The following is a 57,671-nucleotide window of genomic DNA, read 5'->3' as shown; positions in this document are numbered from 1 at the left end:
GTTTGCCCTCAGTTTCTTAGCAGTCTTTCGTGAAGGAGCTGAGACCATTCTCTTCTATGTTGGGATCATTCCACGGATTACAACCACGAATTTCTTATTAGGAATCGGGCTTGCCATAGCCGTTCTCATCATTATTGCAGTGGCCATGACCAAGGCCAGTCAAGCCATCCAACCTCATCGAATCTTTTTCATTCTGACGTGGTTGATTTACGCCTTGGCCTTCAAGATGCTAGGTGTCAGCATCCACGCCCTACAGTTGACCAATATCCTACCGAGTCATTTGGTCAATGGACTTCCTACCATTGATTGGGCGGGGATCTATCCAAGCTGGGAAGTTATTCTTCCCCAACTACTCTTTGTGGCCCTGATTGCCCTTATCACGGTGAGACAACATGGCAAAGAGTAGAGCAGATAAAATGACCATTGTCGAGCACTTGGTCGAATTTCGAAAACGATTGATCGCGGTGGTCTTGTGTTATATTATCGTCTTCATCGTAGCCTTTGTATTTGGAGGAGAACTCTACCAGATCTTGACCGCTAGCCTGCATCAAAAACTGCTGGTACTAGGGCCAAATGATATCCTCTGGATCTATGTTTCGCTGGCTAATCTCACAGCCTTTAGCCTGACCCTGCCCTTTATTGTCTACCAGATTTGGCAATTTGTAAGGCCATCTTTGAGGGAGAAGGAGGCGCGTGCAGTCTTTGCCTACATCCCAGCTAGCTTTATTTGCTTTGTTCTGGGGCTTGCATTTGGTTATTTCTTTGTCAGCCCAGCTATTTTAGAGGTCCTGATGCGCTTAGGAGAAGGGCTCTTTGATACCCAATTAACGGCACAAAATTATTTAACCTTCTTATGGCATACCACCTTGCCTTTAGGTGTCTTGTTTGAGTTACCAGTTTTGGTCGCTTTTCTGACCTCGATCGGGCTTTTGACACCACAGTTTTTAATCACCTACCGTCGTTACGCTTACTTTGTCCTACTGGTCTTAGCCGTCGTGCTAACCCCAGCGGACTTTATCAGTGACTTGGCCATGACGCTCCCTTTGATCCTCTTATTTGAAGTGAGTGTAGCCGTCAGTAAAGTCATCTATTCGAGAAAAAGGAGAAACTAATGGGAATTTTACGTGATATTGGAGCACCAGGTTTGATCATCATCATCCTGGGAGCCCTCTTGATTTTTGGACCAAAACGCCTGCCAGAGTTGGGACAGTCCATCGGCAAAATGTTTGCTGAATTTAAGACAGCTGTCAATAAAGGCAGTGAAGAAGCTGATCATGACGCAAAAGAAGACAAGAAAGAAAAAGAATAATCAGACAATTTTTAAAATTCTATTGAGTTCGATTGCATAAAAAGGTATAATAAGACAAGGACTTGCAATCGACGAAGGAGGAAACTATGATTATTACGATTTTGTCACTCATTTTCTATTTCAGCTATATCGGATTCTTATGCTGGTTAGTCGTAAAAATTGTCGAAAAATTGTTCAATTTCTTATTGAACCGTTAATAAAGAAATAATCCATTTCACCCTGTGTGAGTGGATTTTTTGTATCCAATTCAGTTAGAAAGATTAAAACAAAGAGGTTTTAACGGTCTCAGATTGAAGATAAAGTCATATAAAAACTTTCCTTAAGTGAGTACGGACGTCAGCGAACTTCTTAGAAGTTCCATGACTAAATCAAGATACAAAGGACGTCAGCGGACAAAGTCAAAATAGGAATTTAGAAAGCAAGTGAAACAACACAACAAAACCATCGTTTTACTGACTGTTTTGTTTATTGCTATGCTTTCCATTTCAATGTTTTTATATCTTTCAACTCCTAGTATTTTTTGTTACTAGTGATGGACTATATCGTTTGTTTTTCTTATCTATTTTATAAGAAAGTTAAGCTTAATAGAAATACAGTAATTACAAGATTCTAATATTTTCTGTTATAGCTTTATGTGGCATGGGTATAAATTGATATAACTTTTATTATCTATGGTATAATGAGATAAATTTGGAGTTGTAGAGGTGAGCATTTGGAAGGACATAGACCTGATTTTAGAGATATTAAATCATTTGAAGAATTTAACAGATACTACTGGTATCGAGAAGAGCTTTCACAAATTTGTAAGTACCTTGGATTAGAATACAGATGTACAAAAAAAGAATTAAATCATATTATAGAACAATATTTTAAGGGAAATAGAGTAGAAAAATTTTTGAGGAAAAGAAACAAAAATCAAACCGAAATAATAACCCTAAATACATCATTACTTGAATGTGGGTTTTCCTTTAATCAGAAATTTCGTGATTATTTTTCAGCTGTAACAGGTGTTAATCCGTTTAAGTTTAATGCTGATATGGCAACTGCTTGGAGAAAAGTAAAATGGGACAACAACATAAATTTTACAATCAAAGATATGATTAAAATATACTATGGAGAGTCAGACTACGCCAAGTATGATAATTCAGCTTGCCAATGGAATCAATTTCTAAAAGACTTTTGTGCAGATGAATTTAGCAATCATTACTCCAACAAGTTAAAAGTTGCGGCTATCCTTTGGAATGAAGTTAGAGATTCAAAAAATAAAAAAATTTATTCACGGGGACTTCTAAAAGAATATAGCTACAAAATAGAGGAGTACTGTAAGTAAACAATTTCAAGTTTGTCGAACGGAATATAAAGTAATAAAGACGTTAGAAATAAAAAATCTATCGTCTTTTTCATGCCTATTTTCAATTTATATTGCTATCAATAAATAGGGAAAACTCGCAAGAGTTGCTAACTAGTATTTCAAACGCCTCTCACTAATATATACACGACAAAATGCTAATCTTCCTATATCCTATTTTTCGCAACTCTAGTATATCAGATGAACATGTCTTTTGTGTTGCACTTCATTTTTCAACAGGGCAAATAAAAAGATAGTTGAAAACTATAGAATATTGAAATTACGCTATTTTTAGTCCAACTGAAACTCATACTTTCCAAACCAGACTTAAAAAAGCTCGTAAAGCATCACAATTTAGTAAAGGTTAATTCGTTACTGGAATTACTTACAAGATCTTAGCACTCTGTTTCTGCAGAGTGCTTTTTTGTTTTATAGAATATAAGAAAATAGAATACGGATATGGTATAATGGAGTAACAAGTATTTCATTAGAGGAAGTGGCCAGATGAAAATTATAGTTGATCGAGATTCAGTTTGTGCCGGAGATGATATTTACAACCATGAGATGACATTCGAGGTGCCAGAAAGCCTCACTGTTGCTGAATTCTTTAACTTCGTGCAGAACCATGGCTTCTTAGCTGCCATTCAAGGAAATGATGTAGCGTGGGGGCTTCAAAATAGCACGGGTAAAATCGGAGAGTATTTTACAAAAACAGGAGAAGTCACGCATTCAGAAATTAACATTAAAGATAAAATTGATGAAGCTGGTGGCAAACCTAATTTCTATGTACGCTATTATAGTAACCCGGAATGGGCAAGAGAAAACAGTAGTAGAGGATAAGCTTGAAGAAGAAAGAGTTTTTAGTCCGAATGAATTTGAAAAACAAATTGCTTAGTTAATAGCACTCCTTCTACGAGATTATAAAATTCATTTTACAATCTCGTAGAAGGGGTCCAGCAACCTGAGGGCGCTATCCTTCAAATTTTTCTCCCAAAATGTGTCCAAAATATTGACAGAATTCCAAGAAGACCTTCAACCTCTGTTAGAGGATTATTTGAGAGCTAATTCAGAATACTGGAAAGAATACCAAGATCAGTTCAGAGAGCTATTTGACAAGGATTTTTATCAAAAACAACGAGAAGAAATAATGTCTACAGGCTATGTGGTTGATAGTCTGAAAGCTAGTCTCTGGTGTCTAGGGACAACAGAGACTTTTGAAGGAGCTGCTTTAAAAGCGGTCAATCTCGGAAATGACACCGATACGATTGGTGGCATCACAGGAAGCTTTGCTGGAGCTCTCTATAAACTGGAAGGTATTCCAGATAAATGGGGACAACAATTGGTGAATAGAGAATTGATCGATGAAAAATGTCAAAAATTGATAGAGTGCCTAGGTCAGTTAGATCTATTTATGAATGTGGAATACTTGCTTTCTCTGCTAGATGATCTAGCAGAGAAAAATTTTTATTAGATATGACATCAGTCAGCTAAACCCTTTTAGCTGTCTTTTTTTGCTAGCGACTCGGTCACTAACTTGCTTGTCAAAGTATAATTCGGTATCATAGATATATAATGCTTGGTAAGTAGCCCTATTGTCAGTTCGGAACAAGTAGATAGGAGAAGAGGAGAAAAACTAGTGGATAAAGACCAATTGATAGAGAAACCAGAAATAAATATTGTTGGGGTTATTGCAAATCATCAGTTTAACTGGTATATTTGTTCAAACGATATGTGGACAATGGATATCGATAAATATATTCAGGCATACCAGGAAGCAGGTCTGAATGTTGATTTCTCCTATTTACCTGAGATTCAACAGAATCTTCATGTGATTACAAAAAGCAATCTTGAGAGCTACTTAGAAATGTATAAAGATGATTGGCTGAAGGTGACGGTTGAAGAATTGATCGAAATGATCAAACGCTCAATAGATTGTGAGGACTTACATTCAGAGATTATTTTTGAAGGAAAAGGTTTACTCCCGGATCTTTTAATCGATTTTGATAAAGAGGAGTTTTATTCAAACCATCTGGGGATGAAAAACTACGAAAGATATGTTCCGAACGGATGGAAAGTTTTTTCAGGATGTTTTGATCAGTTGATCCCTAAAGAGCAACAATATTGGATTGAAAAGACTGGCGCTAACCAATGAAGTAACTAATAATAAAATTAAAAAAGGTAAGAAACAATGAAGCATTATTTTATCGGTGGCCTAGGTGGCAATTGCTACCATCTGGCGCCACTTATCGATGAGCTCGGCTTTCCGGTAACCTTTCTAGATCCCTACAGGGAAATGATTCAGACAGAAAAAGATCTTCGTGCTTGGTTTCAAGGTCAGATTGACCAGGCGGAAGAGATCTGTTTATTGGGGCATTCCTTGGGTGGAGATTTGGCTCGTTATCTTGCTTCAGAGTTTCCTCAGATAAAGGCTCTGATTCTCTTGGATGGGGGTTATCTGGATATGGAAAAGATCCTGCCTTTGAAGGAAGAGCTAGAAGGTACATCATCCTTCATGAAACAGCAAGTCTTTTCGACATTGGAAGAAGCCGTATTAGCAGAATTCGGTGATGGAACAGATCCTACGCCTATAGCGCGAAAAGCAGTAGAGGCTAGCTATCGCTGGAATCCAGCGAGTGAACAATATGAATTAAATCTAGATCTAGAAAAAGTCTTGGCCTTATTGCGCTTGAGACGTAGCATCAAGGCTGACCAGATTCCACTTTCGGACCAGTCTGTCCTCTTTATTGGCCCTCGATACCAAGAAGAACCTGAATGGAGGAAAGTAGCTCTGAATCGACTAGATCCCAAGATCCAGCAAGTCTTACTAGAAGGCTTGGGGCACGAACTGTATACAGAGGCACCAGAAATTGTAGCTAGAGAAGTCAACAATTGGCTCCAAAATGTTCATAAATAAAACCTGGTTCTCTTTTTGAAACAGGTTTTATCTTTTAATTTCCGAACGTTATTTCCTATAAAATCATTCCCGTTGCATTAAGTCCGTATCTTTGATATAATCTATCAAGGAAACGTCAAGAGACGTAGCGATGCGCTTGCGCATAGGTAGGTCAGTTTTTAGAAAAGAGATTTTACAATCGATGTTAAATGAATTTCCTATTTTCGACTATGAAGATATCCAGTTGATTCCCAACAAATGTATCATCAATAGCCGGTCTGAAGCAGACACAACCGTTCAATTCGGAAAGCATACCTTCAAGCTTCCAGTAGTTCCTGCGAATATGCAGACGATCTTGGATGAGAATGTAGCAGAGCAGTTGGCGCGTGGTGGATACTTCTACATCATGCACCGCTTTGATGAAGCAGGTCGGATTCCTTTTGTCAAACGTATGCATGAGCAGGGTTTGATCGCTTCGATTTCGGTTGGTGTTAAGGAATACGAATACGACTTTGTGAGTCAATTAAAGGCAGATGCGCCTGAGTACATTACCATTGATATCGCACACGGTCATGCGGATAGTGTCATTCGGATGATCCAACACATCAAGAAAGAATTACCAGATACCTTTGTCATTGCTGGAAATGTAGGGACACCTGAGGCTGTTCGTGAATTAGAAAATGCGGGAGCTGATGCGACTAAGGTCGGAATCGGCCCTGGTAAGGTTTGTATCACCAAAGTTAAGACTGGATTTGGTACAGGTGGTTGGCAATTGGCTGCTCTTCGCTGGTGCTCAAAAGCAGCGCGAAAACCAATTATTGCGGATGGTGGGATTCGGACCCATGGTGACATTGCCAAATCGATTCGTTTCGGGGCGTCTATGGTCATGATTGGTTCTCTCTTTGCAGGTCATATCGAAAGTCCTGGAAAAACGATAGAGATCGATGGAGAGTCTTTTAAAGAGTACTATGGATCTGCTTCAGAGTACCAAAAAGGTGCTTATAAAAACGTCGAAGGCAAGAAGATTTTATTGCCTGCCAAGGGTCATTTGCAAGACACCTTGACAGAAATGGAACAAGATTTGCAAAGTTCGATCTCGTATGCTGGAGGCCGAAAATTAGCAGATTTGAAACACGTTGACTATGTGATCGTTAAGAATTCCATCTGGAATGGCGATGCACACTAATTGAATTACTTATTTATTTCACGAATGGGCGTGATGTTTCTACAAGGTGCCGGAACACCTAACAATAAGTAAGTCGAGATAAATCCTTTTGTTAGAGGATATTCAAGGCTTGCTTTGCAGGCCTTTTTGTGTTTTGTGGATAAGTAACGGATTTTATAGAAAGTAGGAGGAAGTATGAAATTACTTGAAGAACGCATCTTAAAAGATGGTAACGTTTTAGGTGAGAATATCCTCAAGGTGGACTCCTTTTTGACCCACCAAGTGGATTTCAAACTCATGAAAGAAATTGGCCAGACCTTTGCGGACCGGTTCAAAGATGCGGGTATTACCAAAGTCGTCACCATTGAAGCGTCTGGGATCGCGCCAGCCCTTTATGTAGCGGAAGCACTAGATGTCCCTATGATTTTTGCGAAGAAAGCGAAAAACATTACCATGAATGAGGGCATCTTGACGGCTGAGGTTTATTCCTTTACCAAGCAAGTCACTAGTACGGTTTCAATTGCTGGTAAATTCTTAGATCCAGCGGATAAGGTTTTGATTATTGATGATTTCCTAGCAAATGGTCAAGCGGCTAAGGGCTTGATTCAGATCATCGAACAAGCTGGTGCTCAAGTGGAAGCCGTTGGAATCGTCATTGAAAAATCCTTCCAAGATGGACGGGGATTACTAGAAGAGTTGGGATATCCAGTTGTATCCCTCGCGCGTTTGGACCGTTTTGAAAATGGTCAGGTTGTATTTAAGGAGGCAGACATCTAATGCAAAAACAAGAAAGCCATTCACAGGCATCCGTTCTAGGCTTGCAACACCTTTTGGCTATGTATTCGGGATCTATTTTGGTGCCGATCATGATCGCAAGAGCTTTGGGCTATAACGATCATCAACTAACCTACCTCATCTCTACAGATATCTTCATGTGTGGGGTAGCAACTTTCCTTCAAGTGCAACTCAATAAATACTTTGGGATCGGACTTCCAGTAGTCCTTGGAGTTGCCTTTCAGTCTGTAGCGCCTCTCAGCATGATCGGGGCTAGCCATGGTAGTGGGGCCATGTTTGGTGCCTTGATTGTCTCAGGGATTTACGTGGTTCTGGTCTCAGGATTCTTCTCGAAAATCGCCAACCTCTTCCCATCCATTGTGACGGGATCTGTCATTACGACCATTGGTTTGACCTTGATTCCGGTAGCGATTGGGAACATGGGGAATAACGCAGCCAAACCAACGGTGCAAAGTCTGATTTTAGCCGTGATCACCATTCTCATCATTCTTGTGGTCAACATTTATACGACTGGCTTTATCAAATCTATCTCTATTTTGATTGGCTTGATCGCAGGGACTGCTATTGCGGCCTCAATGGGCTTGGTGGATTTCACACCTGTATCGCAAGCACCAGTCGTTCACGTTCCAACACCATTCTTCTTTGGAGCACCTAAGTTTGAAATCACTTCAATCTTAATGATGTGTATTATCGCGACGGTTTCCATGGTCGAATCAACTGGTGTTTATCTTGCACTTTCAGATATTACCAAAGATCCGATTGATAGCACGCGCCTCCGTAATGGATATCGTGCTGAAGGGTTGGCCGTTCTTCTCGGTGGTATCTTCAATACCTTCCCTTACACTGGATTCTCACAAAACGTTGGTTTAGTGAAATTGTCTGGTATCAAGACTCGTCTTCCAATCTATTATGCGGCTGGTTTCCTTGTTCTACTCGGTCTCCTTCCAAAGTTTGGAGCTTTAGCACAAATCATCCCAAGCCCAGTTCTTGGTGGAGCTATGCTGGTCATGTTTGGTTTTGTATCTATTCAAGGGATGCAGATTCTTGCGCGTGTTGATTTTGAACACAATGAGCACAATTTCCTCATCGCAGCTGTATCGATTGCAGCAGGGGTTGGCTTGAATAACAGTACCCTCTTTAATGGCCTTCCAACAGGATTCCAAATGTTCTTTGCAAACGGGATTGTCGTTGCCAGTGTCTTAGCGATCGTTCTCAATGCGATTTTAAACCGCAATAAATAATTATCTCAAATTTACCGGAGGTCCTTGGATCTTCGGTTTTTTTGACTTTTAAGAAAACATATAGTAGAGTGGAAGAGGAGAAAATCTTATTTGATGAGAAGAGAGTTAGAATCATGTATTTAACCTATCACTTTAAAGAACGCTTGCGCTTATTTTTGAGTCTGTTTTTGCCGATTTTGATCTACCAATTGGCCAATTATTCAGCCAGCTTTGTCGATACAGCCATGACCGGTCAGTACCGAACCCTTGATTTGGCTGGGGTTTCTACAGCTACCAGTCTGTGGAATCCTTTTTTTACATTCCTTACCGGGATTGTCTCTGCTCTGACACCGATTGTCGGGCATCACTTAGGCAAGGGAAATAAAGAACGGATTGCTGGCGATTTTTACCAATTCCTCTATATGTCATTTGCTATGGTCATTCTCTTAATAGGCTTTGTCTGGGGGATTGCGCCAATGATTCTCAAGCAGATCGGCTTAGAAGATGTTGTTGCTCAAATAGCCATTCGCTACTTATATTTCCTTTCTGTAGGAATCTTACCCTTGTTGCTCTTTAGTATCGTGCGGACCTTCCTTGATACGTTGGGAATGACGCGTCTATCCATGTACTTGATGCTCTTGCTCTTGCCTTTGAATGCTTGTTTTAACTACATCTTGATCTATGGTGCATTTGGTTTTCCTGAGATGGGAGGAGCGGGAGCAGGTCTTGGAACCTCTCTGGCCTACTGGGTCTTGCTGGCTATTGTATTTTTGATCTTGTACAAGCACCCTAAGGTAGCATCTTTCCAATTGTGGAAGCCACAACCTTATGATTTTAAAGGGATGAAAGAAGTACTGCGCCTTGGGCTTCCAATCGGTGGAATTGTTTTTGCAGAAGTCATCATCTTCTCGCTGGTTGGCCTGTTAATGGCAAAATTCCCATCACTCACCATCGCTAGTCACCAATCGGCCATGAATTTTTCTACCCTGATGTATGCTTTCCCGGTTAGTATCTCGAGTACCATGGCTATTATCGTATCTTACGAACTAGGAGCAGGAAGACCAGAAGTGGTCAAACAATATTGCCGTTTGGGACGGTTGACAGCCTTTGGTTTTGCGATTGTCACCCTCGTCTTTCTTTATACATTCCGCTTCCAACTGGCGGGACTATACGGCAAGGATCCAGTCTTTGTGCAGCAAACTGCTATTTTTATGACCTATAGTCTCTTTTTCCAAGTAGCTGATACCTTTGCAGCACCCCTTCAAGGGATTTTGCGGGGTTATAAGGATACAACCGTTCCATTCTTATTAGGTGTTTTTAGCTATTGGTGTATTTCTATTCCTTTAGGGATTTTCCTTGATCATGTGACCAATCTTGGTCCCTATGCCTATTGGATCGGTCTTATTTCTAGCCTTGTCGTGAGTGGTATTTGCTACCAACTTCGGCTCTGGCAGATCGAAAAAAAGCAAACAAACTAAAGTCTGGGAAACCAGGCTTTTTATGTATCGTAAATAGTATAAATTTTCTGAAAGTTCTTGACAATTGATATCAAAGTGGTAAGATTAGGAGGTAGAAATGAAGAACTAGAAGGAGAACAAGATGAGAAGTGATATGATCAAAATGGGGATCGACCGAGCACCAGCGCGTGGTCTCCTCTATGCAACAGGGCAAGTAAAATCAGCAAAGGATATGCAAAAGCCCTTTATTGCAATTTGTAACTCCTATATTGATATCGTTCCAGGGCATGTTCACCTGCGTGAATTAGCAGATATTGCTAAGGAAGCTATTCGCGAGGCTGGCGGTATTCCTTTTGAGTTTAATACCATTGGTGTGGATGATGGGATTGCCATGGGGCATATTGGGATGCGTTACAGTCTTCCATCTCGTGAATTGATTGCCGATTCTGCAGAAACAGTTATTAATGCCCACTGGTTTGACGGGGTTTTCTACATTCCTAACTGTGATAAGATTACACCAGGGATGATTTTGGCGGCCATGCGTACTAATGTGCCAGCTGTATTTTGTTCTGGTGGACCTATGAAGGGTGGCGTTGACATGACGGGGCATCAAGCGACTCTCTCCAGTTTGTTTGAAGCAGTAGGGACTTATCAGGCTGGTGATATGAGCATGGATGAGCTGGATTTCCTGGAAAAAAATGCTTGTCCAACTTGTGGCTCTTGTTCTGGTATGTTTACCGCCAACTCCATGAACTGTTTGATGGAAGTATTAGGCCTTGCTCTTCCAGGAAATGGTACTATCCTAGCTGTTTCAGATGAACGCCGTGAATTGGTTCGCCAAGCAGCCAAACAATTGGTTGAGAATATTAAAAAGGATATCCGTCCACGGGATATTGTGACTAAAGAAGCTATCGATGATGCCTTTGCGCTTGATATGGCTATGGGTGGCTCCACCAATACTGTTCTCCATACGCTTGCGATTGCGCGAGAGGCGGGGATTGACTATGATCTCAAAGATATCAACGAAATTGCCAAGAGGACACCTTATCTCTCTAAAATTGCACCTTCAAGCGTCTACACTATGCATGATGTGCACGAAGCTGGTGGTGTTCCAGCCATTATCAATCAATTGATCAAAAAAGGTGCTATTAAGGGTAATCGTATTACAGTTACTGGTAAAACCTTGAAAGAAAACGTAGCTGGTGCGGAAATCAAAAATGAAGAAATTATCCATCCAATTGAGCATCCTATCTCACCAGTTGGTGGTTTGTCTATCCTTTACGGAAATATTGCTCAAGATGGGGCGGTCATCAAGGTCGGTGGTGTAGATCCATCTGTGACCACTTTCCGCGGTAAGGCTATTTGTTGCGATTCACAAGATCAAGCCCTTGAGTTGATTGACAATGGAACAGTCAAGAAGGGACATGTCGTTGTCATTCGTTACGAAGGTCCTCAGGGTGGTCCTGGTATGCCAGAGATGCTTGCGCCAACTTCTAAGATTGTCGGACGCGGTCTTGGCAAGGATGTGGCTCTGATTACGGATGGCCGTTTCTCAGGAGCTACTCGTGGGATTGCGATTGGTCATGTTTCTCCAGAAGCAGCAGAAGGTGGTAATATCGCCCTAATTGAAGATGGGGATGAAATCGTGATTGACCTACCAAATCGCACCCTTGATCTGCTTGTCGATGATGCAACCCTTGAAGAACGCCGCAAACATTTGAAACCTTTCAAATCAAAAATTTCAAGTGGTTGGTTGCGTCGCTATACAGCCTTTGCTAAATCAGCTAATGTCGGCGGAACCTTGATGAGTGACGAAGAATTCGAAGAACGTAAAGCAGAACGTCAAGCACAAGAAAAATAAGAAAAACCCTTTCCTGCTATGTGTTATCACAAGCAAGAAAGGGTTTTTTAGTGGAAATATTATTTGGTGCGCATTTCACCTTGAGGGAAGTAGGTTCCTTCAGGCATATCGTTAATGATAACGTGAACAGCAGATTGAGGAGCGCCAGTATTGCGGACAACAGCCTCGGTTACTTCTTTAGCGAGGGCTTTCTTTTGTTCCAAAGTGCGTCCTTCAAATAAATCAATTCGTACAAATGGCATAGGGCCACCTCCTAAATTTTTTATAGGACTATTTTATCACATTTTGGGATACAAAGGTCAGCAAAATTATGGTAAAATGATAATGAAACACATTTTAGAGAGAACAGAAGGAAAATGGCACAATTATATTATAAATATGGGACCATGAACTCAGGGAAAACCATTGAGATCTTGAAGGTGGCCCATAATTATGAAGAGCAAGGCAAGAGCGTCGTCATCATGACATCGGCAATCGATACACGAGATGGAGTTGGAGTAGTTTCTAGCCGGATCGGTATGAAACGAGAAGCCATGGCCATCGAAGATGAGACGGATATCTTCGGTTATATCCAAAGGCTAGAAAAGAAACCATACTGTGTCTTAATCGATGAAGCTCAGTTTCTCAAACGCCACCATGTCTATGACTTGGCTAGGGTTGTAGATGAACTGGATGTGCCGGTGATGGCTTTTGGCCTCAAAAATGATTTCCGAAATGAACTCTTTGAAGGTTCCAAACACCTCCTCTTGTTAGCGGACAAGATCGAGGAAATCAAAACCATCTGCCAATACTGTTCCCGCAAGGCGACCATGGTCTTGCGTACCCAAGCGGGTAAACCTGTCTATGATGGAGAGCAGATCCAGATCGGTGGACACGAGACCTATATCTCGGTTTGCCGCAAACATTATTTTAATCCAGACATACCAACTGAAAGCGTCTAGAACGTTTTAGAGAGGATAATAATGTCTATTTGTTTAAAAGATATTACAATAGAGAATTATTTCGACGTTTTAAATCTAGAAGTTCATCCAAACCAAAGGAATTTTATTGCATCCAATTCCATTAGTTTAGCTGAAGCCTATGTATATGATAAAAATGGTGATTTTATAGCTCCCTTAGCAGTTTATGATAAGGAAGTATTAGTTGGTTTTGTGATGATTGCCTATGACCAGAAAATTGGGATCAGCAAGGGGAACTACTTGTTATTTCGTTTTATGATCGATAAACGATTTCAAGGTTTAGGCTATTTTAAGCCGACTATGGATGCAGTTATTGACTTTGTTCGAACAGAGCCAGCTGGAAAAGCAACAAGTCTTTGGTTATCTTATGAACCGGAAAATAATCAAGCGAGATCTTGCTATCTCCATTATGGATTTAAAGAAACTGGCGAAGTCATAGAAGACGAAATTGTAGCAATCTATGATCTAACAATCAAGAATTAAGGAGCAAACATGAATATCTATGATCAACTACAAGCTGTAGAAGACCGATACGAAGAGTTAGGAGAATTACTGAGTGACCCAGATGTGGTCTCTGATACCAAACGCTTTATGGAGCTTTCAAAAGAAGAAGCTTCCACGCGTGATACGGTGACAGCCTACCGTGAGTACAAGCAAGTCCTTCAAAACATTGTTGACGCTGAGGAAATGATTAAGGAAGCAGGCGGCGATGCGGATTTGGAAGAAATGGCCAAGCAAGAGCTAAAAGATGCTAAGGCTGAAAAAGAAGAGTACGAAGAAAAATTGAAGATCTTACTTCTTCCTAAAGATCCAAACGATGACAAGAACATTATCTTGGAAATCCGTGGGGCAGCTGGAGGAGACGAAGCCCAATTGTTTGCTGGTGACCTCTTGCAGATGTACCAAAAATATGCAGAAAGCCAAGGCTGGCGCTTTGAAGTCATGGAAGCTTCCTACAATGGCGTTGGTGGGATCAAAGAAGTCGTAGCCATGGTTTCTGGTCAATCAGTCTACTCGAAACTCAAGTATGAATCTGGTGCCCACCGGGTGCAACGGGTTCCAGTGACAGAAAGCCAAGGTCGTGTCCATACTTCAACTGCCACAGTTCTGGTCATGCCAGAAATCGAAGAAGTCGAGTATGACATTGATCCAAAAGACCTTCGGATTGACATCTACCACGCATCTGGTGCGGGTGGACAGAACGTCAACAAGGTCGCTACAGCCGTTCGTATCGTCCACTTGCCAACCAATATCAAGGTAGAGATGCAGGAAGAACGGACACAACAGAAGAACCGCGAAAAAGCCATGAAGATCATCCGTGCGCGTGTGGCTGACCACTTTGCTCAGATTGCCCAAGACGAGCAAGACGCTGAGCGGAAGTCAACTATCGGGACTGGTGACCGTTCAGAGCGGATCCGGACTTACAACTTCCCTCAAAACCGTGTGACCGATCACCGGATTGGCTTGACCCTTCAAAAACTGGATACTATCTTATCTGGTAAACTGGATGAAGTGGTCGATGCTTTGGTCTTGTATGACCAAACTCAAAAATTAGAAGAGTTGAACAAATAATGTTGTTGGGACCATTATTAGCCCAGTATGAAGAAGAATTAATAGCCGTTGGAGAGGAAGCAGAAAGCCTCTCCTTCGCGTATCGAGCTTTAAAAAACTGGACCTTTACAGACTTTGTCCTTGCTTTGCAAAAAGAAGTGGAAGTAGAGGATCAGGCCTTGCTTGAATCCATCTTTGAGCAGCTGAAACATCACGCTCCTGCCCAATATATTATTGGGAGTGCAGAATTTTGTGGCCATGTTTTTACAGTGGATGAGCGCGTGCTGATTCCACGACCAGAGACAGAGGAGTTGGTGGCTCTCATTCTCGAAGAAAACGATGAGAAAACCTTACGAGTTCTGGATATTGGTACAGGAAGTGGTGCTATAGCTATTAGCTTAGCCCTTGCTAGACCTACCTGGCAGGTTCAAGCTAGCGATGTCTCAGAAGAGGCTTTAGCCCTGGCTCAAGAAAATGCCCAGCACTTAGAGGCAATCCTTGAATTCAAGTCGTCAGATGTACTGGACGAACTAGAAGGTCCTTATGACCTGATAGTGTCCAACCCTCCCTATATCTCTCGCGATGATGTAGAAGAAGTCGGAGCCAATGTTTTAGCCTCTGAACCCCACTTAGCTCTTTTTGCAGATCGTGATGGATATGCCATCTACGAAAAGATTGCCCAGCAAGCACCAAGTGTTTTAACACCAGACGGAAAGATCTATCTAGAAATTGGCTATAAGCAAGGAGCCAAAGTAAAAGAGCTCTTTCAAGAAGCGTTTCCTAACAAACGAGTTCGCGTTCTGAAAGACCAATTTGGACAAGATAGAATGGTAGTAGTAGACAATGGATCACATTGAGAAAGAATTAGAAGCTGGACGTGCGGTTATTCTGCCAACTGAAACAGTCTATGGTATTTTTGCCAAAGCTTTGGATCAACAGGCAGTTGATTATATTTACGAATTAAAACGTAGACCTAGAGAAAAGGCTCTGAATTTAAATGTAGCCGATGAAAAAACGATTCGAATTTATTCGAAAAGTCAACCTAGCTATTTATCAAAACTCATTGCTTCTTTTTTACCAGGGCCCTTAACTATTATTCTCCAGGCCAACGAAAAGGTACCCGAATGGATTCATTCAGGGATGGATACAGTTGGCTTTCGTATACCGGCCCATCCAAAGACCTTGGAATTAATTCGTAAATTCGGGCCTTTAGTTGGTCCTTCTGCAAATCTATCTGGATATGCTAGTGGAACAAAGTATGAAGCTATTGTAAAGGAATTTGATCAGTTAGTTCCTGGCTTTGAGGACGATGCTTTTCTTACTGGCCAAGATTCCACTATTTTGGATATCTCTGGTTCCAAAGCAAGGATATTGCGACAGGGTACTATTACGAAATCTGACTTGCTGGAACAAGTACCGGAGCTTTCTTTTGAGGAAGAAGACCTTCCTCTGTCATAATGTATATAAAAAATTATTTAATAAGGAGTAGACCTATGATTTTTGATAAAGAAGATTACAAAGCCTATGATGCAGACCTATGGAATGCGATCGCTAAAGAAGAAGAGCGTCAACAAAATAATATTGAGTTGATTGCTTCTGAAAATGTTGTCTCTAAGGCAGTGATGGCTGCTCAAGGGTCCATTCTGACCAATAAATATGCCGAAGGCTACCCTGGTCGTCGTTACTATGGCGGGACAGATGTTGTCGATGTGGTCGAAAGTCTCGCGATCGAACGGGCCAAAGAAATCTTTGGTGCTAAATTTGCCAACGTTCAACCGCATTCAGGAAGTCAGGCAAACTGTGCTGCCTATATGGCCTTGATTGAGCCTGGTGATACCGTTATAGGAATGGATCTAGCTGCCGGTGGACATTTGACGCACGGAGCTTCTGTGAGCTTCTCTGGTCAAACCTATAACTTTGTTTCCTATAGTGTAGATCCTGAAACAGAGCTCTTGGATTTTGACGCCATCTTAAAACAAGCCCAAGAAATGAAGCCAAAACTCATCGTTGCTGGTGCCTCAGCCTACTCTCATATTATTGATTTCTCAAAATTCCGTGAGATTGCAGATGCAGTAGGAGCTAAGCTCATGGTTGATATGGCCCATATCGCTGGTCTCGTGGCAGCAGGTCTTCATCCAAGTCCAGTTCCTTATGCCCATATCACAACTACGACCACTCACAAGACCCTTCGTGGCCCTCGTGGAGGCCTAATCTTGACCAATGATGAGGAATTAGCTAAGAAAATTAACTCTGCTATTTTCCCTGGTATTCAAGGAGGACCGTTGGAGCATGTCATTGCAGCCAAAGCTGTCGCCTTCAAAGAAGCGCTGGATCCTGCCTTTAAAGAGTATGCAGCTAACGTGATTAAGAACAGTCAGGCCATGGCTGATGTCTTCTTGCAAGATCCAGATTTCCGCGTTATTTCAGGCGGAACAGAGAACCATCTTTTCCTTGTCGACGTCACTAAAGTCGTTGAAAATGGAAAAGTGGCGCAAAACTTGTTGGATGAAGTCAATATCACCCTCAACAAGAACTCTATTCCTTATGAAACCTTGTCTCCATTTAAGACCAGTGGGATTCGGATTGGTGCAGCAGCCATCACCGCTCGTGGTTTTGGTGAAAAAGAAAGTCGCACCGTTGCTGAACTCATGATCAAAGCACTGAAGAATGCGGATAATCAAGAAGTATTAGATGAAGTGCGTAGCCAAGTCAAAGCCTTGACAGACGCCTTTCCACTTTACGAGGACTAAACCATCTTATGGATATTTACGTAAAAAAAGCCATCATTCATCAATTTAGCCCCGACGATACCGATCTCTATCTGGCAGATAAATTTCTCAATATCACGCCTAAAATTGAGGAATACTTGCGTAAAAAGATTGAACGGGTTTATTCTGATGAAGCCAGGACCGGTATTTTCGAAGAGGACAATCCTTTTCTTGAGATGATTTCAGATGATCTGATAGAAACATCGGTCGCAGTAGCGAATCGCTGGAAGGAAGAATTTGTCGTCTCTGAGAATCAAAAGACCAACGATTTGGTGTTCATTCAATTCTCAAAAGAAGGGGTGGACCATTTTGCCTTTCTTCGGATCGCCTTACGGGAAACCTTGACCCATCTTGGCGGTGAAGTGGACAATCCGATTAAGCTGACGCAAAATAATCTACCTGGTTTTGGGACTGGTGCAGATGAAGCTTTGGTCATCAATCTTCAAAGCCGCAAATACCACTTGATTGAAAAACGGATCAAGTACAACGGGACGTTCTTAAATTATTTTTCTGAGAATCTGTTGCAGGCCCAACCCAAGATCTCTCCTAAAAAATCGATCAAGGCACTAGAAAAAACAGCTCAGAAAATTGCGGAAAGCTTTAACACAGATGATTTTCAATTTCAATCAAAGGTTAAATCAGCTATTTTTAACCATATTGAGGAAGAAAATAAACTCTCTCCTGAGAAATTAGCGGATGATCTCTTCGACGACAATCTAACAGCTCGCCTTAGTTTTATTGACCAAGTTAAAGAAGCTGTACCAGAGCCTGTCACCTTTGAAGAGATTGATGCAAGTCGCCAGTTGAAGAAGTTCGAAAATCAGAAATTGTCATTGTCAAATGGAATTGAACTGATCGTTCCGAATAATGTCTATGAAGATGCAGAATCTGTTGAATTTATTCTAAACGATAACGGGACCTATTCTATTTTGATCAAAAATATTGAGGATATACAGAGTAAATAATGATTAAACGTATAGTGAAGATCTTCTTATTCATCTTACTAATATTTGGAATCTACAAGGGAATTCAGATCCATCATGACGTCAAACAAGTCATGCAGTACCGCTCCCTGGTTAGAGAAGTCCTTGCTGAAGAGGACACCACGGCCAATGAAAATCTCATTCTTGCTATGATCTATACGGAGACCAAAGGCAGAGAAGACGATGTCATGCAGGCGAGTGAGAGTGCAAGTGGTGAGACCAATACTATTAGTGATAATAAGGCTAGTATTCGCCAAGGAATTCAAACTCTTTCAGATGAGTTAAAAGAAGCTAAGAAAAAAGGCGTTGATAGCTGGACTGCAGTTCAAGCCTATAATTTTGGGAAAGACTACATCGATTACGTCGCAAAACACGGTGGAACAAATTCCTTAGAGTTGGCCCGCGCTTATTCGCGGGATGTGGTAGCGCCAAGTCTTGGCAATGTAACTGGTGAAACTTATCTTTACCTCCACCCTATCTCTCTTTTAAACGGGATGGAACTCTACATTAATGGTGGCAATATTTATTATTCCCGTTTGGTAGAAACCAATATGACGATTATGAAGTTATTTTCATGGTTTTAATCATTTTCCAGAGAGCCGATTGGCTCTTTTTTTAGCTGATCAGTTCTGCCTCCGATTTTGAGGGATAATAAAAATGTCATGCATTCTTAAAAGAACTGTAAGCTAGTTTTAAGAAATCAACTGTATAATGAAAATCGAAGTGGGTAATCTCTTTATTTACTTCTTTTTTCATCTCTAGTGAGGTGAGAAAGGTAATATGAGATGCCCAGAGTTGATTTGAGTTAGAAAGAAGAAAAAGATGAAATTAAAGAAGATTGCATTGTTTGTAACGACGACTTTGGCCTTGTTTACAGCTGTCCCACGTGTTTCTGCAGATAGCAATGTGCAAAAAGTTATTGATGAAACCTATGTCAAGCCAGACTATGTTTTGGGCTATTCGCTGGACCAAAGTCAAATCGAACAAACCTTAAGTCTCTTGAACTACGATAGTTCGAAAGATAAAGAGGAGTGGAAGACCATGACACCAGAGGTTTATTCTTCGATTATGAACGTTGCGAACGATGATAGTTTGGAACTTTATTCCTCTGTTAAAATTCAAAAATTAGGCAAAAATAAGCCACTAGAAGTCAATATCGTGACGCCTCAAAACATCACCAAGGTCACTGCAGATATGTATCGTAATGCAGCCGTTACACTTGGATTGGAGCATGCTCAAATTACAGTAGCTTCACCTATACAAGTGACTGGAGAAAGTGCTTTAGCTGGGATCTATTACTCGCTTGAGAAAAATGGTGCCAAGGTTTCTCAAGAAAGCAAAGATCTGGCCCAAGAAGAGTTAAAGACTCTATCCGGAATCAATGAAGAAAACGCGGGTAAGAAAAACTTCGATGCGGATAAGTTAAACGTAGCATTGACCGACATTAAAACAGCAGTAGCCAATGCCAAACAGAACAATCAGGATTTAAGCAAGGATGATATTCGAAAGATCGTCGAAGAAATCCTGAAAAATTATAAGCTGGATACAACTGTGACAGGTGATCAGATTAATTTGATCGTGAATTTCGCAGTCAACCTCTCAAAGAGTAGTGTTATCAGTAGCAAAAGCTTTACTAAAACCTTGTCGGACTTGAAAGATAGTATCGTAGGCAAGGCAGGCGATACCTTTAATAATATCAATCTCAATTTTGATACAAATGCTATTCTAAAAGACAGTGGAAACTTCTTCACAAATGCGTGGAATGCCATTGCTGGCTTCTTCGGAGCAATCTGGAATGCCATTGTCAAATTCTTTAGTGGTTTAGTTGGCTAAAAATAGCACGAAAGCACTGCAGACAATAAGTCAGAGTGCTTTTTGTGTGTTTAATGATTCTTATATTTTATAAGACATTTTTAGGGTTGCTAAATTCTAATTTTAAGCTAGTGAAAAAAAGGTCCCCTGGACCTTAAAACTCGCTTTGCTAATTTTTGGCTCGTGAAAAAAAGGTCCCCTGGACCTTTTTTTTATTCCCACTCTACAGTTGCAGGTGGTTTGCTTGTGATATCGTAGACGATGCGGTTGACGTGGTCAACTTCGTTTACGATACGGACTGAGATTTTTTGGAGGACTTCCCATGGAATCTTCGCAAAGTCAGCTGTCATTCCATCGATAGAAGTGATCGCACGGATGGCAATAGTGTAGTCGTAGGTACGGCCATCACCCATAACCCCAACAGAACGAACGCCTGTGTTGACAGTGAAGTATTGCCAGATATCGCGGTCAAGACCAGCTTTGGCGATTTCTTCACGGAGGATAGCGTCTGATTCACGAACGGTTTCGAGTTTTTCTTCAGTGATTTCTCCCATAACACGGATGGCAAGACCTGGGCCTGGGAATGGTTGGCGCCATACGATGTGGTCTGGCATACCAAGCTCAGTACCAAGCGCACGAACTTCATCTTTATAAAGAGTGTTGAGTGGCTCGATCAGTTCAAACTGCATATCTTCTGGAAGTCCACCAACGTTGTGGTGAGACTTGATGGTTTGAGCAGTATCCGTACCAGACTCGATCACGTCAGTGTAGAGAGTTCCTTGTGCCAAGAATTTCACATCTTTGAGCTTACTTGCTTCGTCATCAAAGACATAAACAAACTCGTTACCAATGATCTTCCGTTTTTTCTCAGGATCAGATACTCCAGCTAACTTATCAAGGAAACGTTTTGCAGCATCTGCTTTGACAATGTTCAAACCAAACTTGCCACCAAGCATCTCCATCACTTGATCGGCTTCTCCTTTACGAAGAAGACCGTGGTCTACAAAGATACAGATCAATTGATCGCCGATGGCTTTTTGAAGGAGAACCCCAACAACGGAAGAGTCAACACCACCTGAAAGACCAAGAAGGACACGTTTGTCTCCGACGGTTTCACGGATTTTTTTGATCTGCATATCAATGAAGTTGTCCATGGTCCAGTCACCTTTAGCCCCACAGATGTTCAAGGCAAAGTTACGCAAGATATCATAACCGTGAACAGAGTGACGAACCTCAGGGTGGAATTGGATTCCGTAGATTTTCTTGCCTGGATTTTCAATCGATGCAAATGGACAGTCGGCAGAAGAACCAGTTCGGATAAAGTCAGCCGGAATTTCTGTAACAGCATCCCCATGGCTCATCAAGACCAATTGTTTGTCTGGTGTGCCAGCAAAAAGAGCAGAAGATTCTGTCAAAGTCAATTCAGATTGACCATATTCGCGGTTACCAGCATCACCTGCTGGAACGACCTTCCCGCCCAATTTATGGGTCAGCAATTGCATCCCGTAACAGATTCCAAGGATTGGAATACCGAGTTCAAAAATTTCAGGATCGATATCAAAAGAACCTTCCTCGTATACAGAGTTTGGTCCGCCTGAAAGAACGATCCCAACTGGATTGATTGCACGAACTTCATCAGCAGAAATCTTATGGCTCTTCAATTCTGAGAAGACTCCAATTTCACGAATCCGACGTGAAATAAGCTGATTGTATTGGCTACCGTAGTCAAGCACGATGATTCTTTCAACATCATGCAAATCAGTTGATAGGTTTGTCATCTTATCCCCTTCTTAAAGAAATTTACTTTCCTCTATTCTAACACAAAAGCCTTGTCTTTACCAATCTCTGATTGAAGAATTAGGAATTTTACGCTACAATAGAGATAACACAGAGAAAGAGCAAGGTTATGATTCCAGCTTACATTCAAATTCATGATCAGATTAAGTCTGAGATTGATCAAAAAATATGGAAAATCGGGGAGCGTCTTCCCAGCGAACGCGATCTAGCGGAGAAATTTCAGGTTAGTCGGATGACTCTTAGACAGGCCATCACCCTTCTGGTTGAAGAAGGAGTGCTTGAAAGACGGGTAGGAAGTGGCACCTTTATCACTAGCACGCGCGTCCAAGAAAAAATGCGGGGCACAACCAGTTTTACAGAAATTATGAAATCGCAAGGCAAGGAACCTTCTAGCCAAGTGATTTCTTACCGGAAAACCATTCCCAGCCTCCAAGAAGTGGATAAATTGGGCATTGATAAGACAGAGACCATCATTCGGATGGAACGGGTCCGGTATGCCGATGGGATCCCTGTTGTTTATGAAGTGGCCTCTATTCCAGAGAAATTTATTAAGAATTTCAATCGAGAAGAGGTTACCAGCCATTTCTTCCAAACCTTGGAGCGTCATGGCTATAAGATTGGAAAGTCGCACCAGACCATCTATGCGCGATTGGCCAAGGATAAGATTGCGGACTATTTACAGATTTCAAAAGGACAGGCTATTTTAGGTCTGACACAGGTTTCCTATTTTGAAGATGGGACGGCTTTTGAGTATGTAAAAAGTCAGTATGTCGGTGAGCGGTTCGAATTTTATTTGGAAAATAACTAAGCTCGCAATTCACAGTAATAAAAAAACTCTTCAAATGTTTGGGAGACTTTCTCTCTTTGGCATTTGGGAGCTTTTTTGGTTGAAGTCATTCTTTCTAAATAGTGATAGTACGGTCAAAAATAAAAGATTTAAAAAAATTTTATTTTTTCTTCAATTTTTGATTTTTTTTACGAATTAATAGATAGAAGCTAGTTTTAGATCTAAAAAAAGATATAAGGCAGGAAAAAATGAAAAAAATTAAAATCGATGTGGTAGCTGTTCCCTTGAGTGGGCATCTGTACCCAACTTTAAATCTCGTTAAACCCTTATTAGATGATCCTTCGATGGAGATCCGGGTTTTCACAGGACCTCAGAAAAAGGCCGTTACAGAAAGTCTTGGCTTCACTGTCGTTCCGATTCTAGAGGACAAAGTAGAAGAATTTGAACGTGCGGCTAATAACGATAAGAAACTCAATCTCTTTTCAGCTTATCGGCAATTGTCTAGGAGTCTTGATTTGATTAATCATGTATCGGATCAATTGTTAGAGGAGTGGCGCGTCAACCGTCCAGATATTGTCATTGCTGATTTTATTACTTTATCAGCTGGCTTTGTGGCAGAAGAGTTAGAAATTCCTTGGATCACCACTATGGCAACCCAATTTGCAATCGAAACTCCTTATGGTCCTCCTTGCTTCTTCGGAGGGATGGGAGTCGCGCGCACGAAGAAGGAAGAGAAGATCCAAGCACTATGCCGTAAAGTCACGCGCATTGGAAAATACTGTGGCGCTTTCCTCTTACGCAAACGCTTAAAACGTTACAATTTCAAGTTGTACAATCAAAATGGAGTGGAGACAATCTACTCTCCTTATGCCATCTTTGGAATTGGTATGATGGAGCTGGAGTTGAAAACACACTTCCCTCATCAATATGCGTGGCTTGGCCCTTTGGGGACTTCGCTTGAAAATGCAGAAGATTATCCTTTAGATCTCAGTCCTTACGAGGACAAGACGAAGGTACTCGTGACATGTGGAACCCAGTTACCTTGGGCAAAGGAGAACTTGCTTCAGCAAACTAAGCAGTTGGCCAAAGAGCATCCAGAATGTCACTTTTTCGTCACCTTAGGAGATGGAGCAAAGGAATTCTCTGAAGAAGAAGTAGCGCCAAATGTGACGGTCGTCTCATATCTACCCTACAAAGAATATATTCCGCAGATGGACTATGTCATTCACCATGGAGGAGCTGGAATCTTTTATCAGTGTATCGAATTTAAAAAACCAGCCTTGATCTTGCCACATGATTATGACCAATTTGACTATGCGATTCGAGGAGTAGAAGCAGGAATTGCTTTTCAAGCACATCGCAATCGCACCGAAGAGATTCAAGCAGGTTTTAAGGCCCTATTAGAAAAAGAATCTTGGGAAAAGTTAGAAAGACTAAACAAACTTTCAAAAACCTACAAGCCGTTGGATACCTTGGAGTTTGAGATTCAACGATTATTAAGACGTGGAACGGATGGGAAACTATGAAAATTCTTGTAACAGGTGCGACTGGCTTCCTTGGAAAATACGTGATCGAAGAGTTATTAGATCACGACTATTCCATTGTAGCTTTTGGCCGAAATGAAATGATTGGAAAGGCCCTGGAAAATGAGCGCGTCCAATTTGTGAAAGGGGATTTGAGCTCTATAGAGGAAGTAAGACAAGCATTTCAGTCTGTTGATGCTGTGGTTCATGCAGGAGCTTTATCCACTGCCTGGGGACCTTGGAAGGCCTTCTATCAGGCGAATGTAGTTGGCACTCAAAATGTCCTTGAATTGTGCCGTGAATATGCGGTAAAACGCTTGGTTTACGTATCTTCTCCCAGTATTTACGCAGCTGGAAAAAATCAATTAAACATCAAGGAAAGTGATGCTCCAACAGAAAATCACCTCAACAATTACATCCGAAGCAAATTGGCGTCTGAAAAACTTTTTTCTGACTATTCAGATGTGCCAAGTATCATCTTGCGCCCTAGAGGATTATTTGGTGTGGGGGATACCAGCATTTTACCTCGTGTCTTACGCCTCAGTCGAAAAATTGGAATTCCTTTGATTCGAGGAGGAGAGCAGCTCATGGATATGACCTGTGTGGAGAATGTTGCCCTAGCCATTCGCTTGGCTCTGGAAACTAAAGAAGCACACGGACAAGTATATAATATTACAAATGGGGAACCAAAGACCTTTAAGTATTTGACCGAAACAACATTAAAGGGATTGGGAGAACCGATTCGCTATCGGAAGATTCCAGCAGGTCTTGTAGCAGGTGCGGCCTATAGCCTTGAAGGAGTGTATCGATTATTCCATCTGAAAGCTGAACCTCCATTGACTCGCTATACCTATTATCTCCTTCGATATAGCCAAACCCTCGATATTCAAAAGGCTCAAATCGAACTTGGCTACTATCCAAAAATGACCATTGAAGAAGGGATTGACAATTATGTCCAACATGATCAAGCACATTGATTATTTTCCAGCAGGCTATTGTAGTAGTCATTCTGGTCTCTTATTTAAAGGGATTCCGAATAAAAAAATGCAATTTCCAGCAGGTGTCTTTTTGATTCAGCACCGTGAAAAAGGCTATATTTTGTACGATACCGGCTATCACTACGAGATTAAGAAAAAAGCTCGGTATTTCTGGTACCGTCTAGCCACCCCAATGCAGATGAAAAAAGAAGACCAGATCGATTATTTATTGCAAGAGCGGGGGATTGATCCGGCAGAAATTACTTATGTGATTCTTTCGCATTTGCACCCTGATCATCTCGGTGGAGCAGCACTTTTTCCAAATGCTCATTTCGTTGTTACCCAGGAAGTCTATGAGGTGTACCAAAAACCGAAATTTAAAGATCTGATTTTTAAAGAGTTTCTTCCAGCTGATTTCAAAGATCGGGTGACTTGTCTCAAAGCAGATCAAAGGCATCCTGCTTTCCCCTATCGCCCGACTGCGGATCTTTTTGGTGATGGGAGCATTCTCGTATCGTCTATCGATGGGCATGCGAGAGGGCAAGGCTGTCTTTATCTGGATGAGCTCAAGCTCTTTATTGGAGCAGATCTTTCTTGGGGAGTAGACCTCTTGCCTTTCACACGGAAAATGCGACTCATTCCTTCCTTGGTTCAGGATGATAAGAAGGCTTATTTAAAAGGAGCTGATTTGCTGGAAACACTCTTGCAAGATGGCATTCAAGTTGTGGTCAGCCACGACCCGCAAGATCGGATTGAAAGGATTTTAAATGAAAAAAACAGTCTTTCTGAAAACCTTTATTGAAACCAGATGGTGCCATCGATTCCGTTCAAAAGAGGCCTTGAAGCGATACCAAGATAAACAATTGGCACGCTACCATACTTTTATCACTTCTCAGTCTCCCTATTTCCAGACTCATTCTCCTGAATCCTTTGGGACCATGAATAAGCATTTCATGATGACGCATTTCAATGAACTCAATACTCTGGGAGTGGATCGAGATCAGGCTTTAGAGATGGCGATTCGCGGAGAACAAACGCGAGATTTTACCGAGATGAATGGAGAAGTAGCAGTAGGCTTGTCTTCTGGGACTTCCGGCCACCGAGGAGTTTTTGTCACCACAGAAAAAGAAAGAAGTATGTGGGCTGCAGCAATCTTAGCCAAGATGTTGCCAAAAGGAAACCTGGTTGGTCATCGCATTGCCTTTTTCTTACGAGCGGATAATGAACTCTATCAAACCATTAATTCAGGCCTTATCCGCTTGGAATATTTTGATATTTTCAAGGATAGCAAGGAACATTTAGATCGTCTCAAAGACTATCAACCAACCATTGTGGTCGCACCAGCTTCAACCTTGATTGAGTTAGCCAACTATGTCAGCAATCAGCAACTTCCTATCCAACCCGTCAAGGTTGTCTCTGTCGCAGAGATCCTAGGAGATCGAGATGCACAGATCATTGCCAAAGCCTTTCAACTAGACAAGGTTGATCAGGTCTACCAAGCGACAGAGGGATTTTTAGCTTGTACCTGTTCAGAAGGCAATCTACATCTCAACGAAGATATTTTGTATGTCGAAAAAGAGTATCTTGATGATAGCCGCTTTTATCCGATTATTACGGATTTCAAACGAACGAGTCAACCCATCTATCGCTACCGACTCAATGATATTCTGGTGGAAGAAAAGTCCCCTTGTCCTTGTGGCTCCATCTTTACTCGAATCGCAAAGATCGAAGGACGATCAGATGATATCTTCTATTTCAAAAAAGAAGATGGCAGTAGCCAGATGATCTATCCGGATTTTATTCGACGGTGCATTCTCTTTGTCGAAAATATTCAGGACTATCAAGTAACTCAGTTGGCAGATGGATCCATTACCATTGCCTTGAGTCACCGGACAGAGTCTATGGAGCAAGCGATCTTTACTCAATTTGAACTCTTAGCTCAGCAAAAACAATTCATTCTCCCAAGTATTCTATTTATCGATTACCAATGGGACTCAACACGTAAATTAAAACGTGTTCAACGACTTCAATAAAAGGAGAATCCTATGACTACCGTAAAAAGACATTTGCAAATTAAAGGCTATGGAACAGCGCTTCCAGCTCATACAGTAACTTTCAAAGACCAGACTCGTTACCGCGTGAAAGAAGGAGAAGAAACACAGATTGATCTTGCAGCGCGTGCGATTGAGGCAGCTTTAAAACATGCAGGACTTGAGATGACAGACATCGACTGCCTGATTTCTGCTAGTGCGGTTGGTGTTCAGCCCATTCCTTGTACAGCAGCTCTTATACATGAGCGCGTGGCCAAGGGACTGACGATTCCTGCTATGGATATCAATACCACTTGTACCAGTTTTGTATCAGCTTTGAGCACTGTTTCTTATCTGATTGAAGGTGGTGAATACCAACGGGTTCTGATTGTATCCAGTGAAGTAGGAAGCCTAGGGCTTAATCCCAAACAAAAAGAAAGCTTTGAACTGTTTAGCGATGGCGCTGCAGCCTTTATTTTTGAAGCAACAAAGGAAGATAAAGGAATCATTGCTAGTATGCAACGTACCTGGTCTGAGGGAGCCCACGATACCGAAATTCGTGGTGGTTTGACAGCTTATCATCCGAAATTGTACTCTGAAGCAACCAAGACTGATTTCATGTTTGACATGAAAGGGAAGAAAATTCTTTTGCTTTCTGCCCGTGTTATTCCAGAAATGTTCCAAAAATTCCAAGAAAAATCAGGCATTTCTAAAGATGCTGTAGACTATATTATTCCCCACCAAGCAAGTCGCGCTTTGCCACTCGTCATGGATAAATTGGGAGTCGGCAAAGACAAGTACCTCAATATTGTCAGTGATTATGGAAATATGGTTTCGGTAGCCGTACCTTTCGGCCTAGCCTATGCACTGGATCACGGATATGTGAAGGAAGGAGATACCATCTTCTTGATGGGAACTGCAGCAGGGATGACGGTCAATATGTTGGCACTGAAACTTTAATGATGAATCCTCTTACTTCAAGCTCAAAAAGAATCAAGTCCCGCTAGTCTTTAGCGGGCTTTTTTGATATAATGAAAGGTATGGAAATTGAGAAAACCAACCGAATGAATGCGCTCTTTGAGTTTTATGCAGCGCTCTTGACGGACAAGCAGATGAATTATATCGAGCTCTATTACGCAGATGACTACAGCTTGGCTGAGATTGCAGAAGAGTTTGGAGTGAGCCGTCAAGCGGTCTATGACAATATTAAACGTACAGAAAAAATTTTGGAAGACTACGAAATGAAACTCCATATGTATTCCGATTACATTGTACGCAGCCAGATTTTTGATCAGATTTTAGAACGCTATCCGGAAGATACTTTTCTACAAGAGCAGGTTGAAATTTTATCAAGCATTGACAATCGGGAATGATTATGGGCAGTCTCGTCATTTATCAAGGAATACCTTGCAAACTATTAGTCGCAGAGGAAGTATTTCCTACTCGACTACAGATTATCTCGCCCAATGATATCTCCAAAGCTATGCAAATAGGTTTTAGCTGTTGGGGATATCCAAATGAAATCATGAAAGAAGTCACACCCGAAGAACTAGAATGTTTGCAACATTTCGGACGATTTCCACTGAATTGAAAAAATAGGAGAAAATAATGGCATTTGAAAGTTTAACCGAACGTTTACAAAACGTCTTTAAAAATCTTCGTAAGAAAGGGAAAATCTCTGAAGCGGATGTCCAAGAGGCAACCAAAGAGATTCGTCTAGCCCTCTTAGAGGCCGACGTTGCCCTCCCTGTTGTAAAAGACTTCATCAAACGGGTCCGCGAACGGGCTGTAGGGCATGAAGTCATTGAAACCTTGAACCCTGCCCAACAAATCGTGAAGATTGTCGATGAAGAATTGACAGCGATTTTGGGTTCAGAAACAGCAGAAATTATCAAATCTCCAAAGATTCCAACCATTATCATGATGGTCGGTCTTCAAGGGGCTGGTAAAACAACCTTTGCGGGTAAATTGGCCAACAAATTGGTCAAGGAAGAAAACGCACGTCCTTTGATGATTGCGGCCGATATCTATCGTCCAGCAGCCATCGACCAGTTGAAGACCCTTGGTCAACAGATCAATGTTCCTGTCTTCTCACTTGGTACAGAAGTCCCTGCAGTTGAGATCGTTCGTCAAGGTTTGGAGCAGGCGAGAGCCAATCACAATGATTATGTCTTGATCGATACAGCTGGTCGTCTGCAAATCGATGAAAAACTTATGGGCGAGTTGCGCGATGTTAAAGCCCTAGCTGAACCAAATGAAATCCTCTTGGTTGTCGATGCCATGATCGGTCAAGAAGCGGCCAATGTGGCGCGTGAGTTCAATGAACAACTCGAAGTAACCGGGGTCATTTTGACCAAGATCGATGGGGATACCCGTGGTGGTGCGGCCCTTTCTGTTCGTCAGATTACTGGAAAACCAATCAAGTTCACTGGTACTGGTGAAAAAATCACCGATATCGAAACCTTCCACCCAGACCGTATGTCTGGTCGGATCCTCGGTATGGGGGATATGCTGACACTGATCGAGAAGGCTTCTCAAGAATACGATGAGAAACGCTCTCTTGAACTCGCTGAAAAGATGCGGGAAAATACCTTTGACTTCAACGATTTCATCGATCAATTAGACCAAGTTCAAAACATGGGACCAATGGAAGATCTGCTCAAGATGCTTCCAGGGATGGCCAATAACCCTGCCATGAAGAACCTCAAGGTCGATGAACGAGAAATTGCTCGCAAACGTGCAATTGTATCATCCATGACCCCAGCTGAACGCGAAAATCCAGATTTATTAAATCCAAGCCGTCGTCGTCGGATTGCAGCTGGATCAGGGAACACCTTTGTCGAAGTCAATAAATTCATCAAGGACTTTAACCAAGCCAAGCAGATGATGCAAGGCGTCCTCTCTGGCGATATGAACAAGATGATGAAACAAATGGGGCTCAATCCAAACAACATGCCGAAGAATATGCCTGGTGGAATGCCAGATATGTCTGCCCTCGAAGGCATGATGGGACAAGGTGGCATGCCTGACTTGTCAGCTCTTAGCGGAGGCGCTGGAATGCCTGATATGAGCCAAATGTTTGGTGGCGGTCTCAAAGGAAAAGCCGGTGAATTTATGATGAAACGGGCGATGAACAAGATGGCCAAACAAATGCGCAAAAATAAGAAAAAACGGAAATAATCGTTTCTAATAAGGGCCTGGAACACACTGTTCTGGGTTCTTTTAGAAACTACTACTAGAGGAAAGATGTTAAAAAAACTATTTCAACAAGTCATTCGTTTCTTTGCAAGATTGTTTTCTTCGCACAGCAAGCCCTTTGAATTTCCAAAAGGGTCGAAGAAACCACCGATCAGACCGATCATCTTTGTACCTGGTAGTTCAGCCAGTATTCAGCGTTTCAATGGAACCATCCGCATGCTCCATCGCTATTCTAGAAAAAAGCAGAGTCTCTTAAAAATAAAAGTCAATAAAGATGAGTCTATAGAGATGGAAGGCAGACTGAATACAAAAGAGCCGAATCCGATGATTGTGATTGGCTTTGAGAATAATCGTGACGGCTACAGCAATATCAAGCAGCAAATCGAATCCCTTAAGATCGCTCTTACCTACCTTTTGGATCACTATCATTTTACAGAGTTTAAGGCAGTCGGGCATTCTAATGGTGGACTGGTTTTGACTGGTTTATTGGAAAGTGGCTTTTTAGAAAAGAAAAAGCTGACCGTAAGCAAGCTGGTTATTATTGGAAGTCCATACCAATTCAATCAAGAGATGTATGAGGATTTTCAAACATGGAGGCATCGCTTAGGAAAAGAAGTAGAGGTCCTTAATTTTGTCGGTAGCTTTTCTGGAACATCAGATGGTATCGTTCCCCTCTCTAGTGCTCAAGCAGCACAATCTATTTTTGAGAAACAAGCCTATACAGAAGTGAATTTAAAAGGACGCAAGGCTCATCATTCAGCTTTACCCACTAATCCAGATCTAGTGAAACAATTAAGTCTATTTTTGAATCTATAAGTAAATTACATAATTTCGGTTATGTAATTTTTATTTGTCTCTTGCAATCCTTAAGTAAATATGGTACATTTTTGGTAGCGATTACATATACCTAAGGAGGGTTTTATGAAAGATCCTAAATTACTAGAATTAATGAAGAATTACAGGGGGCGTGATGAAGTGCCCGCAGACTTTGATACCTTTTGGAATCAAGCCTTAGCAAACATTGCTGAACTTCCTGAATACAAGCTTGAAGAACAAAATTTCAGCATTCCAAATGTTGTTTGTTATGAATTAAGCTTTAAAGGAACACGAAATGGTCTTGTTTATGCACGAGTTGTTTTCCCAGAAACAGATCAAAAGGTTCCAGTTATTTTCCATTTTCATGGTTATATGGGCCGTTGTTGGGATTGGACAGACATGCTGGCTTATACAGTAGCTGGCTATGGAGTTGTGTCTATGGACGTAAGAGGTCAATCAGGCTATTCAACAGACGGAGATCGGTCACCACTTGGGAATACCGTAAAAGGACAGATTATCCGCGGAGTTGTGGAAGGTCCAGATGAGCTATTTTATAAGGATGTCTACTTAGATCTTTACCAGTTAATTGAAATTGTAGCCAGCCTTCCTCAAGTTGACAACAGCAAACTCGCCAGCTATGGAGCCTCTCAAGGTGGTGCCCTGGCCCTGGTAGCTGCCGGATTGAATCCCCGAATCCAACGAACGGTAGCCATTTATCCATTCTTATCGGATTTCAGACGTGTATTGGAGATTGGAAACACCAGTGAAGCCTATGACGAGCTTTTCCGTTATTTCAAATTCCATGATCCATTCCATGAAACGGAAAACCAAATCATGGAGACCTTAGCCTATATTGATGTGAAAAATTTTGCCCATCGCATTAAAGGACAGGTTCATATGATTACAGGATTAGATGATGATGTCTGTTATCCTGTGACACAGTTTGCCATTTATAATCGATTAGAAGGTCCAAAAGAGCAATTAATCATGCCAGAATATGCCCATGAAGCTATGAATGTCCAAGTTAATGATCGTGTATACAATTGGCTCTGTGGTAGCAAGATTTCATTTCAGTATGTAGAAAAATAAGATACAGAAGAAAAACAATCAGTAGATCCGTGAGATTTGCTGATTGTTTTGTTTAAAAAAAACTAAAAGTTTATGTACAATTGACTTAACTAGAGCTAAACCATTGATACAACTGAATTAGAAGCATAAAGTACATTCTTTAAAAAGTGTACTTTATTTTTGTTTTGTACATTATTCTAGAGTGGTATTTTGTATGTTTTCTAGTACATAATATCCTCAAATCTAAGAAATTGATTTGTACATTTTCGACTCTAATAGGTGTAGAAGAAGTGGTGGTTCAATTGTACATTTTTTGAAGCTTATTTAAGTTTCAATTGAACGCAAGATATAGATTTTTATTTTGTTGATGGTATAATGAATAATAGATAGAACAATAATTCTAAATGTAAAATTCCTAATTTTATTATTGAATTTATATGAAGCTAAAGGATTGTTGTAAAAATACTATGTATAGACTTTTAAATGATAGGAGCTACTATGGCTGATAAATTTATGCAGTTTTTTAATGATAATATGGTTTTGCCGTAGTAAACAATTTATAATAGAAGGTACGGAAGATATGATACAAGAATATCATAACTATTTGTTTCATATAAAAGGCTCAATTATTGGAGAACTTATTGGACTAATTGTCTGCTTAATTGTTGGCTTAGTTGTATCACTATTATAAAGACAATTTACACTTATTCAACCATTAGTTGATATAAAAAATATCCCACTCAACCAATGGTATGTGTACTTTTTAATAATAATAATTTACACTTAAATTGAAGGAGGTAAAAGTTATGGATCAGATTAAAATTGGAAAATTTATAGCTGAAAGTCGGAAAAAGAATAATTTGACTCAAATGCAACTTGCAGAAAAGTTAAATATTACAGATAGGGCTATATCTAAATGGGAAAATGGAAAAGCAATGCCTGATTCATCAATTATGCTAGATTTATGTAATGAACTTAAAATAAGTGTAAATGAATTATTAAGTGGGGAGATGATTGATATGAACAATTATAATGAGATAGCAGAAAAAAATTTGTTAGAAATGGCAAAAAAGGAAGAAATGCAAAATAAAAAACTAATGATGTATGAAAATTTTATTGGTTTTGGCTCAACAATATCTTTTTTAACACTAATTTTTGTTACATCATTTTTAATAGAGAATAATATAGCAAGAATATTGTTGTTTATATTAGCATTCGTTCTTTTAATAATAGGTGTTTCATTTGCATTAAAAATAGAAACAGAAACAGGTTATTATGAATGTCAAAAATGCCATAATAAATATGTTCCAAAATACAGTAAAGTATATTTTGCAATGCACTTTGGAACTACAAGATATATGAAATGTCCAAAATGTAATGAGAAAAGTTGGCAAAGAAAAGTTTTAAGTAAATAAAAAATTACAAGTTATAGAGATAATTATAAGAGCCCATCGGCTCTTATTTTTTTGCTTTAAATCCTGTTCACTCACAAGGTGAAATTAAGGAAGCATTAAAGAATAACTAGAGAGTTAACACAATATCCTAGATTATAAGAGTTCTATTTATATGTAGAACTCTTTTTCTGATTAGCTTAGTTTTACAAATTGGGGTATAAGAAAATGTACAATTGAAAAAATTTCCAGTAAACTAAAAATTTATGTACAATTGACTAAACAAGACTTAAACCATTGATATAACTGAATTAGAAGCATAAAGTACATTCTTTAAAAAGTGTACTTTATTTTTATTTTGTACATTATTCTGGGGTGGTATTTTGTATGTTTTCTAGTACATAACATCCTCAAATCTAAGAAATTGATTTGTACATTTTTTACTCAAGTAACAGTAGAAGGAGTGACGGTTCAATTGTACATTTTATTTAAAATATTTATGGCTATATTAATAGTATTTGAAGCATAGATAAAGTAGATACAGTGGTATAATAGTGTCAAAAGACTTTCAGGAGAAATGAGATGAGATCGCATACAGTTATTCTAGGCGCTGGTGCTACTATTGCAGCAATTCCAGATGGTGATAAAAATGGGAAAAGCTCTTCAGTTATGAATGGATTGCTAAAAAAACTTAATTTAGAAGAAATTCTTGCTGGTGTTGAATTACAGACAAAGAGCGAAAATTTGGAAGATATCTATTCAGAATTATTTGAGAGAGAAGAATGCTCTGAAATAGTTAGAAAGCTAGAAGAAAGACTCTATGATTATTTTGCTTCGTTGGAGTTACCTGATGAACCAACAATTTATGATCTTTTAATATTAAGTTTAACTAATAAAGATTGCATAGCTACGTTTAATTGGGACCCTTTACTTATACAAGCTTATGTTCGCTGTTCAAAAATTACTCTGAACCTGCCACAAATTCTTTGTTTACATGGGAATGTAGCTGTCGGTTTTTGTGAAGAACACACTGAGTTTGGAACAGTAGATTACTATTGCCCAACATGTTATAAAAAATTAAATCCAACAAAATTATTGTATCCCGTAAAAAACAAAGACTATTCTTCCGATGGATACATAAATTGGTGTTGGAAAGCATTAGATTACTTTGTCGATCATTCATATATGTTAACTATTTTTGGATACAGTGCTCCTAAGAGCGATGTAGATGCTGTTAATTTAATGAAAAAAGCATGGGGAAATATTGAAGACCGACCACTTGAAGAAGTTTCCGTAATAGATATTGTAGACGAAGAGACTATGCTAAATACATGGAAAGACTTTATTCATAGCCATCATTATAGGTATTCAAATTCATTTTTTGATTCTTACTTAGCAAAATTTCCAAGAAGAACTTGTGAAACTGTATTTGCAACATTTTCATTAAATGTTCCTTCTGATGGTAGTAGAGGTTTTAAAGAGAATTTTAATTGGGATATGATAAAAGAGTTTTTATCTGATATGTTAGTTGAAGAACAGGAAAATAAAGGAAAATCAAATTTAAAATCGAAATATTTAGTTTGGAATGAAGATGTTAACAAATAATCCAATTAATCATAGTGTACTTAAATTATCAAAGGATTTCGATAATGCTTTTAAATATAAAAATATAGAGGAAATCTATAGACTAATAGAATTTGGAAAAAATATGGAAAACACTATTGATGATATTTCCAAAATTCAATTATTTTATTCTATTGGGACAGCATATGGTGATATATTTGAACTAAGTGATAACCTAGTATTCAACATAGATACCGATTGTACAGTTCAACAAATTTATTACTTTAGAAAAGCTATCGAAATTTCAAATAATATTGATATAAATCCTGAGAACAATAGCTTTATTCACCCATTATTATGTTCACTATACACCAATTACGCAAATCTATTAGATGCTTGTGGTAGAAAACAGTTAGCTATTAAGATGTATTGTAAATGTATACAAATCAATCCAAAATTCACAATGGCTAGTGGTAACTTGGCTATTTGTCTACATCATTATCGTAATTTTTTGAATGATAACGAACATCTTCACTTTATTAAAAAAATTAAAAATTTAATAGAAACAAGCATAACTGTTTCAGACCCAAACAGAGTTGATTATGCAGAAAAACAATTTATTGAACTTTATGAACAATATCTTAATTATAAAGACTTAGATGAATGTTCTTGTAAAGACATTGATTACAATCCCAATTCACAAAAGTATCGTGAATGGTGTTGGAACAACGGGCTGTATCTTAATCCACTTAATGATTTACAAGCTGACGATATAAATAGATATGATGGTAATCTTTTACTACCAAGTTTATTGTTTCAATCGGATAAAGATTTAAACAAATACATTTCTATGTTTAATCAAATTAAGCAAGAATATGTTTATGCCCGTTATCTCTGTTTTAATAGCATTGAGGTTGATTCGGTTCATTATGCTGATGAGAATGTTTATCTTATTGATTGTCTAGACTATGTACAATACTCTATCCGAGTTGAAGGATTAAAAGCATCTTTTAAAACACTATATTCATTATTAGATAAAGTAGCTATGTTTATAAATGAATATTATTCTTTAAAAATTAAAACTCGACAAGTAAATTTCCATTCAATTTGGAGATCAAATAGTGATTTAAATAAAATGTTGGATAAGAATATTGGTCTGTCATCTATATTTTGGATAGAGAAAGATTTTGATAATGGTGATAATTCTTTAACAGCTAATCCAAACTCAAAGCGATTGAAAATTATTAGAAATTATTTAGAGCACAGATTTACTAATATAACATTGAATATTTTTAATGGAAGTGAAGATAATGAAGATAATAATGAAACCAGACTGTATCTAACTGAATTTGAACTTCAAGAGTTTGCATTAGATTTATTAAATCTTGTAAGAGAAGTTATTTTTTCACTCAAAAATGCCATTCAAATAAGTGAAAATGAAAAACAATCTACTATAAGCAGTAAAGTTGTTTTAATTCCGATAAATTATGAAGAAGTAGATTCGGAAGATAAATTATAGCATTGAACATACAATTTATAGTCGTTATAAAAAGCAATAGCCTAAATTCATTTAACTAATCGACTTAACTAGATCTAAACCATTGATAAAACTGAATTAGAAGGATAAAGTACACTCATTAAGCAGTGTACTTTATTTTTATTTTGTACATTTTTTGTTGATTGCTTAATCAATACTACATCTCTAAAAGGCAATTCAGACTCCATTTAGTCCTCTAAAACCCAAGTTGAGTGTGTATCTTTGCTGGTAAAAGCTTAGAAACCTTGTAGCGAAGTAATAATGAAAAGCCTTTATTGTAAAGCTTTTTCATGTTCCAATAAAGAACTTGACATTATTAGTTACTTCCACTACAATAGAATTACATACCATTGGTATGATAGAAAGGGACTAAAATGGCAAGGAATAGAAACTCACATGAAACTAGAAAAAAAATACTAAATGTCTCTAAAGATTTATTTTTAGAAAAAGGATTTGATAATACGTCAATCCAAGATATCATAGATGGCTTAGGTGGATTGACGAAAGGTGTTATTTATCATCATTTTGAGTCTAAATATGATATACTTCAAACGATCATCAGCGAAAATAATCAAGAAATTTTTAATTATAATTGGAGAGGAAAGACTGGATTAGAAAAGATACAAAATTCTTTGATGGACTCTTTCTCTAATTTTGAACACCAAAGGCTCGTTTACTCTGCCTCAATTATGCTAAGAAGTCCACGTTTGTTGGGAGAGCAGTATCTAGGTCTATTTTCTGATTTTTTACCCGAAATTAGAGAAAAAGTTTACGAAGGTGTTGAAGATGGGTCAATTAAAACAGAATATCCAGAAGAGCTAGCAGATTTAATTGTTTTAACTTTAAATATTTGGATTGGTTTTCAAATTTCCGTTTTTTCATTAGTAGAATTAAAGCGTAAAATGAATTTCATTAAACTTACTTTTGAAGGTCTAGGGGTACAGTTAATTTCTGATGAAATGATGGAGGTGATTTTCAACTTATTTGATCACTTAAAAAAATAGGAAATAAGTAGTCGCATGACATGCTTGTTAATACTAATTTCTATCTATGTATTATCAATTGAACGATCTATTTTACATTTTGATACTTAAAAAATAACATACTTTAAGTGTGTTATTAAAATTCCATTATACATACCATAGGTATGTTTGTTTTTTTGATATTTACATACCGATAGTATGTCTGATGCGATTGTCTGTTAAATAAGCTTATTTTTAAATATTTGGTGAGATTAGTTTGAATAGTTTATTCTTTATTTACACTTTGGAGGAAAGAATCTATGTTGTTGCTTATTAAAATTGAATTAAATAAAATTTCTAAATCTAAATTATTTTTAGCCTGGTTGTGTTCTATATTTATAGTGTTAGGTATTACAGTAATAATCATTATGGGGTTAGGTACTGACAATAAACTAGGAGAATTCACTGGACAGGATTCTAATCTTATTAGAATTACTGGTAAATGGGAAGGTTGGGCAATTGTAGCATCATTGTTTTCATCTTTATTTACTAAAGCAGCATTTTTGATTTTTGAATCTTATTTATTATCTACGATTATCATTGATGAATTTAAACGAAGAACAATTTTTCAGTTGTTTTCTTACCCTATTTCTAAAATAAAGTTACTATGGGGAAAAATTCTTTCAGTCATCCTAATATCATTTATTGCCCATTTTTCTGCACATTTAGTGATTCAATTATTCATTAGATTCATGGCTGTTGTAACTGAATCTAGTTATATCCCTCTAGCTAATCAATTAATTAACTTAGCTGGAATTACGTTTGGAACTGTACTAATAGGGTTACTACCATTTGTTTTAGGTATGATTAAGCATTCAACAGCTATAACAATGCTTACAGGTCTTGGTTTAGCAGCATTACTTTCGAATATAAGTCCAGGAAGTTTATCTAATAATATTGCTGATAACTTATTCTTTTTGATATTTGCAAGTTTCATAAGTTTAATGATTACTTCATTTTCAATTTATAATATTTCAAGACAAGATATTAGTATCAAGTAGCATAGCTGAATTTAATTGAAGGAATGTGATAATTCCTTGATGATTTCTATAAAAAAAGAGGCTGTATAAGTTGGTATTTATGCTCCAGGAGAAAAATTCTTTCATTTAAAGCTGGATATAGAAAGAGAGATAGAAATGAGAAATATTGTTGAAATAAAAGAAGTTTTTAAAACAATTGATAAAGAAGAAATTTTAAGTGGTATCAACCTTCAAATTGCTGAAGGAGAAATCTATGGTTTTTTAGGACCGAACGGTGCTGGAAAAACAACGTTAATGAAATGTATGTTAACCTTATCAACAATTACATCAGGTAGTATTGAAATTTTTGGGAAAAATCTACAAGAACACAGAGAAGAAATCCTAAGTCAGATTGGAAGTATTATTGAATCACCAATTTTTTATGATAATTGCACTGCAAAAGAAATTTTGGAAATTCACGCTCAATATATGGGGAAAAATATTATTGAATCAGATATAAAAAAAGCCTTAAGAATGGTCGGCTTAAAAAATACGACTAAAAAAGTAAAAGATTTTTCGTTAGGAATGAGGCAAAGGCTTGGTTTAGCTCGTGCCTTTCTAACAAAACCTAAATTGTTAATTTTAGATGAGCCAATCAATGGTTTAGATCCAATAGGGATTCAAGAAATTCGAAATCTTTTGTTGTCGCTTTCTAAGGAGCATGGAATTACTATTCTAATATCGAGTCATATATTATCGGAAATTTCACAGATAGCAGATAAAATTGGCTTTATCAAAAATGGAGAAATTGTAGAACAGGTTTCTATGAAAGAGATTAGGAGAGAGAATATTGACTTAGAAGAATATTTTATGTCACATTTTCTAAATGAAATTAAGAATTATGAGGTAGATTAAGGATGAAACAATTGATAAAGAACCATCAGAAGGCTTTTTATGCTTTCATGATATTTAATATACTGGTCCCTTTAACTAATATTGCTTTTGCTTATTCTATTAAAGGTATTATTGATAGTGGCATGTCCCAAAATAAAGAAGCCTTAACTCAAGCGGTACTAGTAGGAGCTACTGTTATTTTCATCTATGCAGCACTCAACTTTATATCTCTTCGATTGAGAAATAAACTTGTTAGGCAAATCATGTCAAGATACAAAAACAAGGTGTTCCAATCTATTTTAGATAGGGATTATAGAGACTTTTCTAAAGAAAAATCAGGGAAATTTATTTCCGTATTAACCGAAAATATGAAGAAAATTGAGCAAGATTATCTATACCAGTATTTTAATATTTCAAAAAACCTTTCCTTAATGATTTTTTCACTTCTAACTATGTTTATAGGTAATTGGTTTTTGACCTTATTAGTTATCATTGCTAGCATCATTCCGATGATGATTTCAGGATTTATTGGACAAAAATCAGCCTCTTTACAAAATAGAGCTATGGTTGCCGATCAGAAGTATTTAGCTAAGGTTAAAGATATTTTAGCAGGATTTCTTGTTATTAAAAGTTTTAATGTGAAAGATGCTATCTGTGAGGATTATAGTCATGAAAGTGAAAAATTTGATGAAATAAATTTTATAAAAGGGAAATTTGACGTTTTAGCTAATGTTATTTCACAGCTTTCAGGGATGATTGTTTTTTTGGTAGCCTTTGGTGGAGGGATGTATCTCGTATTTAATAGCTCTACCACAATTGGGAGTGTAACAGCTATTGTTCAACTGGTCAATTTTGTAGTAATGCCACTGAATGAAGTTGGAATGGGAATAAGTAAATTTCGTGAAGGTCAGGCAACACTAGATGCATTTGAGGTAAAAGATGTAACTGAGCTTCAGACTGGTGAAACAAAAGAATATTTCGATGATGTTATTTCTTTTTCAAATATAGACTTTTCTTACCCTAATACTAAAGAAAAAATTTTTAACCATTTATCTTTGAAGATTCAAAAAGGAGAAAAAATTGCAATTGTTGGAATGTCAGGGAGTGGGAAATCAACTTTGCTCAATCTATTACTGCGTTTTTACGATGTAACAAGTGGGCACATCTCCATTGATAATATAGATTTGCAAGCTATTTCAGCAGAGAGCCTTTATAACTTAATGACAATTGTTCAACAAGACGTTTATATCTTTGATGATACTTTAAGAGCAAATATTACTCTTAATCAATCCTTCACTGATGAGGAAATAAAGCAAGCTGTACAGCAGTCGGGTTTAGAAAGTTATGTTTTAGAAAATGAATCTGGTCTACAAACTTTATGTGGAGAGAATGGCTCAAATCTATCTGGCGGACAAAAACAAAGAGTTAGTATTGCGCGTGCCTTGATTCGAAAAACACCAATCTTATTATTGGATGAGGCTACTTCATCTTTGGATAATCAAGTAACTACTGAAATTGAAAGTTCAATCTTGGATATTCAAAATTTGACTGCACTTGTAGTAACCCACAAGTTGAATGAGAACATTTTGAAAAAATACGATAGAATTCTCTTTATGAAAGATGGCGTTATTGTTGAAGATGGTTCTTTCAGTGATTTGATGGATAGGAGAGGTGAGTTTTATAAGTTGTTTGAGTTGAGTGTGTAATTCTCTTTCATTTTATAGTATAATTTTATAAAACACTCTATCCTTTTCGTTCTATAATATATAAGCTTGCTAGCACCACATGTTGAGGCGGTAAGTTTGCTAGTCAAGGAGTAAAACGACGAAGATTAGCATTTACTTCCGCCCATGCGATAGCTGTCCGTGATTGACAAGTGCTAGCACGCAGACAGAACGGAGATAGCGAACCGCTGAGTGTGTCGCTCTGCTCGTAAAAGCTTAGAAACCTTTGAACGAAAGGGATAATGAAAGCCTTGATTGCAAGGCTTTTTGCTTTATGGTGGGTAAGTATCAGAGTGAGAAAATTTTTGGAATGAGTAGAAGTGATAGCTAGAAATTATCAGTTTCTATTTCCATTTACCCTGTGGGTACGTGTTTGTTTCCATTGACAAGGAGTTTGTGGGAATAGAAATGTACCCACCTTGTTTGAATCAAGTGAAGTGTAGTTGAAGGAAATCTGTTGAAAGCAATACTTCATTTTACCGAATAAGTAATAATTTAGGCAACTTCAAATCGATTAAAAAAACTATTTTAAAGGTTAAGAGTAGACAAAAATTGTCCACTCTTTTTTGCAAACTCAATTTATCAATAAATGAAATGAGGGAATGTAAAATGAAATATTTTGAGGTTGAGTTAGAAAATCCTGATGAATTTTTAAAACTACAAACAGAAGATTTTGTGAAAGCTAATCGCTTGCTACTAAGGAAGATAATCCAGAGCGTTACAGTCTATGAAGAAAACTTCGTCATATCCTTTAAATCTGGCATCGAATTGGAAGTATGAGTCTCATTCCATAACTTTTATATTGAACATATCATCTTGTTGTGTTATACTATAAATTGATATAAACAAAGATGTAGGAGGAACCGAAACTATGACAGCCTCAATGCGTTTAAGATAAGCTGGCAATAAAAAAAGCAGAATCTATACCCGATGATAGGCTTTTTTGTTGTGCTTATTTATACGATATTGAGCATTCATTAGTTACGGTGAGGATATTGGTTATTTAACTATACCTTTATTTAACTATGTCTTTAATATGAATGTTTCCAAATTGTATGTATGCAGACCAAAAGCCACATTGTGGGGTTTGGCCTGCATTTTTTATTGCCTAGAATGCTATTCAAAATAGAAATTCAAGCAAAATAATATGCAGGAGATAATATAAATGGAAAAATACAACAATTGGAAACGAAAATTTTATGCAATATGGGCAGGGCAAGCAGTATCATTAATCACTAGTGCCATCCTGCAAATGGCGATTATTTTTTACCTTACAGAAAAAACAGGATCTGCGATGGTCTTGTCTATGGCTTCATTAGTAGGTTTTTTACCCTATGCGATTTTGGGACCTGCCATTGGTGTGCTAGTGGATCGTCATGATAGGAAGAAGATAATGATTGGTGCCGATTTAATTATCGCAGCAGCTGGTGCAGTGCTTGCTATTGTTGCATTCTGTATGGAGCTACCTGTCTGGATGATTATGATAGTATTGTTTATCCGTAGCATTGGAACAGCTTTTCATACCCCAGCACTCAATGCGGTTACACCACTTTTAGTACCAGAAGAACAGCTAACGAAATGCGCAGGCTATAGTCAGTCTTTGCAGTCTATAAGCTATATTGTTAGTCCGGCAGTTGCAGCACTCTTATACTCCGTTTGGGATTTAAATGCTATTATTGCCATCGACGTATTGGGTGCTGTGATTGCATCTATTACGGTAGCAATTGTACGTATACCTAAGCTGGGTAATCAAGTGCAAAGTTTAGAACCAAATTTCATAAGGGAGATGAAAGAAGGAGTTGTGGTTCTGAGACAAAACAAAGGATTGTTTGCCTTATTACTCTTAGGAACACTATATACTTTTGTTTATATGCCAATCAATGCACTATTTCCTTTAATAAGCATGGAACACTTTAATGGAACGCCTGTGCATATTTCTATTACGGAAATTTCCTTTGCATTTGGGATGCTAGCAGGAGGCTTATTATTAGGAAGATTAGGGGGCTTCGAAAAGCATGTATTACTAATAACAAGTTCATTTTTTATAATGGGGACCAGTTTAGCCGTTTCGGGAATACTTCCTCCAAATGGATTTGTAATATTCGTAGTTTGCTGTGCAATAATGGGGCTTTCGGTGCCATTTTATAGCGGTGTGCAAACAGCTCTTTTTCAGGAGAAAATTAAGCCTGAATATTTAGGACGTGTATTTTCTTTGATCGGAAGTATCATGTCACTTGCTATGCCAATTGGGTTAATTCTTTCTGGATTCTTTGCTGATAAAATCGGTGTAAATCATTGGTTTTTACTATCAGGTATTTTAATTATTGGCATTGCTATAGTTTGCCAAATGATAACTGAGGTTAGAAAATTAGATTTAAAATAAACAATATTGGAGGAATATTTATGTATCTTATTTTCATGTAACTCTTCCTGCTAAAATCGCAGGGTTTTCCCTGCATACAAGCAAATGAAAGCATGCGATTATAGACAGGAGGAAATGTTATGGAATTAATATTAAAAGCAAAAGACATTCGTGTGGAATTCAAAGGACGCGATGTTTTAGATATAAATGAATTAGAAGTATATGATTATGACCGTATTGGTTTAGTAGGAGCAAATGGTGCTGGAAAAAGCACTTTACTCAGGGTACTTTTAGGAGAATTAACTCCCCCAGGATGTAAAATGAATCGTCTGGGTGAACTTGCCTATATTCCCCAGTTGGACGAAGTAACTCTGCAGGAGGAAAAAGATTTTGCACTTGTAGGCAAGCTAGGTGTTGAGCAATTAAATATACAGACTATGAGCGGTGGTGAAGAAACAAGGCTTAAAATAGCACAGGCCTTATCGGCACAGGTTCATGGTATTTTAGCGGATGAACCTACGAGCCATTTAGACCGTGAAGGAATTGATTTTCTAATAGGACAGCTAAAATATTTTACAGGTGCACTGTTAGTTATTAGCCATGACCGCTATTTTCTTGATGAAATAGTAGATAAAATATGGGAACTGAAAGATGGCAAAATCACTGAGTATTGGGGAAACTATTCTGATTATCTTCGTCAGAAAGAGGAAGAACGTAAGAGCCAAGCTGCAGAATACGAACAATTTATTGCGGAACGTGCCCGATTGGAAAGGGCTGCGGAGGAAAAGCGAAAACAGGCTCGTAAAATAGAACAGAAGGCAAAAGGTTCTTCAAAGAAAAAAAGTACTGAAGACGGAGGGCGTTTAGCTCATCAAAAATCAATAGGAAGTAAGGAAAAAAAGATGTATAATGCTGCTAAAACCCTAGAGCACAGGATTGCGGCCTTAGGAAAAGTAGAAGCTCCGGAAGGCATTCGCAGAATTCGTTTCAGGCAAAGTAAAGCATTGGAGCTCCATAATCCATACCCTATAGTCGGTGCAGAAATTAATAAAGTATTTGGGGATAAGGCTCTGTTTGAAAATGCATCTTTTCAAATTCCGTTAGGAGCAAAAGTGGCGTTAACTGGTGGTAATGGAATCGGAAAAACAACTTTAATCCAAATGATCTTAAACCATGAAGAAGGAATTTCTATTTCGCCTAAGGCAAAAATAGGTTACTTTGCACAGAATGGTTACAAGTACAACAGTAATCAGAATGTTATGGAGTTTATGCAGAAGGATTGTGACTACAATATATCAGAAATTCGTTCAGTGCTAGCATCTATGGGGTTCAAACAGAACGATATTGGAAAAAGTTTATCTGTTTTAAGCGGTGGAGAAATTATAAAATTGTTGCTTGCTAAAATGCTCATGGGTAGATATAACATCCTAATAATGGATGAACCCAGTAACTTCCTTGACATACCAAGTTTAGAGGCTTTGGAAATACTAATGAAGGAGTACACCGGAACTATCGTGTTTATCACCCACGATAAACGATTACTCGAAAATGTAGCAGATGTAGTTTATGAAATTAGAGATAAGAAAATAAATCTGAAACATTAAATTTAAGGTAGTCGCTGGTCAGTATAGTCTGTTCTGGTTGGCGACTCCATTGTTAAAGAGTATAAAGACTTTAGATTTTATGAATATTAAAAATAGGAACAGTCAATTGAACTGCTCCTATTTTTCTGCTAAATATATTGTAGTTTTCTTATATGTATAATGATAGATTAGCGGATTCTCATCTACGGTACTTACTTCAAATATGAAGAAGTGATCGCGGTTATCTCTGGACTTTTCCTTATTGAGGACAAAGTAATTCTTACGTGAAGTCGCCATTGTTTTTAGGATATCATCAGTTAGGAAGGTCAATGGAATATTCATGTTAGAGTAGCGGTAGAAGTCACGTTCAAAATCTTGGTAGCTCTCGCTATAATAGTCCATTTGTAGGTGATTACGCTGAAACTCAAGCTGATTCATAGAGCACCTCCTCGACAAGTTCAATACTAATAATGTCTTTTAATTTCAAATTGATGTGACCTGTTGTAGTTTTTATCAAAATGAAATCTTTGGTCAGACTTGGTATTGTTCCAGTGTAGGAAACACGCTTGTTTTTTTCAATCACTTGAATGCGTGTGCGTAGCTGCCCGGCGTATACTTGACTGAGGAGTAATAATTTCTTCTCTAGTGATAAGTCAGACATGTACGTTACTTTGTTTGTATCATCAGAGAGTGCTGATGCATGTTCAGATAGGAAAAAGCCCATCCATTTTTGCATCTTTGTATCCTGGTACTCTCTTGCTGATTGAAATGGTAAATATGAACGGTCAATCATATCAAATCCTTTCTATGCAGAGGCAAGGGTATTTTTATCAAATTGAATCGTAAAACCTTGAATTCCCCCACCTGTGTAACATTCTTTAAAGCGATTGATTACCTCAGTATAGATTATCACAGATGAGCTTGTTGGCTTAATGCTAAATGTAAATTCCAATGGTAATCGGTTTTCAGATTTAGCATGTACTAGTCGTATCGATATTTCAGTTGTTTTGAGTTTTCTCTGACGAAGTTTTGAAGTTGCTGTTTCAACGATTCCATGTAAAAATCTTTCAAGCATTTCAATATCATTACATCCTTTGCTACGGATTTCTGAAAATTGTACTGTATTTTTTTCTTGTTTCATTTTAATCCCTCCAATCCACCCGCGGAATGACCACCGATAAGTTTACTGCGTTCAATATTTCTGGAACCTTCAGTTAGGACGGTTCCTTTTTGTATGGCTAAAAAACCAAACTGTTCTCTGACAACATCAATAGCTGTCTGAAGTCTATTATCTTTTTCAATTTGTTCTACATCATCAAAGAGTGATAGTAGAGTATAGCTTTCATCTACGAAGCCACTATAAGATACACCAATTTGTCTCACTGCACCAGAGGTGTATTTTTTCGGAATAATACAAGTACATGACTCACCATTGTTTTGGGGAGATTTGCGGGTTCAATTTTATTCTGAGCATTTATAGATTTTTTCATCTCAGTCCTAGAATAGCCAATATGAATAGAAACGACAGTAGTCAATACTAGGGCTACTGTTCCGTTCCACAGTATCATTTAAAAATCATTTTCACACCCTTTCGTCTATTAGTATAGAAGAAAGCTCTCAGCACATGAGGAGAAATCATGAGGGATATTCTCAGTTGAATAAGTAAGAGTATAATCTACATCTCCAAAGTAGGAGTGGCCAGTTCCAGCAGAAAGACCTTCATAGGTTTTATAACTGAATAGATCGACTACTTTGTTGTCGAATTTTTCCTGTTCTTCAAGTAATCCTGAGGAATAGACGACAACTTTAAAATCAAATAAGCTAAAAACGCTCTAAAATCATTAAATTGATATAAAAATGTTTTTTATTGTCAAAATATACAATTAAAAAAATTTCCAGTTTTTTTAAAATCACTATCTCAGATGACAATTTAATCAAAATATGATATAATACAGAAAAAGTAAAAATAACAAAAGTAACTTACAAAAGTAAAAGAAAAAAAGTAAATAGATAGCCACGGCGGATATTCCTTTCATTGTTTAGAAGGAGTTGCTGTGGTTATCGTTGTTGCTGAGCTAATTAATTGCTCTTATTACTTAGATGAAGTTACTTTTGTTATTGAATTAATTCAAATAATAATAACGATCAATGAAAGTACTCATCGATATTCCCTTTATGCAGTTTAGAGCACAAAGGAAAATGGTACTGATTTGATCGTTTTTTTGTGTATTGACATCCTAAAACCCAGTCAGAACCTTCAGTCATATTAAACAAGGAGATAACATGAGATTTGTTGTATATAAACATTCACTAGTTTTAGGTGATAACAACATCGTGACAAAGCAATTTATCGTTCTGAAGCACGATGACGGCAACTTACAATTTACTGATTTTCATCGTTATGTTAAATCTACTTCAAGAATCAAGTCTATTTCAGATGATGGGAATAAACGCTTTTCTTACGTTGTTAAGTTTCTAAATTTTATATTTGGTACTTCTGGACTTAAAAGTATAGATCAACTTACACTTGAAATGGTTAGAGAATTTTTTACGCTTTATGGATTATCTCAGTTACCAGGAGATAGAGAAAAAAGAAAGAAAAGCACCGTTGAAAAATGCGTAAATGCAGTTCTTGACTTCTTAACTCTTTATTTAAGTGAGCGAGAGGGAAAGGCTAAGTTAAAAGCAGAAGAATTGTATTCTACGACAACTTTTACGAATAGTAGAGGACGGGTTATAAAGCGTAAAGAACCAAATTTTGAAATATACGTAAATGATAGCAACACTGAGAAAGCTATTTTTCGTGATATGCCAAATAGTGCTTTTGAGATGTTATTTTCTCACATAGCACACTATCATAAAGATCTACTCATGGTTGTGGCCTTGGGGGCCTTTGTTGGCTTAAGACCATCAGAAGCATGTAACGTAAGACGTGAAGATAGTCCTCTAGGACCAGGTATTTTATTTCACCAAAGTGATGGTCAAGTATTTAAGATTGAGATCGATCTACGAAAAGAAATACCTCTTAGAAGCGATTTAAAGCCGACTGGACGGATTAAAAAGGAAAGACTTCAAGCAGTACCTTATATCTTCTTGGAGGTCTTTTTAGACACTTATAACGACTATATGAGTTATCTGGAAGGTAAGAAGTATGAGAAGGACTATGGGCCATTAAATCTTAACAGACGAGGAAAAGCATTATCATACGATGTATACTATCAACGTTTTCGTAAGATTATTCGTGAAGAGATGATCCCAATCTTCTTAAAGTCCGATGATGCAGAGGTTGTTTTCTTCGGTCAACTTTTACAGGAACATAATATTTCCCCACATATTTTCAGACACTGGTACACGACACAGTTAGTCTTATCTGGGGTTTCTGAGATTAGTGTACTCATGTCTGCAAGAGGTGATAAATCTCCTGAGAGTGCTTGGGTTTACCTGCAAAATAAAGGTGAAATCGCAAAACAATATGGTCAAGTTAACAATGGCGTTTTTGACTATATGAATTGGCAAGCAAATGAACTTTTTGGTGATAAGTTAGAAAGGTAATGTATGACTTATTCAATTAAATCTTTGATTGAAAATCTGTTAAGTGAACTCGGAAAAAACGATATACAGTATAAAGGCAAAATTAGTAAGTTTTTAGTTGATAACAATTGGTTTAACATAGAAATTGATTTGGATAACTATTCTATCTCAGATAAAGAGGCTCAATTATTAATAGAAAAAATAACCAATTATCTTCTTGGACCAACTGGTTTAGCAGGAATTCAGCCTATATTTAAACAAAAATTCCCATTAACTTACAAATATTTTCAGCAATACTCAGAAGATAGCAACTTATCTAAAGAAAACATCTTTTATGTTCAAGATTTTCTTGCTTATTATCTAAAAAGAGATTTATTCCTCTGTAATGATAATGAAATTGAATTGTTGGTTGAAGAAGCAGTATATGCACTTGAAAAGCAAAAAGGCGAAGTTTTTATTGATTTTTTAAAGTGGTTAATGAATAAAACGAGATGTAACTATCACAAAAGATATGAATTTACACCTCGATACACATTAGAACAGGAGACTAACGCTTATGAGTTAGACGAATATTTAGAATTACTGTATTTTCTTTTTAATGACGATTACATTAGAAAAGAAGATATGCTTTATAAAGCAGCAATCTCAAAAGACTACGCAGATACATGGCTATTTCTAGCACTTCATTTTATATGTGCGCTACGTGGAACAGATTTAGAACAACTTGGGCATCCACAACTTCCTAGAACACCAAAAGAAGTTCTAAAATCAGTTAGAAGTGGGGATTGGAGTAGCAGTGAGGCAAGAAGAACTCTTTTAAGTATTACAACTCGTTTAACTTATTTAAATATTACTCCAAACAAAACAAAGGGAACTAAAAATATTAGTCAGATTAAATTTCAGGTCCCTGAGAGCTGTCAGGTATTGATTGGAACGTTGTTGGCTATCTGTGAAGCTCATTATCAGTTGAATAAAGATAATAATAATGAACCTTTAATTCGACAAATAAAAGAATATAAACGAATTAGCCGATATATGGGGAAAGAAATTGGAGACTTATTTCTTGAAAGGAATTTTAGTTCTAGATCTGCAAATAAATCCTATCTTCAAACTGTTGCCATGTTAGCAGATGATGTTTTGCAAGAAAAATCTGAGTTAAATATTAAAGGCTATTTTTTAGCTGCATTAGCCCGTAGCCATAAAGGTTCATTCGATGAATTTGCTCAAACCACAACAACGTACCTAAAAGATGCCCAACTAAGTCAGCTTAAACCAGAAATGGTTGCGAGAGAACTATTTGAACGAGGTGTTTTATCTATGATTCCATCAATGCTCCTGACGATTGTTACCAGAGGAAAGTATAAAGAATTAAGTCCTAGTCAACAAACTCAGATGATTAAACAGTTAGATTTGACACCAAATGAGATCGAAAAAACATTGGCTTTAAGTATTCAGGCAGAAGTGAAATCGCAAAAGGCATTAAAGATTTTGGTAGAAGAAGAAGCAGAGCCTAATCAACTTCTTACTATTTGTCATCGTATAGGAAACGGTGAAGCCTTCTCAAAACAAGGTGAAAGCATGTGTCTTTTGTCTGCACTTGGAAAGATTTGTCCATATGACGATAGACAACATTGCATCGGTTGTCATTATGAACTACAAACTAAATCTACTTTATTGTTATTAGTAGGAGAATTCAATCGTTTGAACAAACAATACTCTAGAGTTCGAACTGATTTAGAAAAAGGTAAAATTCGGAGTATTTTAGAAGAACAAATAAAACCTTGTTTAACTGAAATGTTGCAAGCTTTATGCGAGCAATATGGGGATGACGTGTTGCATGATTACGAAGAAATAATAAAGGAGTTAATAAATTGAACAATCAAGCTAAACTTTTTAAAACTGAAAATTATTTTGAACCATTTAACTGTGATTGTGTTCTGCGAGCAAAAGAAGTTTTCGATGATTATTTTGAAAAAGGAATTATTCTAAGTTACGATTTTGATCATAAGAAATGGGAAACTACAAATGAATATGCCAATATTAGCCTGTTTTTTAACATTCCTGAGTTTCAATATAGGAGATTTTATCAATCAATTTTTCAGTTGCCTTATAAGGAATTTATCGATTACTTAAAAAGTTTTATTGTTTTCTCAATGAAACAACATGTTTTAGAAACTTTGCAGCTATTTCTAAGAGATATTAAACGTATTATCAAAAATACAACCAAAGATACGTTTTTAGATTTAGAAAATATCTCTGTAATATTTCCTGGTTTATGTATTGACTTTTTCTCAAATCTTCCCTGTTCAGATGATATTCAACTAAGTCAACTATTGGAGCAATTGGATAATAAATTAACTCTCAACCTTCAAAAAAGGCAGAAGTCAAAACAGCAAAGACAATTAGCGCAATTTCAATCCTATTTTACTTTTAATGACATTTTAAATGATTATTGGTCTCAAACATTATCTAAGAAAGAACGTCTATTTTATTATCCATTGTATCTCTGGTGGCAGATTACAGCGATTTTACCCTTAAGGCCAAGAGAATTTCTTTTAATTCAAAGAAACTGTTTGACCGAGAAAGATGGAAAATATTTTCTTACATTAAGGAGAAATATAATCAAAGGAAGGGATCGACTTGTTGAACATAAAATTTCTGAAGATTATATTTTGAATACTTATGAAATTACTAATTCATTAGCTTCTGAAATAAAGACTTATCTCAAACTTACGGAAAATGATCGTTCTACTAAATTAGATACATTATTTGTGACCGATCCCCATTATAATCGTTGGGGTCGTCGAACAGGTGTTAATAACCGATTTTTAACTTACACTAATCTCAATACTATTTTGAGGTATTTTTTTAATGAGATAATTTCTCAAAAATACGGTTATCAAGTTAATTATTTTAGTTTTCCAGTTAGATTAGATGAAAACGAGATTAATTTGATTCATATTGGTGATACGAGACATATTGCAATGATCAATTTAATTGCAGAAGGGGCTAGTCCTGTTACAGCTATGCTTTTAGCTGGTCATGAAAGTGTGACAACTTCATCTCACTATTTTTCAAATTTAAGCCAATTTATTGAATGTCGTAGTTATCAAATGTATCGTAAACTAACGAGTAAAAACACGAATTACGCCATAAGTAAGAGGCAGCCATTTTATACAGCACAAGGACAATACATCACTTTAGAAAATAAAGGACGGTGTTACTCACCCCGCTTTGCGAAAGGTGATTATTCAGATTGTCTGAAAGTTATTAGTGAGCATGCAGAACTAGGTGCTTGTACGAGCTGTCCTTTTTACCGTAAAGCAGGTAAAGATTATTTTTCAATGGATAAATCATTTAAAAAGTCAGTTGATGAAAAAGCTATGGTTGTAAATGAAGCGATTAGAAAAGTTAGACAAGGGAAGGGTCATATTGAAGATATTGGAGAAGCTTTGTTGAAATTAAAAACAGTTAGCAATACCTATCAAGATTACTTAAATGCTAAACAACTATCTTTAGAGGAGAATAAGTCTAATGGCTAGAAAGAAATCAATTTCTGATGATGAATTGATTCATTTGTTTGAACAGTATTTAATTTCCCAGTGTTCCTGTGATTTAAGCTTGGTAAAAATTCCTCGGTTCGGTGACTATGTGAGGAATCATGGCTATCAAAATGTTGCGGATACAACCATTAGACGTAATAAAAGATTCAGGGATTTTTTAAAAGAAAGTGAAATTAAATATCAAGATGAAAATTATGAGACTGTGATTACTTACAAGACCATAGATCCTGACAATTTTATAGCAAAAAATCGTACTCCAGGTTCTATGAAAAGAGCATTGGTGGAAATTAGCCAATACTATAAGAAAATAGCAAATATTGCGGCTAGCTATAAACAAGAAGCAGATAAATTACGTGCTTTAAATTCTGAACTACAGTCAACTAATGAAGATTTAAAACAGAAGCTACAAAGAGAAAATGAGTTAAGTGATGAGAATCAAAAACTATTACAAATAATCAAAACAAGTGTCTATCCAGAAATTGCGAATGAGCTTTTAAAAGAAGAGGGATTGCTAAAATATTCTCAAAAGGTTATCAGTGAGGATTTCCTAGTAGACAATATCATTACTGCTGAATCAGAAATAGATTTTCATTCTGGTGGTTTTATTGAACAAGAAAATCCTCAAAAATCAACTAAAGTGGTTTCTATTAAAAACTTACTGGACAGCAAAACTAATTATAAATGAGGAAAGAAATGAACAAGAAAGTTAAAGATAATCCAGCTATTTACATGTACTGGGATCAAAAACGAAATGTTCTTGACCCCAAAAAATTGTCGTCAAATAGTTTAAAATATGCCTATTGGTCTTGCCCTTATTGTCAACACCATTGGGAAGCGAAAATCGTTGATGTGCAGCTTGACAGTTATGAATATCTTAGGTGTTGCCCCCATTGTGGATTAGGTGAACGTTCCATTGATGAAAATGAGAGTGTTCTTCAGGTTTATCCCGATTTCAGAAATTATATAAACTACAGCATTGAGCAAGATGAAGAATTAGATGAGAAACTTCTTACTTTGCCGTTCAATAGTAAAAGAAAGTTCAATTTTAAATGTCCGACTTGTCAATTAAGTTGGAAAGATTCTGCGACAAATAAAAGGTTATTCCAACTAACAAGTGGGGATTTATTTCATTTTGGTTGCAATGAAACTACCTATCATTGCGATTACAAATCTGTCTATCCAAATTTAGCTAAAATCTATAGTGATCATTTAAACAAATTTAAATTTAACGAACTGAAGCTGAGTTACAATATAACAGTACCTATTCATTGGGAATGTGATAAGTGTCATTGCAAATTTGAATTATCTATTGATAGATTATTGAACCGAATTAAAAGGAGCGGTCATTACTGTTCGGAGTGTCATTCTTCATTTGAAGAGTTATTGGATAAAGATTTTGATGTTTCTCCTCTATCTTTTTTAAATTCTTCCATGCTCAAGGAGTGGTCTAAAAGGAACAATATTACACCTAATCAAGTTGATGTATTATCTAATGTTCATGTGTTATGGGAATGTACGAATTGTCACGGAGAGTATTCATGTTCTCTATTTGAAAAAACAGATAGGTCTTGTCCATTTTGTTCAAATAGAGAAAAACTTCAGGATTTTAATACACTAAACGAAACACATCCCTATTTGAGGGAATTTTGGGACCTCAGTAATGAAAGGGATTTTTCCGAATATTGGTTTAAGTCAAATAATGTAGTTAGTTGGGTTTGTCCTTGTTGTAAAATCAACTTTCAATGTAGCCCAGCCGAAATGATCAGTCGAACTGATTTAGAAAATCAAAACTTTCAAACATGTCCTAATCAATGTGACTGGAGGACTGAGGTATTTAAAAATAATATTTTCCTTAAAGAGCCAAAGCTGATTAAAGAATGGAGTGATAAAAATAATATTCCTATTCATTTAGCTCAGACAACAATTGAGACCAAAAAATATTGGTGGGATTGTTCAAAGTGTCATGGGACATATTTATGTTCTATCCCAATTCGAAGAGAAGTTTCTCAGTGTTGTCCTTACTGCAACAATGATAAGCCCCTGAAGGGGTTTAATACATTTGATTACTTATACCCTGAACTAGCAAAATTGTGGGCACCAAATAATAAAGTCCCTATAGATAGTTTTGTTCCATTATTAACTGAAAAAAGGTTCTATTTATGGCGCTGCAAAGAATGTAACTTTGAATTTCATGAGCGCTTCAGCATTATATTAAATAAGTATTTAAGTTCCGAGACAAAAGATCTTAAAGAAATGTGTCCGTTTTGTGCAGAATTAAAAGAAAGACAAGATAATATCTCTTTTGAAGATTTAATGAATGAGTGGGACTACCTTAATAATCTTATTCTAGGAGATCCAGAAAGAATCACAAATAGTACGAAATTAAGATTTTGGTGGATTTGTAAGAACAATCCAGAGCATCGTTATAGAATGGCTATCGTAGATAAGATTGCAAATATAAAACGATCTATCGAGCCATGCATGTTTTGTAAAGGGCGTAGACGAAAAAGAGAACATTTTGTCCCTTATAGGAAAATTTAAAAACAAGTTCAAATTTGAACTTGTTTTTTTATCATAGATTTTTATAAAGTACATTATTTTAAAAGATTGTATTTTTAGTTTTCAAGTAGATAATGTACAGAATTTAAGTATGCGAAAGATTTAGTTTTCGCGGGAATAAAGTACATTTTTTGCTCAAAAAAAAATTTTTGTTAACAGCGTTAAACCCTATAACATCTTTCCGAAAAACTATAATTTTCTTGAAAAATATATCTGGCTATGCTATACTACTAGTATAGAAAGATTTGGAGAAAAACATGAAACGCGAGATCTTATTAGAACGGATTGATAAACTCAAACAAGTCATGCCCTGGTATGTATTGGAATATTATCAATCGAAACTGGCCGTTCCCTACAGTTTTACAACCTTGTACGAATACTTAAAGGAATACGATCGATTTTTCACCTGGGTCTTAGAATCTGGTATATCGGATGCTGACACCATGGCCGAGATCCCTTTAGACGTTCTGGAACACATGACCAAGAAAGACATGGAATCCTTTATTCTTTACTTACGCGAACGTCCTTTGCTTAATGCTAACACAACTAAAAATGGAGTTTCTCAAACGACAATAAACCGTACCCTTTCTGCACTATCTAGTCTCTATAAGTATTTGACCGAGGAGGTTGAGAATGAGCAAGGGGAACCTTATTTCTACCGTAACGTCATGAAGAAGGTTGCTACCAAGAAAAAGAAAGAAACCTTGGCTGCGCGAGCCGAAAATATCAAACAAAAACTCTTTTTAGGAGATGAAACAGAAGGTTTTCTTAACTATATCGACCAGGAGTACCCTCAAACACTCTCAAATCGCGCCCTATCCTCCTTTAATAAGAATAAAGAGCGAGATTTAGCCATTATAGCACTCCTTCTTGCTTCTGGTGTCCGTCTCTCTGAAGCCGTTAACCTAGACCTTCGTGACCTCAATCTTAAGATGATGGTGATTGACGTCACTCGAAAAGGTGGAAAACGAGACTCTGTCAATGTTGCTGCCTTTGCTAAGCCTTATCTAGAGCAATATCTTGCTATTCGAGACAAACGTTACAAGACAGAAAAGACTGATACAGCTCTATTCTTAACCTTGTATCGAGGTGTTCCAAACCGGATTGATGCTTCTAGCGTTGAAAAAATGGTGGCCAAGTATTCAGAAGACTTCAAAGTCCGCGTGACGCCCCATAAACTACGCCATACATTAGCAACGCGTCTCTATGATGCAACCAAATCACAGGTTTTGGTCAGCCACCAGCTGGGACATGCCAGCACACAAGTTACCGACTTGTATACGCATATCGTTAATGATGAACAGAAAAATGCCTTGGATAGTTTATAAAATTACATAACGTAAATTATGTAAATGATTTTTATGTTAGAAAAAGAGCGTAGATTTTTATATGGAATCTTACGCTCTTTTATTATTCTATAAAAATTCAATCCAATAATTTCTGTGTGGCTCAATTATAACTGGTTTTCCCCAAAATGATTTTAGATAAGCCAGGTTTGCAGGGGTGACAGGTCTTTTTTCACTATTATACTTTTCTGCACTTTCTTTCGTTAAAAAGCATTTAACTGCTTCATATGGTGTTCCGTCACTCGCTATTCGATCAATTCCTAAATAAGCAATTTCATCATCGGCCTTCGGAAAATCTGTAAATAGTTTACCAATAAAATAAACCGTCTTATCTTTCATTAATTCATAAGCTTTACTATTTTCCAATCTGTTATTCGCTGCAGCGTACATGATACAAAAGCTATCCACGATATCTTTCAAAGGCATTAATTCTTCTTTGCTAACGATTATTTCCTCAGGAGCAAGACCACCAATGATTAAGTTTTTATAATAAGGTTGCTGGATGACGTTATCTAAAGCCATTCCTAATGGTAGTTTGACAGCTTGATAGCCTAATGGTTCTAGCGCTTGCTTTTTCTGGTCAAGGTGTTCTTGTGTAATACTGACATACAAATCATATGGACTTGAAGATTGTTGCTTTCTAAAAAAAGCCACGACTATACGATCTAACTGTTCAAATAGACCAAGATTTTCCACTGGAACTCTCATCATCGAATATAATCCCCTTTTGTGTTCAGATTTCCTCTATATTGTACACTCATAGTTTTCGAATATCAAGAAAAGAGACCATGTCATGAACGAACTTTCGTTTTATTACGATATCATCTACCAAGCATAATTTTTCTCACCGCAGGTAGCCATGGCTGCTAATAATTCCTCTGGTGTCAGTTTCTTCAAGCCTCCATAGGTTGGATCCTGTACATGTGTATCGGGATCTAGATAATAGATTGATGAGATGTCCTTGCCATCTGCTGTCAATTCATAGCCTACTCCAATCACATTATGTTCCCCACTTTTTCCAGGATAGATTTGTGCTACATTGAAGGTGTAATAGAGAGGATATCCATCATCAATATCTTTGCGCACACGTTCTTTAAAGAGACGGATATCTTCCGAATCTGGACGAGCATCTGTTACAGTAACCAGTCGATAGCCTGCCTGATTTCCACTTGGTTCCGGATAGCCAAATAGATTCTGATTCAAGACGCGAATGGCATCTCGATTATGAGTCCCATAGGGATTATAAGTCCCCATTTCCTTAGCCAATTGATGTTGAGAGACGCTAACCCCTCGACTAGCCAGCATCATATGGACTGTCGC

General features: G+C 37.5%; 57 protein-coding genes and 1 riboswitch (1 of these 58 running past the window's edge). Of the genes, 49 read left to right on the top strand and 8 right to left on the bottom strand.

What is annotated here, in order from left to right; translation table 11 throughout:
* The 13 genes from HMPREF2832_RS03645 to ilvD form a co-directional block, all read left to right on the top strand.
* A protein-coding gene (locus HMPREF2832_RS03645) for an FTR1 family iron permease (RefSeq protein WP_070505577.1) crosses the window boundary here: on the top strand, positions 1 to 406 show its final stretch. Its footprint begins 1,280 nt before the window's first position; 406 of the gene's 1,686 nt are visible here — the last part of the coding sequence; the start codon falls outside the window, past its left edge; the stop codon is at positions 404 to 406.
* Positions 393 to 1,112, top strand: a complete 720-nt coding sequence (tatC, locus tag HMPREF2832_RS03640) for a twin-arginine translocase subunit TatC (RefSeq protein ID WP_070505576.1) — start codon at positions 393 to 395, stop codon at positions 1,110 to 1,112. Before HMPREF2832_RS03645 ends, tatC begins: the two co-directional genes overlap by 14 nt.
* Complete coding sequence (locus HMPREF2832_RS03635; RefSeq protein WP_024056039.1) at positions 1,112 to 1,309, top strand: Sec-independent protein translocase subunit TatA/TatB; 198 nt, start codon at positions 1,112 to 1,114, stop codon at positions 1,307 to 1,309. The genes tatC and HMPREF2832_RS03635 overlap by 1 nt, the downstream gene beginning before the upstream one ends.
* Positions 1,310 to 2,021: 712 nt before the next feature.
* Entirely contained in the window at positions 2,022 to 2,639 is a 618-nt protein-coding gene (locus HMPREF2832_RS03630) for an SAP domain-containing protein (protein WP_049497929.1), read from the top strand.
* A 522-nt stretch (positions 2,640 to 3,161) separates the two neighbouring features.
* Entirely contained in the window at positions 3,162 to 3,497 is a 336-nt protein-coding gene (locus HMPREF2832_RS03625) for a hypothetical protein (protein ID WP_024055827.1), read from the top strand.
* A 169-nt stretch (positions 3,498 to 3,666) separates the two neighbouring features.
* Entirely contained in the window at positions 3,667 to 4,128 is a 462-nt protein-coding gene (locus HMPREF2832_RS03620) for an ADP-ribosylglycohydrolase family protein (RefSeq protein ID WP_225305899.1), read from the top strand.
* 165 nt (positions 4,129 to 4,293) lie between these two features.
* Positions 4,294 to 4,809 carry a hypothetical protein gene (locus HMPREF2832_RS03615; protein WP_070505575.1) on the top strand — a complete coding sequence of 172 codons (516 nt, stop codon included), beginning with the start codon at positions 4,294 to 4,296 and terminating at the stop codon, positions 4,807 to 4,809.
* A gap of 36 nt (positions 4,810 to 4,845) precedes the next feature.
* Entirely contained in the window at positions 4,846 to 5,571 is a 726-nt protein-coding gene (locus HMPREF2832_RS03610; RefSeq protein ID WP_049497931.1) for an alpha/beta fold hydrolase, read from the top strand.
* A 181-nt stretch (positions 5,572 to 5,752) separates the two neighbouring features.
* Positions 5,753 to 6,736, top strand: coding sequence for a GMP reductase (gene guaC / locus HMPREF2832_RS03605; RefSeq protein ID WP_049473228.1), 984 nt, complete (start codon positions 5,753 to 5,755; stop codon positions 6,734 to 6,736).
* Positions 6,726 to 6,821: riboswitch (purine riboswitch) on the top strand. Its footprint overlaps the gene before it by 11 nt.
* A gap of 89 nt (positions 6,822 to 6,910) precedes the next feature.
* Positions 6,911 to 7,492: a xanthine phosphoribosyltransferase gene (locus HMPREF2832_RS03600; protein ID WP_049497932.1), complete on the top strand. Its 582-nt coding sequence runs from the start codon at positions 6,911 to 6,913 to the stop codon at positions 7,490 to 7,492.
* Positions 7,492 to 8,751 carry a nucleobase:cation symporter-2 family protein gene (locus HMPREF2832_RS03595; protein WP_049497933.1) on the top strand — a complete coding sequence of 420 codons (1,260 nt, stop codon included), beginning with the start codon at positions 7,492 to 7,494 and terminating at the stop codon, positions 8,749 to 8,751. Before HMPREF2832_RS03600 ends, HMPREF2832_RS03595 begins: the two co-directional genes overlap by 1 nt.
* 113 nt (positions 8,752 to 8,864) lie before the next feature.
* Positions 8,865 to 10,208, top strand: coding sequence for an MATE family efflux transporter (locus HMPREF2832_RS03590; RefSeq protein WP_070505574.1), 1,344 nt, complete (start codon positions 8,865 to 8,867; stop codon positions 10,206 to 10,208).
* A 121-nt stretch (positions 10,209 to 10,329) separates the two neighbouring features.
* On the top strand, positions 10,330 to 12,048 hold the full coding sequence (gene ilvD, locus HMPREF2832_RS03585; protein WP_070505573.1) for a dihydroxy-acid dehydratase: 1,719 nt from the start codon (positions 10,330 to 10,332) through the stop codon (positions 12,046 to 12,048).
* Positions 12,049 to 12,107: 59 nt separating this feature from the next.
* Here the strand turns inward: ilvD and HMPREF2832_RS03580 are convergent, their stop codons facing one another.
* Positions 12,108 to 12,290 (bottom strand): 4-oxalocrotonate tautomerase, encoded by a 183-nt coding sequence (locus tag HMPREF2832_RS03580; RefSeq protein WP_001117401.1) that lies wholly within the window; start codon positions 12,288 to 12,290, stop codon positions 12,108 to 12,110.
* 114 nt (positions 12,291 to 12,404) lie between these two features.
* On the opposite strand from HMPREF2832_RS03580, the gene HMPREF2832_RS03575 reads away from it, so the two are divergent.
* The 9 genes from HMPREF2832_RS03575 to HMPREF2832_RS03535 all read left to right on the top strand — a co-directional run bounded on the left by HMPREF2832_RS03575 (position 12,405) and on the right by HMPREF2832_RS03535 (position 20,142).
* The gene (locus HMPREF2832_RS03575) at positions 12,405 to 12,989 is read left to right on the top strand and encodes a thymidine kinase (protein ID WP_070505572.1); all 585 of its coding nucleotides are present in this window, start codon (positions 12,405 to 12,407) and stop codon (positions 12,987 to 12,989) included.
* 21 nt (positions 12,990 to 13,010) lie between these two features.
* Complete coding sequence (locus HMPREF2832_RS03570; RefSeq protein ID WP_070505571.1) at positions 13,011 to 13,490, top strand: GNAT family N-acetyltransferase; 480 nt, start codon at positions 13,011 to 13,013, stop codon at positions 13,488 to 13,490.
* Positions 13,491 to 13,499: 9 nt separating this feature from the next.
* Positions 13,500 to 14,579: a peptide chain release factor 1 gene (prfA, locus tag HMPREF2832_RS03565; RefSeq protein ID WP_003007273.1), complete on the top strand. Its 1,080-nt coding sequence runs from the start codon at positions 13,500 to 13,502 to the stop codon at positions 14,577 to 14,579.
* Entirely contained in the window at positions 14,579 to 15,415 is an 837-nt protein-coding gene (gene prmC / locus HMPREF2832_RS03560; RefSeq protein WP_070505570.1) for a peptide chain release factor N(5)-glutamine methyltransferase, read from the top strand. The genes prfA and prmC overlap by 1 nt, the downstream gene beginning before the upstream one ends.
* Positions 15,402 to 16,016 carry an L-threonylcarbamoyladenylate synthase gene (locus HMPREF2832_RS03555; protein ID WP_070505569.1) on the top strand — a complete coding sequence of 205 codons (615 nt, stop codon included), beginning with the start codon at positions 15,402 to 15,404 and terminating at the stop codon, positions 16,014 to 16,016. Before prmC ends, HMPREF2832_RS03555 begins: the two co-directional genes overlap by 14 nt.
* Positions 16,017 to 16,051: 35 nt before the next feature.
* Entirely contained in the window at positions 16,052 to 17,308 is a 1,257-nt protein-coding gene (gene glyA / locus HMPREF2832_RS03550; protein ID WP_070505568.1) for a serine hydroxymethyltransferase, read from the top strand.
* Between the two features lie 8 nt (positions 17,309 to 17,316).
* Positions 17,317 to 18,291: a nucleoid-associated protein gene (locus tag HMPREF2832_RS03545; RefSeq protein WP_070505567.1), complete on the top strand. Its 975-nt coding sequence runs from the start codon at positions 17,317 to 17,319 to the stop codon at positions 18,289 to 18,291.
* Positions 18,291 to 18,893, top strand: a complete 603-nt coding sequence (locus tag HMPREF2832_RS03540) for a lysozyme family protein (RefSeq protein WP_003007284.1) — start codon at positions 18,291 to 18,293, stop codon at positions 18,891 to 18,893. The genes HMPREF2832_RS03545 and HMPREF2832_RS03540 overlap by 1 nt, the downstream gene beginning before the upstream one ends.
* A gap of 238 nt (positions 18,894 to 19,131) precedes the next feature.
* Positions 19,132 to 20,142: a DUF1002 domain-containing protein gene (locus HMPREF2832_RS03535; RefSeq protein ID WP_070505566.1), complete on the top strand. Its 1,011-nt coding sequence runs from the start codon at positions 19,132 to 19,134 to the stop codon at positions 20,140 to 20,142.
* 191 nt (positions 20,143 to 20,333) lie between these two features.
* On the opposite strand, the gene guaA is transcribed toward HMPREF2832_RS03535, so the two are convergent.
* Positions 20,334 to 21,899 (bottom strand): glutamine-hydrolyzing GMP synthase, encoded by a 1,566-nt coding sequence (gene guaA / locus HMPREF2832_RS03530; RefSeq protein ID WP_070505565.1) that lies wholly within the window; start codon positions 21,897 to 21,899, stop codon positions 20,334 to 20,336.
* Positions 21,900 to 22,027: 128 nt separating this feature from the next.
* Between guaA and HMPREF2832_RS03525 the strand changes: the two genes are divergently transcribed.
* The 21 genes from HMPREF2832_RS03525 (at position 22,028) to msr(D) (ending at position 45,373) form a co-directional block, all read left to right on the top strand.
* Entirely contained in the window at positions 22,028 to 22,726 is a 699-nt protein-coding gene (locus HMPREF2832_RS03525; protein WP_003016564.1) for a GntR family transcriptional regulator, read from the top strand.
* Between the two features lie 227 nt (positions 22,727 to 22,953).
* Positions 22,954 to 24,231: a glycosyltransferase gene (locus HMPREF2832_RS03520; RefSeq protein ID WP_070505564.1), complete on the top strand. Its 1,278-nt coding sequence runs from the start codon at positions 22,954 to 22,956 to the stop codon at positions 24,229 to 24,231.
* Complete coding sequence (locus HMPREF2832_RS03515) at positions 24,228 to 25,205, top strand: NAD-dependent epimerase/dehydratase family protein (protein ID WP_070505563.1); 978 nt, start codon at positions 24,228 to 24,230, stop codon at positions 25,203 to 25,205. The genes HMPREF2832_RS03520 and HMPREF2832_RS03515 overlap by 4 nt, the downstream gene beginning before the upstream one ends.
* Complete coding sequence (locus HMPREF2832_RS03510; protein ID WP_070505562.1) at positions 25,180 to 26,007, top strand: MBL fold metallo-hydrolase; 828 nt, start codon at positions 25,180 to 25,182, stop codon at positions 26,005 to 26,007. Before HMPREF2832_RS03515 ends, HMPREF2832_RS03510 begins: the two co-directional genes overlap by 26 nt.
* Positions 25,973 to 27,238: a F390 synthetase-related protein gene (locus HMPREF2832_RS03505; RefSeq protein ID WP_070505561.1), complete on the top strand. Its 1,266-nt coding sequence runs from the start codon at positions 25,973 to 25,975 to the stop codon at positions 27,236 to 27,238. Before HMPREF2832_RS03510 ends, HMPREF2832_RS03505 begins: the two co-directional genes overlap by 35 nt.
* Before the next feature lie 12 nt (positions 27,239 to 27,250).
* Positions 27,251 to 28,195 (top strand): 3-oxoacyl-[acyl-carrier-protein] synthase III C-terminal domain-containing protein, encoded by a 945-nt coding sequence (locus HMPREF2832_RS03500; RefSeq protein ID WP_070505560.1) that lies wholly within the window; start codon positions 27,251 to 27,253, stop codon positions 28,193 to 28,195.
* A gap of 80 nt (positions 28,196 to 28,275) precedes the next feature.
* Positions 28,276 to 28,608, top strand: coding sequence for a putative DNA-binding protein (locus HMPREF2832_RS03495; protein WP_003001435.1), 333 nt, complete (start codon positions 28,276 to 28,278; stop codon positions 28,606 to 28,608).
* 2 nt (positions 28,609 to 28,610) lie between these two features.
* Positions 28,611 to 28,826: a hypothetical protein gene (locus HMPREF2832_RS10470; RefSeq protein ID WP_037606554.1), complete on the top strand. Its 216-nt coding sequence runs from the start codon at positions 28,611 to 28,613 to the stop codon at positions 28,824 to 28,826.
* A gap of 17 nt (positions 28,827 to 28,843) precedes the next feature.
* A complete protein-coding gene (gene ffh / locus HMPREF2832_RS03485) occupies positions 28,844 to 30,415 on the top strand; it encodes a signal recognition particle protein (RefSeq protein WP_070505559.1) in 1,572 nt (523 codons plus the stop codon).
* 66 nt (positions 30,416 to 30,481) lie between these two features.
* Positions 30,482 to 31,249, top strand: coding sequence for an alpha/beta hydrolase (locus HMPREF2832_RS03480; protein ID WP_070505558.1), 768 nt, complete (start codon positions 30,482 to 30,484; stop codon positions 31,247 to 31,249).
* A gap of 105 nt (positions 31,250 to 31,354) precedes the next feature.
* Complete coding sequence (locus tag HMPREF2832_RS03475) at positions 31,355 to 32,338, top strand: acetylxylan esterase (RefSeq protein ID WP_070505557.1); 984 nt, start codon at positions 31,355 to 31,357, stop codon at positions 32,336 to 32,338.
* A gap of 785 nt (positions 32,339 to 33,123) precedes the next feature.
* A complete protein-coding gene (locus HMPREF2832_RS03470) occupies positions 33,124 to 33,732 on the top strand; it encodes a helix-turn-helix domain-containing protein (RefSeq protein WP_070505556.1) in 609 nt (202 codons plus the stop codon).
* A gap of 558 nt (positions 33,733 to 34,290) precedes the next feature.
* Complete coding sequence (locus tag HMPREF2832_RS03465; protein ID WP_070505555.1) at positions 34,291 to 35,313, top strand: hypothetical protein; 1,023 nt, start codon at positions 34,291 to 34,293, stop codon at positions 35,311 to 35,313.
* Positions 35,300 to 36,790, top strand: a complete 1,491-nt coding sequence (locus HMPREF2832_RS03460; RefSeq protein WP_070505929.1) for an LA2681 family HEPN domain-containing protein — start codon at positions 35,300 to 35,302, stop codon at positions 36,788 to 36,790. The genes HMPREF2832_RS03465 and HMPREF2832_RS03460 overlap by 14 nt, the downstream gene beginning before the upstream one ends.
* Positions 36,791 to 37,182: 392 nt before the next feature.
* Positions 37,183 to 37,812 (top strand): TetR/AcrR family transcriptional regulator, encoded by a 630-nt coding sequence (locus HMPREF2832_RS03455; protein ID WP_070505554.1) that lies wholly within the window; start codon positions 37,183 to 37,185, stop codon positions 37,810 to 37,812.
* Positions 37,813 to 38,090: 278 nt separating this feature from the next.
* A complete protein-coding gene (locus tag HMPREF2832_RS03450; RefSeq protein WP_070505553.1) occupies positions 38,091 to 38,831 on the top strand; it encodes an ABC transporter permease in 741 nt (246 codons plus the stop codon).
* 135 nt (positions 38,832 to 38,966) lie between these two features.
* Positions 38,967 to 39,704: an ABC transporter ATP-binding protein gene (locus HMPREF2832_RS03445; protein ID WP_001244586.1), complete on the top strand. Its 738-nt coding sequence runs from the start codon at positions 38,967 to 38,969 to the stop codon at positions 39,702 to 39,704.
* Positions 39,705 to 39,706: 2 nt separating this feature from the next.
* The gene (locus HMPREF2832_RS03440) at positions 39,707 to 41,389 is read left to right on the top strand and encodes an ABC transporter ATP-binding protein (protein ID WP_000811441.1); all 1,683 of its coding nucleotides are present in this window, start codon (positions 39,707 to 39,709) and stop codon (positions 41,387 to 41,389) included.
* Between the two features lie 627 nt (positions 41,390 to 42,016).
* Positions 42,017 to 42,187, top strand: a complete 171-nt coding sequence (locus HMPREF2832_RS03435; protein WP_000873143.1) for a hypothetical protein — start codon at positions 42,017 to 42,019, stop codon at positions 42,185 to 42,187.
* Between the two features lie 385 nt (positions 42,188 to 42,572).
* A complete protein-coding gene (gene mef(A) / locus HMPREF2832_RS03430; RefSeq protein WP_000417519.1) occupies positions 42,573 to 43,790 on the top strand; it encodes a macrolide efflux MFS transporter Mef(A) in 1,218 nt (405 codons plus the stop codon).
* 119 nt (positions 43,791 to 43,909) lie between these two features.
* Positions 43,910 to 45,373 carry an ABC-F type ribosomal protection protein Msr(D) gene (msr(D), locus tag HMPREF2832_RS03425; RefSeq protein ID WP_000420313.1) on the top strand — a complete coding sequence of 488 codons (1,464 nt, stop codon included), beginning with the start codon at positions 43,910 to 43,912 and terminating at the stop codon, positions 45,371 to 45,373.
* Between the two features lie 117 nt (positions 45,374 to 45,490).
* On the opposite strand, the gene HMPREF2832_RS03420 is transcribed toward msr(D), so the two are convergent.
* From HMPREF2832_RS03420 to HMPREF2832_RS03405, 4 genes are read right to left on the bottom strand one after another with little or no spacing between them, the layout of a single operon-like run.
* Positions 45,491 to 45,790, bottom strand: coding sequence for a DUF5960 family protein (locus HMPREF2832_RS03420; protein WP_001072467.1), 300 nt, complete (start codon positions 45,788 to 45,790; stop codon positions 45,491 to 45,493).
* A complete protein-coding gene (locus tag HMPREF2832_RS03415) occupies positions 45,777 to 46,145 on the bottom strand; it encodes a hypothetical protein (protein ID WP_000567222.1) in 369 nt (122 codons plus the stop codon). Before HMPREF2832_RS03415 ends, HMPREF2832_RS03420 begins: the two co-directional genes overlap by 14 nt.
* Positions 46,146 to 46,157: 12 nt before the next feature.
* Complete coding sequence (locus tag HMPREF2832_RS03410; RefSeq protein ID WP_000806926.1) at positions 46,158 to 46,493, bottom strand: DinB/UmuC family translesion DNA polymerase; 336 nt, start codon at positions 46,491 to 46,493, stop codon at positions 46,158 to 46,160.
* Positions 46,490 to 46,735, bottom strand: coding sequence for a hypothetical protein (locus HMPREF2832_RS03405; RefSeq protein WP_001813542.1), 246 nt, complete (start codon positions 46,733 to 46,735; stop codon positions 46,490 to 46,492). The genes HMPREF2832_RS03410 and HMPREF2832_RS03405 overlap by 4 nt, the downstream gene beginning before the upstream one ends.
* Positions 46,736 to 47,635: 900 nt before the next feature.
* On the opposite strand from HMPREF2832_RS03405, the gene HMPREF2832_RS03395 reads away from it, so the two are divergent.
* The 6 genes from HMPREF2832_RS03395 (at position 47,636) to xerS (ending at position 56,333) form a co-directional block, all read left to right on the top strand.
* Complete coding sequence (locus tag HMPREF2832_RS03395; RefSeq protein ID WP_049504285.1) at positions 47,636 to 48,904, top strand: site-specific integrase; 1,269 nt, start codon at positions 47,636 to 47,638, stop codon at positions 48,902 to 48,904.
* A gap of 3 nt (positions 48,905 to 48,907) precedes the next feature.
* Entirely contained in the window at positions 48,908 to 50,758 is a 1,851-nt protein-coding gene (locus tag HMPREF2832_RS03390; RefSeq protein WP_009731043.1) for a hypothetical protein, read from the top strand.
* The gene (locus HMPREF2832_RS03385) at positions 50,755 to 52,425 is read left to right on the top strand and encodes a hypothetical protein (RefSeq protein WP_036757408.1); all 1,671 of its coding nucleotides are present in this window, start codon (positions 50,755 to 50,757) and stop codon (positions 52,423 to 52,425) included. The genes HMPREF2832_RS03390 and HMPREF2832_RS03385 overlap by 4 nt, the downstream gene beginning before the upstream one ends.
* The gene (locus tag HMPREF2832_RS03380; protein WP_036757412.1) at positions 52,418 to 53,131 is read left to right on the top strand and encodes a hypothetical protein; all 714 of its coding nucleotides are present in this window, start codon (positions 52,418 to 52,420) and stop codon (positions 53,129 to 53,131) included. Before HMPREF2832_RS03385 ends, HMPREF2832_RS03380 begins: the two co-directional genes overlap by 8 nt.
* Positions 53,132 to 53,139: 8 nt before the next feature.
* Positions 53,140 to 54,987, top strand: a complete 1,848-nt coding sequence (locus HMPREF2832_RS03375) for a zinc-ribbon domain-containing protein (RefSeq protein ID WP_070505552.1) — start codon at positions 53,140 to 53,142, stop codon at positions 54,985 to 54,987.
* Positions 54,988 to 55,262: 275 nt separating this feature from the next.
* A complete protein-coding gene (gene xerS, locus HMPREF2832_RS03370) occupies positions 55,263 to 56,333 on the top strand; it encodes a tyrosine recombinase XerS (RefSeq protein WP_003001539.1) in 1,071 nt (356 codons plus the stop codon).
* Positions 56,334 to 56,420: 87 nt separating this feature from the next.
* Here the strand turns inward: xerS and HMPREF2832_RS03365 are convergent, their stop codons facing one another.
* Positions 56,421 to 57,062 (bottom strand): hypothetical protein, encoded by a 642-nt coding sequence (locus tag HMPREF2832_RS03365; RefSeq protein ID WP_070505551.1) that lies wholly within the window; start codon positions 57,060 to 57,062, stop codon positions 56,421 to 56,423.
* A 114-nt stretch (positions 57,063 to 57,176) separates the two neighbouring features.
* Positions 57,177 to 57,671: C39 family peptidase (locus HMPREF2832_RS03360; protein ID WP_186823063.1), on the bottom strand; the 495-nt coding region annotated here is incomplete at its 5' end.

The organism is Streptococcus sp. HMSC073D05 (assembly GCF_001812015.1).
GTDB classification, from domain to species: domain Bacteria; phylum Bacillota; class Bacilli; order Lactobacillales; family Streptococcaceae; genus Streptococcus; species Streptococcus parasanguinis_D.
The sequence above is the reverse complement of the archived record's forward strand: the minus strand, read 5'-3'. Positions and strand labels throughout refer to the sequence as shown.

What these genes read in the sequence shown, in the direction of transcription:
- tatC (WP_070505576.1), top strand. Translation starts at nt 393, where the DNA reads ATGGCAAAGAGTAGAGCAGATAAAATGACCATTGTCGAGCACTTGGTC.
- HMPREF2832_RS03635 (WP_024056039.1), top strand. Translation starts at nt 1,112, where the DNA reads ATGGGAATTTTACGTGATATTGGAGCACCAGGTTTGATCATCATCATC.
- HMPREF2832_RS03625 (WP_024055827.1), top strand. Translation starts at nt 3,162, where the DNA reads ATGAAAATTATAGTTGATCGAGATTCAGTTTGTGCCGGAGATGATATT.
- HMPREF2832_RS03610 (WP_049497931.1), top strand. Translation starts at nt 4,846, where the DNA reads ATGAAGCATTATTTTATCGGTGGCCTAGGTGGCAATTGCTACCATCTG.
- guaC (WP_049473228.1), top strand. Translation starts at nt 5,753, where the DNA reads ATGTTAAATGAATTTCCTATTTTCGACTATGAAGATATCCAGTTGATT.
- HMPREF2832_RS03600 (WP_049497932.1), top strand. Translation starts at nt 6,911, where the DNA reads ATGAAATTACTTGAAGAACGCATCTTAAAAGATGGTAACGTTTTAGGT.
- HMPREF2832_RS03595 (WP_049497933.1), top strand. Translation starts at nt 7,492, where the DNA reads ATGCAAAAACAAGAAAGCCATTCACAGGCATCCGTTCTAGGCTTGCAA.
- HMPREF2832_RS03590 (WP_070505574.1), top strand. Translation starts at nt 8,865, where the DNA reads ATGTATTTAACCTATCACTTTAAAGAACGCTTGCGCTTATTTTTGAGT.
- ilvD (WP_070505573.1), top strand. Translation starts at nt 10,330, where the DNA reads ATGAGAAGTGATATGATCAAAATGGGGATCGACCGAGCACCAGCGCGT.
- HMPREF2832_RS03580 (WP_001117401.1), bottom strand. Translation starts at nt 12,290, where the DNA reads ATGCCATTTGTACGAATTGATTTATTTGAAGGACGCACTTTGGAACAA.
- HMPREF2832_RS03575 (WP_070505572.1), top strand. Translation starts at nt 12,405, where the DNA reads ATGGCACAATTATATTATAAATATGGGACCATGAACTCAGGGAAAACC.
- HMPREF2832_RS03570 (WP_070505571.1), top strand. Translation starts at nt 13,011, where the DNA reads ATGTCTATTTGTTTAAAAGATATTACAATAGAGAATTATTTCGACGTT.
- prfA (WP_003007273.1), top strand. Translation starts at nt 13,500, where the DNA reads ATGAATATCTATGATCAACTACAAGCTGTAGAAGACCGATACGAAGAG.
- prmC (WP_070505570.1), top strand. Translation starts at nt 14,579, where the DNA reads ATGTTGTTGGGACCATTATTAGCCCAGTATGAAGAAGAATTAATAGCC.
- HMPREF2832_RS03555 (WP_070505569.1), top strand. Translation starts at nt 15,402, where the DNA reads ATGGATCACATTGAGAAAGAATTAGAAGCTGGACGTGCGGTTATTCTG.
- glyA (WP_070505568.1), top strand. Translation starts at nt 16,052, where the DNA reads ATGATTTTTGATAAAGAAGATTACAAAGCCTATGATGCAGACCTATGG.
- HMPREF2832_RS03545 (WP_070505567.1), top strand. Translation starts at nt 17,317, where the DNA reads ATGGATATTTACGTAAAAAAAGCCATCATTCATCAATTTAGCCCCGAC.
- HMPREF2832_RS03540 (WP_003007284.1), top strand. Translation starts at nt 18,291, where the DNA reads ATGATTAAACGTATAGTGAAGATCTTCTTATTCATCTTACTAATATTT.
- HMPREF2832_RS03535 (WP_070505566.1), top strand. Translation starts at nt 19,132, where the DNA reads ATGAAATTAAAGAAGATTGCATTGTTTGTAACGACGACTTTGGCCTTG.
- guaA (WP_070505565.1), bottom strand. Translation starts at nt 21,899, where the DNA reads ATGACAAACCTATCAACTGATTTGCATGATGTTGAAAGAATCATCGTG.
- HMPREF2832_RS03525 (WP_003016564.1), top strand. Translation starts at nt 22,028, where the DNA reads ATGATTCCAGCTTACATTCAAATTCATGATCAGATTAAGTCTGAGATT.
- HMPREF2832_RS03520 (WP_070505564.1), top strand. Translation starts at nt 22,954, where the DNA reads ATGAAAAAAATTAAAATCGATGTGGTAGCTGTTCCCTTGAGTGGGCAT.
- HMPREF2832_RS03515 (WP_070505563.1), top strand. Translation starts at nt 24,228, where the DNA reads ATGAAAATTCTTGTAACAGGTGCGACTGGCTTCCTTGGAAAATACGTG.
- HMPREF2832_RS03510 (WP_070505562.1), top strand. Translation starts at nt 25,180, where the DNA reads ATGTCCAACATGATCAAGCACATTGATTATTTTCCAGCAGGCTATTGT.
- HMPREF2832_RS03505 (WP_070505561.1), top strand. Translation starts at nt 25,973, where the DNA reads ATGAAAAAAACAGTCTTTCTGAAAACCTTTATTGAAACCAGATGGTGC.
- HMPREF2832_RS03500 (WP_070505560.1), top strand. Translation starts at nt 27,251, where the DNA reads ATGACTACCGTAAAAAGACATTTGCAAATTAAAGGCTATGGAACAGCG.
- HMPREF2832_RS03495 (WP_003001435.1), top strand. Translation starts at nt 28,276, where the DNA reads ATGGAAATTGAGAAAACCAACCGAATGAATGCGCTCTTTGAGTTTTAT.
- HMPREF2832_RS10470 (WP_037606554.1), top strand. Translation starts at nt 28,611, where the DNA reads ATGGGCAGTCTCGTCATTTATCAAGGAATACCTTGCAAACTATTAGTC.
- ffh (WP_070505559.1), top strand. Translation starts at nt 28,844, where the DNA reads ATGGCATTTGAAAGTTTAACCGAACGTTTACAAAACGTCTTTAAAAAT.
- HMPREF2832_RS03480 (WP_070505558.1), top strand. Translation starts at nt 30,482, where the DNA reads ATGTTAAAAAAACTATTTCAACAAGTCATTCGTTTCTTTGCAAGATTG.
- HMPREF2832_RS03475 (WP_070505557.1), top strand. Translation starts at nt 31,355, where the DNA reads ATGAAAGATCCTAAATTACTAGAATTAATGAAGAATTACAGGGGGCGT.
- HMPREF2832_RS03470 (WP_070505556.1), top strand. Translation starts at nt 33,124, where the DNA reads ATGGATCAGATTAAAATTGGAAAATTTATAGCTGAAAGTCGGAAAAAG.
- HMPREF2832_RS03465 (WP_070505555.1), top strand. Translation starts at nt 34,291, where the DNA reads ATGAGATCGCATACAGTTATTCTAGGCGCTGGTGCTACTATTGCAGCA.
- HMPREF2832_RS03460 (WP_070505929.1), top strand. Translation starts at nt 35,300, where the DNA reads ATGTTAACAAATAATCCAATTAATCATAGTGTACTTAAATTATCAAAG.
- HMPREF2832_RS03455 (WP_070505554.1), top strand. Translation starts at nt 37,183, where the DNA reads ATGGCAAGGAATAGAAACTCACATGAAACTAGAAAAAAAATACTAAAT.
- HMPREF2832_RS03450 (WP_070505553.1), top strand. Translation starts at nt 38,091, where the DNA reads ATGTTGTTGCTTATTAAAATTGAATTAAATAAAATTTCTAAATCTAAA.
- HMPREF2832_RS03445 (WP_001244586.1), top strand. Translation starts at nt 38,967, where the DNA reads ATGAGAAATATTGTTGAAATAAAAGAAGTTTTTAAAACAATTGATAAA.
- HMPREF2832_RS03440 (WP_000811441.1), top strand. Translation starts at nt 39,707, where the DNA reads ATGAAACAATTGATAAAGAACCATCAGAAGGCTTTTTATGCTTTCATG.
- HMPREF2832_RS03435 (WP_000873143.1), top strand. Translation starts at nt 42,017, where the DNA reads ATGAAATATTTTGAGGTTGAGTTAGAAAATCCTGATGAATTTTTAAAA.
- HMPREF2832_RS03420 (WP_001072467.1), bottom strand. Translation starts at nt 45,790, where the DNA reads ATGAATCAGCTTGAGTTTCAGCGTAATCACCTACAAATGGACTATTAT.
- HMPREF2832_RS03415 (WP_000567222.1), bottom strand. Translation starts at nt 46,145, where the DNA reads ATGATTGACCGTTCATATTTACCATTTCAATCAGCAAGAGAGTACCAG.
- HMPREF2832_RS03410 (WP_000806926.1), bottom strand. Translation starts at nt 46,493, where the DNA reads ATGAAACAAGAAAAAAATACAGTACAATTTTCAGAAATCCGTAGCAAA.
- HMPREF2832_RS03395 (WP_049504285.1), top strand. Translation starts at nt 47,636, where the DNA reads ATGAGATTTGTTGTATATAAACATTCACTAGTTTTAGGTGATAACAAC.
- HMPREF2832_RS03390 (WP_009731043.1), top strand. Translation starts at nt 48,908, where the DNA reads ATGACTTATTCAATTAAATCTTTGATTGAAAATCTGTTAAGTGAACTC.
- HMPREF2832_RS03380 (WP_036757412.1), top strand. Translation starts at nt 52,418, where the DNA reads ATGGCTAGAAAGAAATCAATTTCTGATGATGAATTGATTCATTTGTTT.
- HMPREF2832_RS03375 (WP_070505552.1), top strand. Translation starts at nt 53,140, where the DNA reads ATGAACAAGAAAGTTAAAGATAATCCAGCTATTTACATGTACTGGGAT.
- xerS (WP_003001539.1), top strand. Translation starts at nt 55,263, where the DNA reads ATGAAACGCGAGATCTTATTAGAACGGATTGATAAACTCAAACAAGTC.
- HMPREF2832_RS03365 (WP_070505551.1), bottom strand. Translation starts at nt 57,062, where the DNA reads ATGATGAGAGTTCCAGTGGAAAATCTTGGTCTATTTGAACAGTTAGAT.